The 56,189-nt window shown below is 72.0% G+C and carries 50 protein-coding genes and 2 pseudogenes (1 of these 52 running past the window's edge); 19 read left to right on the forward strand and 33 right to left on the reverse strand.

The features are described from left to right. Positions 1-545: aldo/keto reductase (locus ACIQ7D_RS00005; protein ID WP_403931511.1), on the reverse strand; the 545-nt coding region annotated here is incomplete at its 3' end. Between the two features lie 94 nt (positions 546-639). After that, positions 640-4,926 (reverse strand): molybdopterin-dependent oxidoreductase, encoded by a 4,287-nt coding sequence (locus ACIQ7D_RS00010; RefSeq protein WP_403931514.1) that lies wholly within the window; start codon positions 4,924-4,926, stop codon positions 640-642. Between the two features lie 321 nt (positions 4,927-5,247). Here ACIQ7D_RS00010 and ACIQ7D_RS00015 point away from each other — a divergent pair, with 321 nt between their 5' ends. Continuing rightward, positions 5,248-5,829 (forward strand): hypothetical protein, encoded by a 582-nt coding sequence (locus ACIQ7D_RS00015; protein ID WP_403931517.1) that lies wholly within the window; start codon positions 5,248-5,250, stop codon positions 5,827-5,829. Between the two features lie 44 nt (positions 5,830-5,873). Here the strand turns inward: ACIQ7D_RS00015 and ACIQ7D_RS00020 are convergent, their stop codons facing one another. After that, the gene (locus ACIQ7D_RS00020; RefSeq protein ID WP_403931520.1) at positions 5,874-6,437 is read right to left on the reverse strand and encodes an adenylate kinase; all 564 of its coding nucleotides are present in this window, start codon (positions 6,435-6,437) and stop codon (positions 5,874-5,876) included. A gap of 154 nt (positions 6,438-6,591) precedes the next feature. Here ACIQ7D_RS00020 and ACIQ7D_RS00025 point away from each other — a divergent pair, with 154 nt between their 5' ends. Then, positions 6,592-7,590 carry a ketopantoate reductase family protein gene (locus ACIQ7D_RS00025; RefSeq protein WP_403931523.1) on the forward strand — a complete coding sequence of 333 codons (999 nt, stop codon included), beginning with the start codon at positions 6,592-6,594 and terminating at the stop codon, positions 7,588-7,590. 49 nt (positions 7,591-7,639) lie between these two features. On the opposite strand, the gene ACIQ7D_RS00030 is transcribed toward ACIQ7D_RS00025, so the two are convergent. The 14 genes and pseudogenes from ACIQ7D_RS00030 to ACIQ7D_RS00095 all read right to left on the reverse strand — a co-directional run bounded on the left by ACIQ7D_RS00030 (position 7,640) and on the right by ACIQ7D_RS00095 (position 21,419). Beyond that, positions 7,640-8,434 (reverse strand): sirohydrochlorin chelatase, encoded by a 795-nt coding sequence (locus ACIQ7D_RS00030; RefSeq protein ID WP_403931526.1) that lies wholly within the window; start codon positions 8,432-8,434, stop codon positions 7,640-7,642. 5 nt (positions 8,435-8,439) lie between these two features. Further along, positions 8,440-9,384, reverse strand: a complete 945-nt coding sequence (locus tag ACIQ7D_RS00035; protein WP_403931529.1) for an ABC transporter permease — start codon at positions 9,382-9,384, stop codon at positions 8,440-8,442. Continuing rightward, on the reverse strand, positions 9,371-10,171 hold the full coding sequence (locus tag ACIQ7D_RS00040) for an ABC transporter ATP-binding protein (protein ID WP_403931532.1): 801 nt from the start codon (positions 10,169-10,171) through the stop codon (positions 9,371-9,373). The genes ACIQ7D_RS00035 and ACIQ7D_RS00040 overlap by 14 nt, the downstream gene beginning before the upstream one ends. A gap of 126 nt (positions 10,172-10,297) precedes the next feature. Then, positions 10,298-11,410 (reverse strand): aliphatic sulfonate ABC transporter substrate-binding protein, encoded by a 1,113-nt coding sequence (locus ACIQ7D_RS00045; RefSeq protein ID WP_403931535.1) that lies wholly within the window; start codon positions 11,408-11,410, stop codon positions 10,298-10,300. Between the two features lie 252 nt (positions 11,411-11,662). Next, a complete protein-coding gene (locus ACIQ7D_RS00050; RefSeq protein ID WP_403931538.1) occupies positions 11,663-13,018 on the reverse strand; it encodes a sulfate adenylyltransferase subunit 1 in 1,356 nt (451 codons plus the stop codon). A gap of 2 nt (positions 13,019-13,020) precedes the next feature. Then, a complete protein-coding gene (gene cysD, locus ACIQ7D_RS00055) occupies positions 13,021-13,959 on the reverse strand; it encodes a sulfate adenylyltransferase subunit CysD (RefSeq protein ID WP_403931541.1) in 939 nt (312 codons plus the stop codon). Further along, a complete protein-coding gene (gene cysC / locus ACIQ7D_RS00060) occupies positions 13,956-14,501 on the reverse strand; it encodes an adenylyl-sulfate kinase (protein ID WP_403933710.1) in 546 nt (181 codons plus the stop codon). Before cysC ends, cysD begins: the two co-directional genes overlap by 4 nt. A 125-nt stretch (positions 14,502-14,626) precedes the next feature. Continuing rightward, complete coding sequence (locus ACIQ7D_RS00065) at positions 14,627-15,325, reverse strand: phosphoadenylyl-sulfate reductase (protein ID WP_403931544.1); 699 nt, start codon at positions 15,323-15,325, stop codon at positions 14,627-14,629. After that, positions 15,322-15,501 carry a hypothetical protein gene (locus ACIQ7D_RS00070; RefSeq protein WP_403931547.1) on the reverse strand — a complete coding sequence of 60 codons (180 nt, stop codon included), beginning with the start codon at positions 15,499-15,501 and terminating at the stop codon, positions 15,322-15,324. The genes ACIQ7D_RS00065 and ACIQ7D_RS00070 overlap by 4 nt, the downstream gene beginning before the upstream one ends. Next, positions 15,498-17,195: a nitrite/sulfite reductase gene (locus ACIQ7D_RS00075; protein WP_403931550.1), complete on the reverse strand. Its 1,698-nt coding sequence runs from the start codon at positions 17,193-17,195 to the stop codon at positions 15,498-15,500. The genes ACIQ7D_RS00070 and ACIQ7D_RS00075 overlap by 4 nt, the downstream gene beginning before the upstream one ends. 120 nt (positions 17,196-17,315) lie before the next feature. Further along, positions 17,316-17,387, reverse strand: a pseudogene (locus ACIQ7D_RS00080) (putative leader peptide); the annotation flags it as partial. 175 nt (positions 17,388-17,562) lie between these two features. Next, entirely contained in the window at positions 17,563-18,138 is a 576-nt protein-coding gene (locus ACIQ7D_RS00085; RefSeq protein WP_403931553.1) for a GNAT family N-acetyltransferase, read from the reverse strand. Between the two features lie 79 nt (positions 18,139-18,217). Further along, complete coding sequence (locus tag ACIQ7D_RS00090; protein ID WP_403933712.1) at positions 18,218-19,477, reverse strand: GAF domain-containing protein; 1,260 nt, start codon at positions 19,475-19,477, stop codon at positions 18,218-18,220. A 307-nt stretch (positions 19,478-19,784) separates the two neighbouring features. Beyond that, entirely contained in the window at positions 19,785-21,419 is a 1,635-nt protein-coding gene (locus tag ACIQ7D_RS00095) for an acyl-CoA dehydrogenase family protein (protein WP_403931556.1), read from the reverse strand. A gap of 17 nt (positions 21,420-21,436) precedes the next feature. Here ACIQ7D_RS00095 and ACIQ7D_RS00100 point away from each other — a divergent pair, with 17 nt between their 5' ends. After that, positions 21,437-22,657 carry a YihY/virulence factor BrkB family protein gene (locus ACIQ7D_RS00100; protein WP_403931559.1) on the forward strand — a complete coding sequence of 407 codons (1,221 nt, stop codon included), beginning with the start codon at positions 21,437-21,439 and terminating at the stop codon, positions 22,655-22,657. On the opposite strand, the gene ACIQ7D_RS00105 is transcribed toward ACIQ7D_RS00100, so the two are convergent. Genes ACIQ7D_RS00105 through ACIQ7D_RS00115 form a run of 3 tightly spaced genes read right to left on the reverse strand, consistent with a single transcriptional unit; the run spans position 22,654 to position 26,490 of the window. Beyond that, positions 22,654-25,626 (reverse strand): SAV_2336 N-terminal domain-related protein, encoded by a 2,973-nt coding sequence (locus ACIQ7D_RS00105; RefSeq protein WP_403931561.1) that lies wholly within the window; start codon positions 25,624-25,626, stop codon positions 22,654-22,656. The genes ACIQ7D_RS00100 and ACIQ7D_RS00105 overlap by 4 nt on opposite strands. Further along, positions 25,604-26,068, reverse strand: a complete 465-nt coding sequence (locus tag ACIQ7D_RS00110; RefSeq protein WP_403931563.1) for a trypsin-like peptidase domain-containing protein — start codon at positions 26,066-26,068, stop codon at positions 25,604-25,606. The genes ACIQ7D_RS00105 and ACIQ7D_RS00110 overlap by 23 nt, the downstream gene beginning before the upstream one ends. Next, positions 26,065-26,490 (reverse strand): CU044_2847 family protein, encoded by a 426-nt coding sequence (locus ACIQ7D_RS00115; protein WP_403931565.1) that lies wholly within the window; start codon positions 26,488-26,490, stop codon positions 26,065-26,067. The genes ACIQ7D_RS00110 and ACIQ7D_RS00115 overlap by 4 nt, the downstream gene beginning before the upstream one ends. A gap of 105 nt (positions 26,491-26,595) precedes the next feature. Between ACIQ7D_RS00115 and ACIQ7D_RS00120 the strand changes: the two genes are divergently transcribed. Continuing rightward, entirely contained in the window at positions 26,596-27,381 is a 786-nt protein-coding gene (locus ACIQ7D_RS00120) for a helix-turn-helix domain-containing protein (protein ID WP_403931567.1), read from the forward strand. A 282-nt stretch (positions 27,382-27,663) separates the two neighbouring features. On the opposite strand, the gene ACIQ7D_RS00125 is transcribed toward ACIQ7D_RS00120, so the two are convergent. Then, positions 27,664-28,581, reverse strand: a complete 918-nt coding sequence (locus ACIQ7D_RS00125; RefSeq protein ID WP_403931570.1) for a S1 family peptidase — start codon at positions 28,579-28,581, stop codon at positions 27,664-27,666. 659 nt (positions 28,582-29,240) lie between these two features. Then, complete coding sequence (locus ACIQ7D_RS00130; protein WP_403931573.1) at positions 29,241-29,639, reverse strand: serine hydrolase; 399 nt, start codon at positions 29,637-29,639, stop codon at positions 29,241-29,243. 76 nt (positions 29,640-29,715) lie between these two features. Between ACIQ7D_RS00130 and ACIQ7D_RS00135 the strand changes: the two genes are divergently transcribed. From ACIQ7D_RS00135 to ACIQ7D_RS00145, 3 genes are all read left to right on the forward strand, one after another. Then, complete coding sequence (locus tag ACIQ7D_RS00135) at positions 29,716-31,587, forward strand: potassium transporter TrkA (protein WP_403931576.1); 1,872 nt, start codon at positions 29,716-29,718, stop codon at positions 31,585-31,587. Positions 31,588-31,828: 241 nt separating this feature from the next. Then, entirely contained in the window at positions 31,829-32,101 is a 273-nt protein-coding gene (locus ACIQ7D_RS00140) for a YkvA family protein (RefSeq protein WP_403931579.1), read from the forward strand. 110 nt (positions 32,102-32,211) lie between these two features. Continuing rightward, entirely contained in the window at positions 32,212-33,903 is a 1,692-nt protein-coding gene (locus ACIQ7D_RS00145; protein WP_403933714.1) for an alpha-amylase family glycosyl hydrolase, read from the forward strand. Between the two features lie 47 nt (positions 33,904-33,950). Here the strand turns inward: ACIQ7D_RS00145 and ACIQ7D_RS00150 are convergent, their stop codons facing one another. Further along, positions 33,951-34,931 carry an NAD(P)-dependent alcohol dehydrogenase gene (locus ACIQ7D_RS00150; protein WP_403933715.1) on the reverse strand — a complete coding sequence of 327 codons (981 nt, stop codon included), beginning with the start codon at positions 34,929-34,931 and terminating at the stop codon, positions 33,951-33,953. 141 nt (positions 34,932-35,072) lie between these two features. Between ACIQ7D_RS00150 and ACIQ7D_RS00155 the strand changes: the two genes are divergently transcribed. Further along, positions 35,073-35,708, forward strand: a complete 636-nt coding sequence (locus ACIQ7D_RS00155; RefSeq protein ID WP_403931582.1) for a TetR/AcrR family transcriptional regulator — start codon at positions 35,073-35,075, stop codon at positions 35,706-35,708. A gap of 7 nt (positions 35,709-35,715) precedes the next feature. Here ACIQ7D_RS00155 and ACIQ7D_RS00160 read toward each other — a convergent pair whose 3' ends face one another. The 4 genes from ACIQ7D_RS00160 to ACIQ7D_RS00175 form a co-directional block, all read right to left on the reverse strand. Next, complete coding sequence (locus ACIQ7D_RS00160; RefSeq protein ID WP_403931585.1) at positions 35,716-37,257, reverse strand: RICIN domain-containing protein; 1,542 nt, start codon at positions 37,255-37,257, stop codon at positions 35,716-35,718. 1 nt (position 37,258) lies between these two features. Beyond that, a complete protein-coding gene (locus ACIQ7D_RS00165; protein WP_403931588.1) occupies positions 37,259-39,184 on the reverse strand; it encodes a family 43 glycosylhydrolase in 1,926 nt (641 codons plus the stop codon). 187 nt (positions 39,185-39,371) lie between these two features. Continuing rightward, on the reverse strand, positions 39,372-40,244 hold the full coding sequence (locus tag ACIQ7D_RS00170) for a hypothetical protein (protein ID WP_403931591.1): 873 nt from the start codon (positions 40,242-40,244) through the stop codon (positions 39,372-39,374). A gap of 149 nt (positions 40,245-40,393) precedes the next feature. Continuing rightward, on the reverse strand, positions 40,394-41,629 hold the full coding sequence (locus ACIQ7D_RS00175) for an erythromycin esterase family protein (RefSeq protein ID WP_403931594.1): 1,236 nt from the start codon (positions 41,627-41,629) through the stop codon (positions 40,394-40,396). Between the two features lie 111 nt (positions 41,630-41,740). Here ACIQ7D_RS00175 and ACIQ7D_RS00180 point away from each other — a divergent pair, with 111 nt between their 5' ends. Continuing rightward, complete coding sequence (locus ACIQ7D_RS00180) at positions 41,741-42,496, forward strand: MerR family transcriptional regulator (RefSeq protein WP_403931596.1); 756 nt, start codon at positions 41,741-41,743, stop codon at positions 42,494-42,496. Between the two features lie 10 nt (positions 42,497-42,506). Here ACIQ7D_RS00180 and ACIQ7D_RS00185 read toward each other — a convergent pair whose 3' ends face one another. Next, a complete protein-coding gene (locus ACIQ7D_RS00185) occupies positions 42,507-43,556 on the reverse strand; it encodes a zinc-dependent alcohol dehydrogenase family protein (RefSeq protein ID WP_403931599.1) in 1,050 nt (349 codons plus the stop codon). 188 nt (positions 43,557-43,744) lie between these two features. Between ACIQ7D_RS00185 and ACIQ7D_RS00190 the strand changes: the two genes are divergently transcribed. Continuing rightward, positions 43,745-43,966, forward strand: coding sequence for a hypothetical protein (locus tag ACIQ7D_RS00190; protein WP_329828089.1), 222 nt, complete (start codon positions 43,745-43,747; stop codon positions 43,964-43,966). A gap of 91 nt (positions 43,967-44,057) precedes the next feature. Here ACIQ7D_RS00190 and ACIQ7D_RS00195 read toward each other — a convergent pair whose 3' ends face one another. Continuing rightward, on the reverse strand, positions 44,058-44,960 hold the full coding sequence (locus ACIQ7D_RS00195; protein ID WP_403931603.1) for a hypothetical protein: 903 nt from the start codon (positions 44,958-44,960) through the stop codon (positions 44,058-44,060). 396 nt (positions 44,961-45,356) lie between these two features. On the opposite strand from ACIQ7D_RS00195, the gene ACIQ7D_RS00200 reads away from it, so the two are divergent. Next, positions 45,357-46,547 (forward strand): NtaA/DmoA family FMN-dependent monooxygenase, encoded by a 1,191-nt coding sequence (locus tag ACIQ7D_RS00200; protein ID WP_403931606.1) that lies wholly within the window; start codon positions 45,357-45,359, stop codon positions 46,545-46,547. Here the strand turns inward: ACIQ7D_RS00200 and ACIQ7D_RS00205 are convergent. Further along, positions 46,485-47,078 (reverse strand): TetR/AcrR family transcriptional regulator, encoded by a 594-nt coding sequence (locus ACIQ7D_RS00205; RefSeq protein WP_403931609.1) that lies wholly within the window; start codon positions 47,076-47,078, stop codon positions 46,485-46,487. The genes ACIQ7D_RS00200 and ACIQ7D_RS00205 overlap by 63 nt on opposite strands. A 224-nt stretch (positions 47,079-47,302) precedes the next feature. Here ACIQ7D_RS00205 and ACIQ7D_RS00210 point away from each other — a divergent pair, with 224 nt between their 5' ends. The 8 genes and pseudogenes from ACIQ7D_RS00210 to ACIQ7D_RS00245 all read left to right on the forward strand — a co-directional run bounded on the left by ACIQ7D_RS00210 (position 47,303) and on the right by ACIQ7D_RS00245 (position 55,207). After that, complete coding sequence (locus ACIQ7D_RS00210) at positions 47,303-47,950, forward strand: TetR family transcriptional regulator (RefSeq protein ID WP_403931611.1); 648 nt, start codon at positions 47,303-47,305, stop codon at positions 47,948-47,950. A 148-nt stretch (positions 47,951-48,098) separates the two neighbouring features. Further along, the gene (locus tag ACIQ7D_RS00215; protein ID WP_403931614.1) at positions 48,099-48,833 is read left to right on the forward strand and encodes an NADPH-dependent F420 reductase; all 735 of its coding nucleotides are present in this window, start codon (positions 48,099-48,101) and stop codon (positions 48,831-48,833) included. A gap of 210 nt (positions 48,834-49,043) precedes the next feature. After that, positions 49,044-49,592, forward strand: a complete 549-nt coding sequence (locus ACIQ7D_RS00220; RefSeq protein WP_403931616.1) for an alcohol dehydrogenase catalytic domain-containing protein — start codon at positions 49,044-49,046, stop codon at positions 49,590-49,592. Beyond that, positions 49,589-50,158, forward strand: a complete 570-nt coding sequence (locus tag ACIQ7D_RS00225; RefSeq protein ID WP_403931619.1) for a TetR/AcrR family transcriptional regulator — start codon at positions 49,589-49,591, stop codon at positions 50,156-50,158. Before ACIQ7D_RS00220 ends, ACIQ7D_RS00225 begins: the two co-directional genes overlap by 4 nt. A gap of 339 nt (positions 50,159-50,497) precedes the next feature. Further along, positions 50,498-51,313 (forward strand): oxidoreductase, encoded by an 816-nt coding sequence (locus tag ACIQ7D_RS00230; RefSeq protein WP_403931621.1) that lies wholly within the window; start codon positions 50,498-50,500, stop codon positions 51,311-51,313. Positions 51,314-51,578: 265 nt separating this feature from the next. Continuing rightward, a pseudogene (locus ACIQ7D_RS00235) lies at positions 51,579-51,740 on the forward strand (shikimate kinase); the annotation flags it as partial. A 766-nt stretch (positions 51,741-52,506) separates the two neighbouring features. Continuing rightward, positions 52,507-53,607 carry a ribosome small subunit-dependent GTPase A gene (gene rsgA / locus ACIQ7D_RS00240; RefSeq protein ID WP_403931624.1) on the forward strand — a complete coding sequence of 367 codons (1,101 nt, stop codon included), beginning with the start codon at positions 52,507-52,509 and terminating at the stop codon, positions 53,605-53,607. 109 nt (positions 53,608-53,716) lie between these two features. Beyond that, complete coding sequence (locus ACIQ7D_RS00245; protein WP_403933717.1) at positions 53,717-55,207, forward strand: bifunctional transcriptional activator/DNA repair enzyme AdaA; 1,491 nt, start codon at positions 53,717-53,719, stop codon at positions 55,205-55,207. Here ACIQ7D_RS00245 and ACIQ7D_RS00250 read toward each other — a convergent pair. The 3 genes from ACIQ7D_RS00250 to ACIQ7D_RS00260 form a co-directional block, all read right to left on the reverse strand. Next, entirely contained in the window at positions 55,149-55,514 is a 366-nt protein-coding gene (locus ACIQ7D_RS00250) for a PPOX class F420-dependent oxidoreductase (protein WP_403931626.1), read from the reverse strand. The genes ACIQ7D_RS00245 and ACIQ7D_RS00250 overlap by 59 nt on opposite strands. Positions 55,515-55,620: 106 nt before the next feature. After that, positions 55,621-56,106, reverse strand: a complete 486-nt coding sequence (locus tag ACIQ7D_RS00255) for a DUF456 domain-containing protein (protein WP_403931629.1) — start codon at positions 56,104-56,106, stop codon at positions 55,621-55,623. A 60-nt stretch (positions 56,107-56,166) separates the two neighbouring features. Continuing rightward, positions 56,167-56,189: the end of a helix-turn-helix domain-containing protein gene (locus ACIQ7D_RS00260; protein WP_403931632.1), read on the reverse strand. It continues 970 nt past the right edge of the window; 23 of the gene's 993 nt are visible here — the last part of the coding sequence; its start codon lies off the right edge, out of view; its stop codon occupies positions 56,167-56,169.

Consider the following 56,189-nt stretch of genomic DNA (forward strand, 5'->3'; position numbering starts at 1 on the left):
GTCGCTTCCCTCCTCCGCCTTGCGGCTGCACGCACCTGACACCTCCCCGCCCGCCCCAAGGGGCGGACGACGCTACTTCGGAATGACTCGTCTAGCTGCTCCTCCATCGGCACCGCCGGGTCCAGCCGGTGGAGCTGGTACAGGCCGATCGTCTCCGTACGCAGCCGGCGCAGACTCGCCTCGCACATCGCCCGCAGCCGCTCCGGGCGGCCGTCGACATGCCAGGCACTGTCGCTCGTCCGCACCACGCCGCCCTTGGTCGCCACGGTCAGCCCTGCCGGATACGGCGCCAGCGCCTCGGCGACCAGCTCCTCCGCGAGCCCCGGCCCGTAGTTGTCCGCCGTGTCGATCAGGGTCACCCCGCGTTCGACGGCGCGCCGCAGAACGGCGACGGCGTCCGCCCGCTCACCGCGCGGGCCCCAGTAGCCGGGCCCGGTGAGCTGCGCCGTACCGAACCCGAGCCGCCGCACCGGGCGCCCGCCGCCCAGCGCGAAGGTGTCCGCGACCGGCCCTGTGTCCCGCTGTCCGTCCGTCCGTTCCGTCATTCCCGGACGGTATCCGAGCGCGGAACCGGCGCCCCGGCCGAGGTGGCTGTCGAGCGCCGCTCCGGGCGTCATGGCGGGGGCGCCGCCCGCGGGCTCAGTAGACGTCGCGTACGTACCGCTTCTCGGCCGCGAGCCGCTTGACGTAGGCGGCGGCCCCGTCCTCGTCCAGACCTCCGTGGGCCATGGCGAGTTCGCGCAGCGCCCGGTCGACGTCCTTGGCCATCCGGGAGGCGTCGCCGCACACATAGAAGTGGGCGCCGTCCTGGAGCCAGGACCAGAGCCGGCCGCCGTGCTCGCGCATCCGGTCCTGGACGTAGACCTTGGCCCGCTGGTCACGGGAGAAGGCGGTGTCCAGCCGGGTCAGAGTGGTGTCGCGGCGCAGCTCGGCCAGTTCCTCCCGGTAGTAGAAGTCGGTGGCGCGCCGCTGCTCGCCGAAGAAGAGCCAGTTCGGGGCCTGGTGGCCGCGGGCGCGCCGCTCCTGGAGGAAGCCGAGGAAGGGGGCGACACCGGTGCCGGGGCCGACCATCACCATGGGGGTCGCGGGGTCGGCCGGCGGCCGGAAGTGCGGGGAGCGCCGTACATGGACCGGTACGGGGCTGCCGGGCGCCGCGTCCGCGAGGAAGGCCGACGCGACGCCCTTGCGCGGGCGGCCGTGGCGGTTGTCGTACCGGACCACGGAGACCGTCAGCCGGACGAGCGCCGGGTCGGTCAGCGGGCTGGACGAGATGGAGTAGAGGCGCGGTCGCAGGCGTTTGAGGGTGTCCGCCCACTCCGCGGCGGTGGCCCGTACCGGGTACTCGGCCATGATGTCGACACACTGGCGGCCCCAGGCCCACTGGGCCAGCTCGCCCTTGTTGTCCGGCCGCAGCAGCTTCTTGAGGGTGCGGTCATGGGTACGGTCCGCGACGAGGCGCAGCAGCGCGGGGGTGATCGCGGCGATGTCGAGATGGCGGTGCAGCGCGTCGCCGAGCGCCACCTCGCCCGGGCCGGACAGGTCGACGGGCGTGGCGGGGTCGAGGCCGGTGACGGCGAGCCATTCGGCGACGAGATCGGGGCAGTTGCGGGGCTGCACGCCGAGCGCGTCGCCCGCCTCGTAGACGAGCGGGACGGGGCTGTCGCCGGTGTCGAAGGTGAACTCGCGCACCTCCTTGGTGGCGCCGGGGAGGCTGAGCAGCCGGTTCCCGGTCAGCCGGGCGGTGACGGGCGCGGCTTTGGACGGGCGGGTCTCCGGCGCGGGCGGTGTCGCCCCGGGCGCCCCGGCCACCGCGTCCGAGCCGGTGGTCGAGCCGGTGTCCGACCCGGTGTCCGGCCCGGCGGCCGGCTCCGTACGAAGCGCCGCGCGTACATGGTCGAGCCACTGCCCGGTGGGCTGTTCGTACTCCGGTTCGCAGTCGGTACGGGGCACCAGGCGGACGGCGCCCAGCTCGTCGAGGCGCGCGTCGAGCCGGCGGCCGTGGCCGCAGAAGTCGTCGTACGAGGAGTCGCCGAGGGCCAGCACCGCGTACCGTACGCCGTCCAGCCGGGGGGCGTCGGGCGCGCTGAGGGCCGACCAGAACCGGGAGCCGTTGTCGGGGGCGTCGCCGTCGCCGAACGTGCTCGTCACGACCAGCAGATCGGCGCCCCGCCCGACGGTCTCCGGCGCCGTGTCGTCGTCCATGTCGAGCAGCCGCGCCGCGTGTCCGTCCTCGGCCAGCCGCCGGGCCACCAGGGTCGCGGCCTCCTCGGCGTTGCCGGTCTGCGAGGCCCACAGGACGACGATCTCGCGTCCGGGCGCGGCGGCAGGGGAAGGGCCGGGCAGCGGCGCGGCCGGGGCGGAGGGGGCTGCCGGGGCAGTCGGGGCCGCGGTACGGGAGTACATCCCGGCGAGGACGCCGTTGACCCACAGGGCGTGCGCCGGGGTGAACGGCGCACGGGCCGGCAGCACCGGCGTGGCGACGGCGGCCCCCGAACCCGCGCCCGAACCCGCCCCCGCTTCCGTGGCGCCCAGTCCGGTGAGGAAACCCGCCAGGTAGCGGCGCTCCTCCTCGGTCAGCACCGGCGGCGCGAGATCCGCCCCGAACACCCCCGCCAGCGCGGCCACCGTCCCATGACCGCGGCCGTCACCGTCACCCGCGGCCGGAGTCTCCGCCACGCCGGAAGACGCGGAAGACGCGGACGGCGCGGCGGGCGTGGCGGGCGCGGCGGCGAGCCGGGTCAGCGACACCGCGCACACCTTGAACTCCGGCTGGAAGGAGATCGGGTCGACCGCGTCGTTGGTGACCGCGTTGACGCAGGTGTACTCCCCGAACAGGTCGTTCCAGTGGAAGGGCGCGAAGCAGCCTCCGGGCCTGACCCGCTCGGTCACCACGGCCGGCAGCACCGCCCGGCCCCGCCGCGAGGCCACCTCCACCGGGTCGCCCTCCGCGACGCCCAGCTCCCGTGCGTCCTCGGGATGGATCTCCACGAAGGGCCCGGGGTTGAGCTTGTTGAGCTTGGCTATCTTGCCGGTCTTGGTGAGCGTGTGCCACTGGTGCGGGAGCCGGCCGGTGTTCAGGACGTACGGGAAGTCGTCGTCCGGCAGTTCGGCGGCGGGCAGGTGCGGGCGCGGGTGGAACACCGCCCGGCCCGAAGCGGTGGGGAAGACGAGCCGTGGCCTGCCACCGTCAGGACGCTCGGCCAGGGTCTGGCTGACACCGTCGTTGAGGTAGCGGACCGGGTTGCGGTCGGGGCCCTCGGCGGACGCGCTGGGCCACTGCACGGGGGTGCTGCGCAGCCGCTCGTAGCTCACCCCGCGCAGGTCGTAGCCGGTCCTCGGGTTCCAGGCGCGCTTGATCTCCTCGAAGATCTCCTCGGCGCTGCCGTAGCCGAAGGCGTCCTCGTACCCCATCTCGCAGGCGATCCGCGCGATGATCCGCCAGTCCGGCCACGCCTCGCCCGGCGGCTCCACGGCCTGCCGGCTCAGGGTCAGCGTGCGCTCCGAGTTGACCTGGACGCCCTCGGACTCGGCCCACAGGGCGGCGGGCAGGGCGATATCCGCGTAGGCGTTGGTCTCGGTCTCGGCGAAGACGTCCTGGGTGACGACGAACTCGGCGCGCTCCAGCCCTTCGATGACCGTCCTGCGGTTGGACACCGACGCGACGGGGTTGGTGCAGATGATCCAGCACGCCTTGACCTCCCCGTCTGCCATCCGCCGGAACAGGTCCACCGTGCCCTCGCCGAAGCCGTCCGCCCGTACCGTCCCGGGCTCGACCTCCCACAGCTCCTCGACGAACGCCCGTTCCTCCGCCACCAGCACCGACCGCTGGCCCGGAAGCCCGGGGCCCATGTAGCCCATCTCGCGCCCGCCCATCGCGTTGGGCTGGCCCGTGAGCGAGAACGGGCCGCTGCCCGGGCGGCAGATCGCCCCTGTCGCGAGATGCAGATTGACCAGCGCGTTGGTGTTCCAGGTGCCGTGCGTGGACTGGTTGAGCCCCATCGTCCAGCAGCTCATCCACTCACCCGCGTCACCGATCCACTCGGCGGCGCGCCGGATGTCCGCCTCCGGGATGCCGGTGATCTCCGCGACCTTCGCGGGCGGGTACTCCGCGAGGAACGCGGGCATCTCCTCCCATCCCTCGGTGTGCTCGGCGATGAACCCCGGGTCGGTGCGGCCGTTCTCGACGAGGAGGTGCAGGAGCCCGTTGAGCAGGGCGAGATCCGTGCCCGGCCGGATCTGGAGGAAGAGATCGGCCTTGGCGGCGGTGGCCCCGCGCCGCGGGTCGACCACGATCAGTTTCGCGCCCGCCCTGACCCGCTCCATGAGCCGCAGGAAGAGAATCGGGTGGCAGTCGGCCATGTTGGAGCCGGTGACGAGGAAGACGTCCGCGTGCTCGAAGTCCTCGTACGAACCGGGCGGGCCGTCAGCGCCCAGCGACAGCTTGTAGCCGCTGCCCGCGCTCGCCATGCACAGCCGCGAGTTGGACTCGATCCGGTTGGTGCGCAGGAAGCCCTTCGCGAGCTTGTTGGCGAGGTACTGCGCCTCCAGGGTCATCTGCCCCGACACGTAGAAGGCGATCGCGTCCGGGCCGTGCTCGTCGAGGATGGCGCGCAGTCGTCGCGCCGTCTCCTTGACCGCCGCGTCCGTCGGGGACGGTACGGGCTCATCCCCGCGCTCCGCCCGTACCAGCGCAGTCGTCAGCCGCCCCGGGGCGGTGAGCAGGGCGGCGGAGGTGGCGCCCTTCGTGCACAGCCGGCCGCGGTTGGCCGGGTGGGCCGGGTCCCCGGACGCCTTGAGGACGGTCCTGCGGCCGTCGGGCCCCGCGCCGACGTCGAGGAGGATTCCGCAGCCGACACCGCAGTACGAGCAGACGGTCCGCACCTGGGTGGTGGCGGTGGCGCCGTCCTGGGGATGCGCTGCGGTCACGGGCGGCCTCTTTCGTGGACACGGGGCCCGGGGCTCCGGGGCGTACGGCCTGGCCTCCGACCGTACGAAGGGCCCGTTACCCGCAGGTCACGCCGGACGCGCGCGACGAGTTACGCCTGCCACACAGCCGCCCGCACCGCCCGGTGAGGACCGTGCGCGCGCAGGCTCCTGGTGAGGGCCCGGGGAGCGGGCCCGGGGAGCGCAGGCCTCTCACCCGATCAGGTGGAGCGGTCCCGCTTCCGCCCCGCCCGCTCCCCGGTGTCCGTCACGCTGGCCCCATGTCCGTCCGCCGCCCCCACACCACCCGCTGAGGAGCCACCCATGCCCGATCTCTGGATGCCCGGTGCGGAAAGACTCGACATCAGGGACCACGCCCCCACCGACGGCGGCCCGGCCAAGGCCGTCGCCCACATCACCTGGGACCGGAACGCGACCGAGGCCGAGCCCCGGGACCTCGTGCCGTTCGCGAACCTCCGGACGTACTTCTCCGGGGACGGCAAGGGCGTCGCCCCGCACATCCTCTGGTCCCCCTTCACCGGCACCCTCTGCCAGTTCGTCCCGGCCGACTCCCGGTCGAAGTCCCTCGCCGACCTGCCGGGCGGTACCCGGACCAACCGGGCCGGGGCGGTGGTCCTCCAGATCGAGGCGCTCTTCTTCCCCTGGTGCGTGGTGAAGGGGAAGGCGTACGAATCGCTCAAGGACACCCCGTGCGAGGGGTGGCCCGCGCTGCACGCCTGGATCAAGGCGTGGGGCGTCCCGGACACCTGGCCGATGGGCAGGCCCGACGGGTTCGTGAGCCGGCGCGACGAGGGCGTCTGGGCGCGGAAGGCCGGCTGGTACGGCCACGCGCAGGTCCCGGAGAACGACCACACGGACCCCGGGACCTGGCCGGACTTCCCGTAGCCCGTACCCCGCGCGGCCCGAAGCCGGCGGACCGGTCGGGAGCGCTACCGGCCGAGCCGGTCGAGGCCGTCGAGACGGTCGCGCACGCGCCGGGTGACCTCGTCGACCTCGCCCAGCGCGTCCACGACGGCCGTGCGTCCCGCGTAGTAGGCGAGCAGGGATTCGGTCTGCTCGTGGTGGATCCGCAGCCGGTGCCGGATCACGCCCTCGGTGTCGTCGGCACGGCCGCGCGCGAGCAGCCGGCGCACGACGATCTCGTCGTCGATCCGGAACTCCAGGACCCGGTCCAGCCTTTTCCCGAGACCGGCGAGGATCGTGGTCAGCGCGTCCGCCTGGACCACGCTGCGGGGGAAGCCGTCGAGCAGGAACCCCTGGGCCGCGTCCGTCGCGCCCAGCCGCTCCGTCACCAGGGCGGCGGTGAGTTCGGTGGGCACAAGCTCGCCGGCGCGCAGATACTCGCCCGCCTCCAGACCCAGCGGTGTGCCCTCGGCGATATGCGTACGGAACAGGTCACCGGTCGAGACATGGGGCACGCCGAACTCCGCCGCGAGAAGGGTGGCCTGGGTCCCCTTGCCTGCGCCGGGCGGGCCGAGAAGCACAAGTCGCACGCTGGGATCCTTCGCGGTCGCCCTCCGTCCTCGCCTTCCGCGAGGACCGTCCCGTCGTTATACCCGCGCCCGCCGGGCCCAGACGTGACGCCGCTCACGGTGGTCCCACCGGGCTCGCCTATGCTGAAGGCGTCGTACCGGAACGGGGGTCGGGATGCGTTACGTCATCATCGGGGCGGGAGCGGTCGGCGGCAGCGTCGGCGGCCGGCTGGCGGAGGCGGGCCAGGACGTGGTCCTCGTGGCCCGGGGCGCGCATCACGCGGCGCTGCACGAGCACGGGCTGCGGCTCACCACACCGGACGGCACCCGGACGCACCGGCTGCCGGTCGTCGACGGACCCGGCGCCCTCGCCCTGCGCCCGGACGATGTCCTGCTGCTCTCCGTGAAGACCCAGGACAGTACGGCGGCGCTGGACGCCTGGTCGGCCCGGCCCGTCGCGGGCGGCGGTACGGCGGGCGAGCTGCTGCCGCTGGTCTGCGCGCAGAACGGGGTGGAGAGCGAACGGCTCGCCCTGCGCCGTTTCCGGCACGTGTACGCGATGTGCGTCTGGCTGCCCGCGACCTATGTCGAACCGGGCGCGGTGAGCGCCGGAGGCGCCCCGTACACCGGCATGCTGCACCTCGGCCGGTACCCCTCGGGTACGGACGGGACGGTCGCCGCGATCGCCGCCGGGCTCGCGAAGGGCAAGCTCCTCGCGCCGGTCGTGCCGGACGTGATGCGCTGGAAGTACGCCAAGCTGCTCGCCAACCTCGCCAACGCGATCGAGGCCGTCACCGGAGTGATCGGCGAGGAGACCTGGGAGCTGATCCGGCGCGCCACGGCGGAGGGCGCGGCCGTCCTCGACGCGGCGGGCATCGCGTACGTGGGCCCCGAGGAGCAGGCCGAGACGCGCGGCGACCACATCACCTTCGACCCGGACGGCGGCGTCGAGCGCGGCCACGGCTCGTCCTGGCAGAGCCTCAGCCGGGGCACGGGCACGATCGAGGCGGACTATCTGAACGGCGAGATCGCCCTGCTGGGCCGGGTCCACGGGGTCCCCACCCCGGTCAACGACACGCTTCAGCGCACGGCCAACACCTTCGCGCGGGAGCGCCGCGCGGCGGGCTCGATGAGCGTCGCGGAGCTGACGGCCCTCATCGACGCCGACGGCTGACGGCCCTCGTCGGCGGCTGAAAGCTGACGGCTCACGCGGGGCCCACGGCTCACGCGTGGCCGACGAGTTCCCTGGCCGGGGCGGCCGCCGCGCTGTCGTAGCGGCGCAGAAGCAGCGAGGCCACCTCCGGCGCCGCGCCCAGCACCCCGGCGAGCACCTCGGCGCCCGCCTGCCGCGCGCCCGCCGCGATCCGGTCGGGGAGCCGGCCGGGGGCGATGACGTACGGGGCCACCGCCACCCGCCGGACGCCCTCCGCCCGCAGCGCGCGGACCGCGTCCTCGGTGCGGGGCAGGGATGCGGAGGCGAACGCAGGCCGCACGGCGCACCAACCGGTGTGCCGCCACTCCCGCGCGATTTCAGCGATCACTGCGATCGCCTCCGGGTCGGAGGAGCCCGCCGAGGCCAGGACGACCCCGGTCGAGCACTTGTCGGCGGGCGTCAGGCCCGCCTCGTACAGCCGCCGCTCCAGCGCGGCGCCCAGCAGCGGCGACGGGCCGAGCACCCCGGCCTGCCGGATCCGCAGGCGCGGATGGCGGAGCGTCGCCGCGCGCAGCACCGCCGGGATGTCGGACTTGGCGTGGAAGGCGCGCGTCAGCAGCAGGGGCTGCGCGACCACCTCCCGTACGTCCTCCACCGCGAGCCGGTCGAGCACGCTCTCCACGGACGGGGTGTCGAAGTCCAGGAACCCGGTCTCCACCCGCAGCCCCGGCCGCAGCGCGCGCAGCCGCCGGGTCAGGGCGCGTACGGTCGCGGCGTGCCGGGGATCGCGGCTGCCGTGCGCGACGAGCAGCAGCACGGGCCGCGGCGCGCGGTACGTCAGGAGGCGGCGCACAGGTCCTGGCATCGCCATCAGCTCTTCACCAGCAGGCCGCGCCCGCGCAGCACCCGCCGCTCCAGCGGGCTGAAGATCAGCAGGTCGATGGCGATCCCGACGATCAGGATCAGGAAGATGGCGAGGAACACCATCGGCATGCTGCCGACCGTACGGCCGTTCTCCAGCAACTGCCCGAGCCCCACACCGAGATCCGGCGAGGAAGCGATGATCTCCGCAGCCATCAGGGAGCGCCACGAGAACGCCCAGCCCTGCTTGAGCCCCGCCAGATAGCCGGGCAGCGCGGCCGGCATGACGATGTGCCAGGTGCCCCGCAGCCCCGTCGCGCCGAGCGTGCGCCCGGCGCGCAGGAAGAGCGGCGGCACCTGGTCGACACCGGAGACCAGCCCGTTGGCGATCGAGGGGACCGCGCCGAGCAGGATCACCGCGTACATCATCGAGTCGTTCAGACCGAGCCAGATCACGGCCGGCGGTACCCAGGCCACCGACGGCAGCGACTGGAGCCCGGAGAGGATCGGGCCGATGGCCGCGCGGACGAACTTCACCCGGGCCACCAGCAGCCCCAGCGGGGTGCCGATCAGCAGCGCCAGCAGGAAGCCCAGCAGGCCGCGCGAGACACTGGTCCAGATATAGCCGAGCAGGGTGCCCTGCGTCCACGCGTCGGAGACCTCGCCCCACACGGCGCCCGGCGACGGCAGCTTGTAGCTGTCGGTCACCTTCGCCCACACCAGCACCTGCCACACCACCAGCACCACCGCGACGGCGATCGCCGGCGGCAGCGCCTTCGAGACAAGCGTCTGGCGCAGCGGTGTACGCCCGGTCTGTACGGTGTCCAGCGCGTCGAGCCCGGCCCCCAGACCGGCCAGGTCGACGCCGGGCGCGGCGCCCCGCCCGGCGTCGCCCCGTGCCGCCGCGTCCTCGTGCGGCGTCCCCTGCTCGGACGTCGTCTCAGTGCTGGCCATGACGGCGGATCTCCCCACGCAGTTCTTCGGTGATCTCGACGGACAGCTCCGCGACCGCGGCGTCCTCGATACGGCGCGGCTGCGGGATGTCCACCCGCCACTCGCGGGCCACGCGGCCGGGCCGCGACGACAGCAGGACCACGCGCTGGGCGAGCCGTACCGCCTCACGGACGTTGTGCGTGACGAACAGCACCGACAGGTCGGTCTCCCGCCAGATCCGGGTCAGCTCGTCGTGCAGCACATCCCGGGTGATCGCGTCGAGCGCCGCGAACGGCTCGTCCATCAGCAGCAGTTGGCTGTCCTGGGCGAGCGCGCGGGCCAGCGCGACACGCTGGCGCATCCCGCCGGACAGCTCGTGCACCCGCTTGCCGTACGCCCCTTCGAGCCGGACGAGCCCGAGCAGCCGCTCCGCCTCGCCGCGCCGCTCCTGCTTGGCCACACCGCGCAGCCGCAGCGCCAGTTCGATGTTCTTGCCCGCGGTGAGCCACGGGAACAGCGCGTGCTCCTGGAACATCAGCGCGGGCCGGCCGCCGGGCGTCTCGATGGACCCGGCGGACGGCCGGTCGAGCCCGGCGACCAGATTGAGCAGGGTGGACTTACCGCATCCCGAGGCTCCCAGGAGGGTGACGAACTCGCCCGGCGCGACGTCGAGCGTGATGTCGTCCAGGACGAGCTGCCGTCCCGCGGGGGTCGCGAAGGACTTCGAGACGTGCGCGATACGGGCGGCGTGGTCCACCGCCGGGGTGGCCTCGGCGGCCTTGGCAAGGGTCGATGCCACGGTCGTCACCTCCTGGGAACGGTGTGGATTCGGGGTTCGGGGATCTCGGGGGTTTCGGGGGTGCGTACAGGCGAGGCGTGTGCGCGTATCCGTGGGTACGGCACGACGGGTGTCCGCGCGTACGGCACGACGGGGCTACTCGGCACCGAGGCCCGCGTCGGTGACCTCGGTCTTCCCCTCGGCCTTGAGCACCTTGTTGAGCGGCTTCACGTCGTAGATCCCGTTCAGGTCGGGCTTCTTCAGGAGCCCGGCCTTGACCGCGTGGTCCGCCTCCGAGCGGAGCGTCGAGGCCAGCGGGTCATCGGTGATCTTGATGGACTTCCACGCCGGGTCCAGGACATCGGCGGGCAGCGCCTTGCCGGAGAGCTTCTTCAGCGCGTCGTTGGCCGCCGCCTTCGCCTGGGCGTCGTTGGCGTTGATCCACTCGTTCGTCTTCACCGTGCCGCGCAGGAACGCCTCGACGACGTCCGGGTGTTCCTTCAGGAACGTCTGCGACACGATGATGTTGGTGATCACGAACTGCTTGTCCGGCCAGAGCGTCGACTCGTCCAGGATCTCCTTGGCGCCCTCGGCGACCAGCTTGGAGGCGGTCGGCTCCGGCACCCACGCGCCGTCGATGTCCCCGGACCTGTACGCGTCCGGGGTGATCTTGTTGTCCGTACGGACGACGGAGACGTCGCCCTTGCCGGATTGCGCGTCGACCTTCCACCCCTGCTCGGAGATCCAGTTCAGGAACGCGACGTCCTGGGTGTTGCCGAGCTGCGGGGTGGCGATCTTCTTGCCCTTGACGTCGGCCAGGGACTTGATCTTCTGGGGGTTGACGACGAGCTTCACCCCGCCCGAGGCGGAGCCGCCGATGATGCGCAACCCCTTGCCCGCGGTCTGGGTGTAGCCGTTGATGGCGGGGGAGGGGCCGATGAAGCCGATGTCGATGGAGCGCGCGTTGAGCGCCTCGATCTCGGAGGGGCCCGCGTTGAACGTCGTGGCCGACACCTTCGTGCCGCCCAGCTCCTTCTGGAGGATGCCCTTCCCGATACCGACCAGGGCCGTGGCGTGCGTGAGGTTCGGGAAGTAACCGACGCGTACGGTGTCGGCCGACAGCGCCTTGCCGGTGGGCGCGGGTCCCGACTCCTCGGAGGAGGAGTCGGCGGCGGAGCCGTAGCCGCACGCGGAGAGTACGACGGCGAGCAGCGGCAGTGCGGCGACGGCGGCCAGTCGGCGGCGCGTGACGGTGCGGGAGGCAGGCACGGGAGGGGTTCCTCTCGTTGGCCCGGTGCTCACGCCCTGGTCGGATACGGGGGCGCGGCCGGGAGGTCGGCAGATCTTCGGCGATACGAGTGGTACGGGTGGGGCTGGTGGGGCATACGGGCGCGCGAGCGGTGCGCGTACGTCATCACGCACATCGCGCCACCCCGCCCGTCCCCGCGCCGAGGGCACCGCTGCCCACCCGGCCGCCCTCCTTCGCGAACGTCGCGTAGACGTCGTGTGCGACGCCCGCCATCAGAAGTCCCAGCCCTCGTCGTCGGCCGCCGGGGCGGCGGCGGTGCCGTCGGCGAACGCCTCGCCCGCCATACCGGCGCTCAGCGTCGTCCCGTCGGCGGGGTCGATCAGCAGAAACGATCCGGTACGCCGTGAGTCCGCGTACGCGTCCAGCGCCAGCGGCTCGGCCGTGCGGACGACGACCCGGCCGATGTCGTTGGCGACGAGCTGCCCGGGCGCGGGGTGCTGGGAGAGGTCGTCCAGGGTGAGCCGGGACGGGATGTCCTTCACGATCGCCTTGACCGTACGGGTGGTGTGCTTGAGCAGCACCCGTTGTCCCACCGAGAGCGGCTGGTCGGCCACATGACAGACGGTCGCCTCGATGTCCTGCGTGGTGGCGGGCGCGTCGCCGGTCGGCACGATCAGATCGCCGCGCGAGACGTCGATGTCGTCGTCGAGCAGCAGCGTCACGGACTGCGGGGTCCAGGCGATGTCCACCGCCTCGCCCAGCAGGTCGATTCCGGCGATCTTCGACGTACGGCCGGACGGCAGGACGGTCACGTCCTCGCCGACCCGGAAGGTGCCCGCGGCGATCTGGCCCGCGTACCCCCGGTAGTCGGGGTGCTCGGCGCTCTGCGGCCGGATCACGTACTGCACGGGCAGCCGCGCGTGGCAGCTCGTCAGGTCGTGGCTGACCGGGACGGTCTCCAGGTGCTCCAGCACCGTCGGGCCGCCGTACCAGTCCATGTGCGCGGACGGCTCCACGACATTGTCCCCGGCCAGTGCCGAGATCGGGATCGCGGTGATCTCCGGGACGCCCAGGGAGGCCGCGTACGCCGTGAACTCCTTGGCGATCGCGGCGAAGACGGGCTCCGCGTAGTCGACGAGGTCCATCTTGTTGACGGCGAGGACGACGTGGGGGACGCGCAGGAGGGCGGCGACGGCGGCGTGCCGGCGGGTCTGTTCGACGACGCCGTTGCGGGCGTCGACCAGGACCACGGCCAGTTCGGCGGTGGACGCGCCGGTGACCATGTTGCGGGTGTACTGCACATGGCCCGGGGTGTCGGCGAGGATGAACCGCCGCCGGGGCGTGGCGAAGTAGCGGTAGGCGACATCGATGGTGATGCCCTGCTCGCGCTCGGCGCGCAGCCCGTCCGTCAGCAGCGCCAGGTCGGGCGCCTCCTGGCCGCGGCCGAGCGAGACCCGCTCGACGGCCTCCAACTGGTCGGTGAGGACCGACTTGGAGTCGTGGAGCAGCCGGCCCACCAGGGTGGACTTGCCGTCGTCGACGGAGCCCGCGGTGGCGAAGCGCAGCAGCGTGGTCGCCGCGAGCGGCCCGCCGAGCGGATCGGTGGTGTGCGTGTGCGTACTCGGCATGGCTAGAAGTACCCCTCGCGTTTGCGGTCTTCCATCGCGGCCTCGGACATCTTGTCGTCGGCGCGGGTCGCGCCGCGCTCGGTGAGCCGGGAGGCGGCGATCTCGGTGATCACCGCGTCGAGCGTGGTGGCGTCGGAGTCGACGGCGCCGGTGCAGGACATGTCGCCGACGGTGCGGTAGCGCACGAGGCGCCTCTCGACGGTCTCGGACTCCTTGGGACCGCCCCAGTCACCGGCGGTCAGCCACATGCCACTGCGGCTGAACACCTCGCGCTCGTGCGCGAAGTAGATCTCCGGCAGCTCGATGCCCTCGCGGGCGATGTACTGCCAGACGTCCAGCTCGGTCCAGTTGGAGAGCGGGAAGACCCGGACGTGCTCGCCCGGGGCGTGCCGCCCGTTGTAGAGCTGCCACAGCTCGGGGCGCTGGCGGCGCGGGTCCCACTGCGAGAACTCGTCCCGCAGCGAGAACACCCGCTCCTTGGCACGCGCCTTCTCCTCGTCGCGCCGCCCGCCACCGAAGACCGCGTCGAACCGCTCGGCCTGGATCTTCTCCGTCAGCGGCACGGTCTGGAGCGGGTTGCGCGTCCCGTCCGGGCGCTCGCGCAGCTTCCCGGCGTCGATGTACTCCTGTACGGAAGCGATGTGCAGCCGCAGCCCGTGCTCGGCCACGGTGCGGTCCCGGTAGTCGAGGACCTCGGGGAAGTTGTGTCCGGTGTCGACGTGCAGCAGCGAGAAGGGCACCGCCGCCGGGGCGAAGGCCTTCAACGCCAGGTGCAGCATGACGATGGAGTCCTTGCCGCCGGAGAAGAGGATCACCGGCCGCTCGAACTCGCCCGCGACCTCACGGAAGATATGGACCGCCTCGGACTCCAGGGAATCCAGGTGGCTCAGCGCGTACGGGGCGTCCGTGCCCTCGGTGACGGCTGCGACGGTGGTGGTCACGCGAGACCCCTCTCGGTGAGCAGCGCGTGGAGCGCGGCGGCGGACTCCTCGACGGACTGGGTGTGCGACTCGATGCGCAGGTCCGGCTTCTCGGGGGCCTCGTAGGGGTCGTCGACCCCGGTCAGCCCGGTCAGCTCGCCGGCCGCCTGCTTGGCGTACAGGCCCTTCACATCGCGCACGGAGCACACCTCGACCGGCGTGGCCACGTGCACCTCCAGATACCCGGTGCCCTCGGCCCGGTGGCGCTCGCGGACCGCCTCCCGGCTGTCCGCGTACGGCGCGATCACCGGGACCAGCGCCTTGACACCGTTGGCCGCGAGCAGTTCGGCGACGAAGCCGACGCGCCGCACGTTGGTGTGCCGGTCCGCGCGGCTGAAGCCGAGGCCCGCGGAGAGGAACTCCCGGATCTCGTCGCCGTCGAGGACCTCCACCCGGTGTCCCTCACCGCGCAGCCGCTCGGCCAGCGCGACCGCGATGGTGGTCTTGCCGGCGCTCGGCAGCCCGGTGAGCCAGACCGTGGCGCCCCGCTCCGTCGTGCTCAACCGTTTCTCCCCATCCTGTTCCGGCCGGACGTCCTGTTCCCGGCGGACCTCGTCCCCCCGGCGGAGACCGAGTTCCTGGCGGACATCGAGTTCCTGGCGGGCGTCGTGTTCCTGGCGGACCGTCATCAGTGCAGCCCGCATTCGGTCTTGGACCGGCCCGCCCAGCGGCCGGCGCGCGCGTCCTCGCCCGCCAGCACCCGGCGGGTGCACGGTCCGCAGCCGACCGAGGCGTAACCGTCCTCCAGCAGCGGGTTGGTGAGCACCCCGTGCTCCCGGATGTACGTGTCCACGTCGTCCTGGGTCCAGCGCGCGATCGGCGAGACCTTCACCTTGCGGCGCTTCTCGTCCCAGCCGACGACCGGGGTGTTCGCGCGGGTCGGGGACTCGTCGCGGCGCAGCCCGGTCGCCCACGCGTCGTACCCGGTCAGGCCCTCCTGAAGCGGCCCGACCTTGCGCAGCGCGCAGCACCGGTCAGGGTCGCGGTCGTGCAGCCTCGGGCCGTACTCGGCGTCCTGCTCCGCGACGCTCTGCCGCGGGGTGAGCGTGATGACGTTCACGTCCATCACGGCGTCCACGGCGTCCCGGGTCCCGATGGTCTCGGGGAAGTGGTAGCCGGTGTCCAGGAAGACCACGTCGACGCCGGGCCGTACCCGGGCGGCGAGGTGGGCGACCACCGCGTCCTCCATCGATGAGGTCACGCAGAACCGGGCGCCGAAGGTGTCCGTCGCCCAGGTCAGGATCTCCAGGGCCGACGCGTCCTCCAGGGCGCGCCCCGCCTCTTCGGCGAGGGCCCGGCGATCGTCGGTCTCCGTCAGTGCCGTCATGTTGTCTCTTCCCCTCCGTCACTCCGCTGGAGCCCTCGGGCGAGCAGCCCGAGGAACTTCAACTGGAAGGCCCGATTGCACGCTCCGCATTCCCAGGCGCCATGACCCTGCTCGCCGGGACGCAGGTCCTCGTCGCCGCAGTAGGGACAGTAGAAGGGGGCCGCGCGTTCGCTCATGACAGGGCCTCCTCGCCGGCCCGGGCCACCCAGGTGGCGAAGCGCTCGCCGTCCTCGCGCTCCTTCTCGAAGCGTCCGAGGACCCGCTCGATGTAGTCGGGCAGCTCCTGCGAGGTGACCTTCAGCCCCCGGACCTTGCGGCCGAACCCGGCCTCCAGGCCCAGCGCGCCGCCCAGGTGCACCTGGAAGCCCTCGACCTGGTTGCCGTCCTGGTCCAGCATGAGCTGGCCCTTGAGACCGATGTCCGCGGTCTGGATACGGGCGCAGGCGTTGGGGCAGCCGTTGATGTTGATGGTGATCGGCTCGTCGAAGTGCGGGATACGGCGCTCCAGCTCGTCGATGAGCGTGGCACCGCGCTCCTTGGTCTCGACGATCGCCAGCTTGCAGAACTCGATGCCGGTGCATGCCATGGTGCCGCGCCGGAACGGCGAGGGCTTGACCCGCAGGTCCAGCGCCTCCAGACCGGCGACCAGGGAGTCGACCCGGTCCTCGGCCACATCGAGGACGATCATCTTCTGCTCGGCGGTGGTACGGAGCCGGCCCGACCCGTGGGCCTCGGCCAGCGCGGCGATCTCCGTCAGCTTCGCGCCGTCCACCCGGCCGACCCGGGGCGCGAACCCCACGTAGAAGCGGCCGTCGCGCTGGCGGTGGACGCCGACGTGGTCGCGCCACCGCTGGAGGGGCTGCTCGGGGGCGGGCCCGTCGACCAGCTTCCGCTCCAGGTACTCGTCCTCCAGGATCTGGCGGAACTTCTCCGCGCCCCAGTCGGCGAGCAGGAACTTCAGCCGGGCGCGGGTGCGCAGCCGGCGGTAGCCGTGGTCACGGAAGATCGAGATGACCCCGGTGTAGACGTCCGGCACCTCGTCGAGCGGCACCCAGGCGCCGAGCCGCTGGCCGATCTTGGGGTTGGTGGAGAGCCCGCCGCCCACCCACAGGTCGAAGCCGGGGCCGTGCTCGGGGTGGTTCACGCCCACGAACGCGATGTCGTTGATCTCGTGGGCGACGTCCAGCGACGGCGATCCGGAGATGGCCGTCTTGAACTTGCGCGGCAGGTTCGAGAAGTCGGGGTTGCCGATGATCCGGCGCTGGATCTCGTCGATGGCGGGCGTGCCGTCGATGATCTCGTCCTCGGCGACCCCGGCGACCGGCGAACCGAGGATCACGCGGGGTGTGTCGCCGCAGGCCTCGGTGGTGGAGAGCCCGACCTCTTCGAGACGGCGCCAGATCTCCGGGACGTCCTCGATCCGGATCCAGTGGTACTGGACGTTCTGCCGGTCGGTGATGTCGGCCGTACCGCGCGCGAACTCCCGCGAGATCTCGCCGATGACCCGGAGCTGTTCCGTGGTGAGCCGGCCGCCGTCGATCCGTACCCGCAGCATGAAGTACTCGTCGTCCAGCTCCTCCGGCTCCAGAACCGCGGTCTTGCCGCCGTCGATCCCGGGCCTGCGCTGGGTGTACAGCCCCCACCAGCGCATCCGGCCGCGCAGATCGTTGGGGTCGATCGAGTCGAACCCGGCCTTGGAGTAGATCGTCTCGATGCGTGTCCGCACGTTGAGACCGTCGTCGTCCTTCTTGAACTGCTCATTGCCGTTGAGCGGAGTGAAGTGACCCCGGGCCCACTGGCCCTCGCCGCGGTGACGGCTCACCTTGCGGCGTGGCGTGGCGGGGGACGGCTGTTCCGGCGTGGCGGCCATGGCGGTTACGTCCATTCGAGACATGCGGGAGGGCTGCTCCGAGCCGCACACGCGCGCGGACGCGGCGGTGCGCGGGAAACAGGGACAGGAAAGGGGGTGAACGCGGCGGTGCTGGGACTCTCAGCCCGCCGGACAGATGGCGCTGGACATGCGGCAGAGATCGACGTGGCGTCGACTCACCAAGGCAATTCCAGAGCTGGACATGGTGGAAGCGTGGCACGCGGATCTCCGGCCAGTCCACCGTTATCCATCATGTGGACCATAACGTACCGCTATGTGAGACGGTGTGTTGTCCGTCACGGAGTGTCGGTGTTTAACCCCTGATCCGGGCCGTTCCGCACGCCCGGTCAGGCCGGACCGGGCCGGGTCAGGCCGCCGGGTGCGCGCCGGGCCACGGGCCGGGGGCCGCCACCTCGGGCTCCTCCTCCGTCTTCGTCCCGAAGAGCCGGAAGCCCCGCCGCAGATAGTTGTCCATGGCGTGCTCGCCGTCCTTGGAGCAGGTGTGCAGCCAGACCCGCTTCACCGGATCGGCCTCCGGCCATCGCTCGGCCAGGTCCCAGGCGCGCGCCACCCCGTACGACAGGAGCTGCCCGCCGATCCGGCGGCCGCGGAAGGCGGGTATCAGCCCGAAGTACGCGATCTCGACCGCCCCGCCCTCCTGCGCCGCCAGCTCGATGTACCCGGCCGGGGTGCCGTTCTCGTACGCCACCCAGGTCTCCACACCGGGCCGGGCCAGATACGCCGACCACCGTGCGTACGTCCACGGCAGCCGGTCCGTCCAGCGGACGTCCCCGCCGACGGCCGTGTACAGGAACCTGCTGAACTCGGGCGAGGGCACCTCGGCCCGTACGATCCGCACCCCGTCGGCCGGAGAACCCGCGGCGGGCCGCAGATCGGCGGCCGAGGTCTGCTCCAGGGACCAGGTGGTCACGGTGATGCTCATACGGGTCAGGAGAACACGGCGCGGCGGCGGACGGCGCGGCGCCCCCCGTCCGTTCTGTGGGTACGCGGGCGGCGGGCCCTCACGGCCGGTCCAGGCCCCGCGCGCTCACCACCGCGGGCGCCGTCGAGCGCGGCAGCAGCTCCGCGGGGTGTTCCGGGGCGACCACCTCCACCTCGACCTCCTCGCTGAAGCGGTACGGCCGGTGCGCCAGCACCCCCGCGAGATGGCGCCGTAACCGCGACATCTCGGCCCGGACCGTCACCGTACGGCCGGCGTCCCCGAAGACATCGGCGGCCAGCTCGGCGGCGCTGCGGCCCGCGCGGTGCGCCGCCAGGACGTACAGCAGCTCGGCGTGGCGCGGGGTCAGCTCCTGCGTCCAGCTCCCCGCCGGGCTCGACACGGTGACCGACCGGCGCCGGGGCCGGCTCAGGTCCAGCACCACCCGGGCGGGCGCCCCGTCCGCGCGGCGCGCCTCGTCCACCCGGATCAGCCAGCCGCCGGGCAGCGGCTCGGCCGTGCACATGCCCAGCGACGGCTGCCAGACCGGGCCCGCCCTGAGCGCTTTCGGCAGTGGCAGCCGGTCCACGGGCGCCATGCCCGTGACCGCCGCCGTCCAGCCGTGGACATCGACCGCCAAGGCGCGCCCGCCCAGCCGGCACAGGATCGGCGCGGCCACCGAGCGCAGCCGCTCGACGCTCCGCGCGTGGCGCTCGCGCAGCTCGCTCTCGGCGAGCCGGGCGACCGAGGTGACCAGCGCCAGCGTCGTCGGATGGAAGCCCGCCGCGGGGCCGCTCACATCGATCACGCCGAGCAGCCGCCCGTCCCGAGGGTCGTGCACCGGGGCCGCCGCGCAGGTCAGGGAGTGCAGGGCGTGCGCGAAGTGCTCGGCCGAGTGGACCTGCACCGGCCCGCGCAACGCCAGCGCCGTACCGATGGCATTGGTCCCGGTGCCCCGCTCCGACCAGTTCGAGCCCTCCTCCAGACAGACATCGCCGGCCCGGCGCAGCGCCCCGAGGCTGCCCTCGCGCCAGAGGATTCGGCCCTCGGCGTCGCCGACCACCATGATCTGGGCCGAGGTGTTCACCAGGGCGCCGAGCGTCGCGGTGAGCGACCGTGTCACCTCGCCCAGCGTCGATGTCCGCCGCCGGTGCTCCAGCTCGTCCCGGCCGAGTAACGCGCCGCCGCCCGCCGGACGGTCGGGGTCGAGACCCATGCCCAGCGCCCGCGACCAGGAGGCGCCGATCACCGGCCGGGGCGCCACCGGGGGCCGCTCGCCGGCCAGGGCCGCGTCCCGTACCCGCCGCAGCAGCCGCCCGGCGCGGTCGCCGTCCATCGCCATCAGCCGGGCCAGATCGAGCGCCGGGTCCTTCGGTGGCAGATCCTTCAGGGGGGTGTCCTTCGGCGGACCGTTCTTCATCGGGTTCTCCCGGCCACCAGGGGCGCTGTGTCGAGTCTCAAAGTGCCGTATCGATTCTTCTGCAATGGCCTGCAACGGCCTGCAACCCTGGCGCATCGCTGACCCGTGCGTGAAAGTGACTACCGGTCAGAGGCGGTGCCGTGTCGGCGCGGCACCACCTCTGACCACCGAGCCCGCCCGCTCGGACGACGGGCCGCGCCCGCCTTTTCAGGACGAGGGCCGCGCCCGGTCAGACGACGGGCCGCGCCCGCTCCACCACCGACGCCAGGTCGAGCGTGTGCGGCAGGGTGCCGAAGGCCGCGCCCCAGTCCCCGCCGAGCCGCGACGCGCAGAACGCGTCCGCCACCTCCGGCGGCGCCCACCGCACCAGCAGCGACCCCTGGAGCACCAGCGCCATCCGCTCCACCAGCCGCCGCGCCCTGGCCTCGATCCCGGCCAGATCCGCCAGTTCGGTCAGCAGACCCTTGATCGCACGGTCCAGCCGGTGATCGGCGCCCCGGGCCAGCCCGACCTCCTGGAGGAACGCGTTCAGCGCCGCGGGCTCCCGCTGGAGCGCCCGCAGCACGTCCAGCGCCTGCACATTGCCCGCGCCCTCCCAGATCGAGTTGAGCGGCGACTCGCGCAGCAGCCGTGGCATCCCCGACTCCTCCACGTACCCGTTGCCGCCCAGGCATTCGAGGGCCTCGGCGGCCAGCGGCGCGGCCCGCTTGGTCACCCAGTACTTGGCGGCCGGCACCGCGAGCCGCAGAAAGGCCCGCTCCTCCTCCGTGTCCGCGTCGTACGCGGCGGCGAGCCGCAGCGCGAGCGTCGTCGCCGCCTCCGACTCCAGCGCCAGATCGGCCAGTACGTTGCGCATCAGCGGCTTGTCGATCAGCTCACCGCCGAAGGCCGCGCGGTACGTGGCGTGGTGCACCGCCTGCGCCACGGACTGCCGCATCAGAGCCGCCGACCCCAGCACACAGTCCAGCCGGGTCGCCGCGACCATTCCGATGATCGTCCGGACCCCGCGCCCCTCCTCGCCGACCCGGCGCGCCCACGTCCCGTCGAACTCGACCTCGCCCGAGGCGTTGGACCGGTTGCCCAGCTTGTCCTTGAGGCGCTGGAGGCGGAAGACGTTGCGCGTCCCGTCCGCCAGCACCCGCGGTACGAGAAAACAGGTCAGCCCGCCCGGCGCCTGCGCGAGCACCAGGAACCCGTCGGACATCGGCGCGGAACAGAACCACTTGTGCCCGGTCAGGACGTACTCCCCGGACGCGTCCAGCGGGACCGCCGCCGTCGTGTTCGCCCGTACGTCGCTGCCGCCCTGCTTCTCCGTCATCCCCATGCCGAACAGGGCGCCGCTCTTCCCCGCGGCGGGCCGCAGCCCCGGCTCGTACGCGTGCGCCGTCAGCCGCGGCTCCCACTCGGCCGCCAGCGCCGGATCCGCCCGCAGCGCCGGCACCGCCGCGTGTGTCATCGACACCGGGCACAGATGCCCCGCCTCCGCCTGGCTCCACACCAGGAAACCGGCCGCGCGCCGCAGATGGCCGTCCGCCCTGCCCCAGGCGTCGGTCAGCCCGGCGGAGACCGCCCGCCCGAGCAGGTGATGCCAGTCGGGGTGGAAGTCGACCTCGTCGATCCTGTTCCCGTACCGGTCGTGGGTGCGCAGGACCGGGGGATGGTCGTTGGCCCGCGCCCCCCACTCCTGGACCTCGGCGGACCCGGCGGCGTCGCCGAGAGCCGTCAGCTCCGCGCGGGTCCCGTCGAGGAGGCCGGGCGCGCTGTGCCGCTCCACGGCCTCGCCGAGGACCCGGTCGGCGCGGAAGACGTCATACCCGACCAGGGGCGGAACCTGGTTGGTCACTGTGTGGGTGCTCGCTGCCATGCCGATACGGTAAGGAGGTGCAGGCAGCAAAAGAAACACCTGAGCGGCCGACTGGCCGACTCCACCGGGCCCGAGTCCTCTACCGCAACGTATCCAAGCGGAAGATGGCCTGGTTGCTGCTGAAAGACACCGTCAACTCGTGCATCGAGTACCGGATCCTGGGACTCGCGGCCGAGGCGGCGTTCTTCACGCTGCTCTCGCTGCCGCCGCTGCTCCTCGGACTGATCGGCCTGCTCGGCTACGTGGACGACTGGACCAACTCGACCACCGTCGCCTCCATGGAACGGAACATCCTCAGCGCCTCCGGCACGGTCCTCTCGGCGCGCGGCGTGGACGAGATCGCCAAGCCCCTGCTCGCGGACCTCACCCGGGGCGGCCGGCCCGACATCATCTCCCTCGGCTTCGCCATCGCGCTCTGGTCGGGCTCCCGGGCGGTCAACGTCTTCGTCGACACGATCACGGTCATGTACGGCCTCGACGGGCGGCGCGGCATCGTCGCCACCCGGCTGCTCGCCTTCCTGCTGTACGTCGTGGCGATCGTGATCGGCGCGGTGGTGCTGCCCCTCGCGGTGGTCGGCCCCGACCGGGTGGTCGAACTCATCCCCTGGGGCACGGAGGTCGTCAGCGTCCTGTACTGGCCCGTGGTGATCGTCCTCTCCATCGCCTTCCTCACCACGCTCTACCACGTCTCCGTACCGGTCAGATCCCGCTGGATAGAGGACATGCCGGGCGCACTGGTCGCCCTCGGTATGTGGGTCCTGGGCAGTTTCCTGCTCCGGATCTACCTGACGAACGCGGTCGAGGGCCCCACGATCTACGGCTCACTGGCCGCGCCCATCGCCGTACTGCTCTGGATCGGCGTCTCCGCGTTCGCGGTGCTGGTGGGGGCGGCGGTGAACGCGGCGATCGACCGGGTCTGGCCCTCGGTCTCCACGGCGGCGGCCCGCGCGGCCAACGAGCGGCTGCGCGCGGCGCAGGCGGCGGAGCTGATGGCCCGCGCCGCGGCGTCCGCGGAGGGCCCGCAGGACGACGACGTGACCGACCCGGACATGCCGTCGGAGTTCCCGGAGCGCTGGTCCAAGTTCCTGCCGCCGGACGACGTCAAGTCACGGATGACGGCACGGCTGCACGGAGGGCGGCAGCGCCACCCGAAGCGGCCGGGCGCGAGCGGGGGCGGCGGCGGGAGCGGGGACGGGAAGGTGAACGGGGGCGGGAAGGAGAACGGTACGGGCGGTTAGCGGGGCTCCTCCGGCGGCGGTGCCGCCGCGTCCGGTTCCGCGTCCGCGACACGGCCGCCGCCGAACAGCCGGCGCAGCCGGGACGGCCCTTGGCGCGGCTTCTCCGGCGGATACCCGACGGTCAGGTACCAGACGGGCCGTGTGACGCTGTTCGCCCTCTTCATGTCCCGGCGTACGAATCCCTCGGGAGCGCCGCTCCGCTGGTACACCTCGTCCGGAAGGCCGACCATCATCGAGATCTTTCCGGGCTTCGAGTCCCCCACCGACACCGGTGCCGGGAAGCCCCGCTCCAGTGCTCTGGCCACCTCTTCCGGCTCTCCCTCGTCGATCAGCACGGTCATCGGGACGGTCAAGGGGAAGAAGAGCGAGGACATGCCGGCCGTGAGGGTCTCGGCGAACGGGCCCATCAGCCGGTTCAGCACCTCCGGCACGGTGTACGCGGGGTCGGCCGCCACTCGGAGCGCCATCGTGGGAAGGCTCAGCCGCACGTCGGGATCGACGAAGGTGCCGGACGAGCCGAAGGCCTCCCGGCAGGCTTGCCGGAGCAGCGAGAGGAAGACGGCCTGCGCGGCGGATCGGCTGTCCGGGGGAACGCTGTTCAGCTCGGCTCCACCGATGGTGAGGTGGACGGCACCGCCGGAGGCAGGAGGAGGAGGGGCCGCAACCTGGCGGTGGGCCTTCAGCGCAACCCTCCACGCGTGGATTTTGTCGCGCTGCTGCTCGGCCCACGTGCCTTCGACACCGCCCAGAGGTTCGCCGTACCAGAGACTCAGCGCCTCCTCGTAGAGCGCGGCACGGTGTCGGCGGTCCTGGGTTTGTGCCGCCTGTCGGGCGAGCCGCTTGGCGACCGTCAGATCCAGCTCCGTGTCGAGCCGCAGACGGAAGCGGCCTTCGGATTCCTCGATGTCGTGCCCGCTCGCGAGCAGTTCACCGATGGCCGCGGAGATCATGCGGTTGGTCTGTCGGTTGGGAGTGCTGCCCAGGGCGAGTTGCAGTTCACGGAAGGAGACCTGATCGCCCTCGGACAGCAGGAGCATGCTGAGCACAACCCGTCCGGCGGCCGTTCCGGGTGTATGGCCCCACCCGTCCTTGAGCGGCCGCAGCGGGCCCAGCACTCCGTACTGCCACGTGGACTCCGGAAGGGCTTCCGGAACCGGGAGGACCTCCGACGCCAGCGCCTCCGCGCCGCGCCGCCGCTCCTCCGGGTCCTTGGCCAGCAGATCCAGGATCGCGTTCTCCAGCGCTGCGGGCAGGCCGGGCCGCAGCTCGCCGGGCGGTTGTGGCTGCTGCTCACGGTGCCCGAAGAAAGTGCTCACGGGGCTGTCCCCGGCGAACGGCGGCTGCCCGGTGGCGAGTTCGTACAGGATGCAGCCGAGCGCGTACAGGTCGCTGCGCCCGTCGACGACTCCACCGCTGATCTGCTCGGGTGACATGTACTGCGGGGTGCCTGTGGTGGCGCCTGTGGCGGTCGTCCGTGACGCCGGCCTTGGATCGAAGCCGAGGACCTTGACCGTGCCGTCCGGCAGTTGGATGACCTTCTCCGGGGTCAGACACCGGTGGACCAGACCCCGTCGATGTGCGTAGGCCAGCGCATCGATCAGTTGCCGTGCGATATCCGCGATGTCGGCCACGGGCAGTGGGCGGCCTCCGGGCTCCTCAAGCCTTTGGCGGAGGCTGCGGCCCGCCAGTAACTCCATCACCAGATAGGTGCCGTCGTCGTCCTTGCCGGAGTCGCTGATGGCCGTGATACCGGGGTGTCGTACTCCGGTGAGGAACCGCAACTCGCGCAAGCGCTGTGTCTGCACCTCTTCGTTCTCCGGCCCCGTCCGGTCCACCCATTTCAGTGCCACCATCCGGGGGGTGTCCCGCCGGTCCCGCGCCCGCCACACCACACTGCGCTCGCCGCGCCCGATGACCTCCAGCAGCTCGTACCGCCCGGCCACCACCTCGTTCGCCGGGTCCGGCGGCGGTGCCACCGGCACCTCGTCCGGCTCGGGCCCTCGCAGCAGCCGTACGCTCTCCGGGCTCACCAGTGCGAACGGCTCGCCGCCCGCCCCGCCGCCCAGCAGTGCCCGGAAAACGCCGCGTGCCGAGCCCGCGCGGGACTCGATCTCCGCGCCCACGCGGTCGAGCAGGCCCACCGTACGGGCCAGGCTCGTCCGGGGCAGCGAGTGGAGCAGGACCTCGCGCACGCCGGGGCGGAAGTCGTACGAGCCGGGCGGGCCCGGTACGGAGCGGAGCATGCCGCTCAGGACCACCTCCGCGAGGTGCTGCGGTCGCGGGTGTTCCTCGACGGCCGCCTGGACCAGCCGCATCACCGGCAGATGCGCCGGGCCCACCGCGAGGTGACCGGCCAGCCGGACCGCCTGCGGGGAGGCGGCCGCGCGGAAGCGCAGCACCAGTTCGTCGGCCGGGACCGCCTCGGGGACCAGCGCGTCCGCGGCCCCGCTCTCCCAGGTTTCCGGGACGGCGTGTGACCTCCCCGCCGGGAGCAGCGCGGCGGCGCCGGGGAACGACGCGCCGCCCGGCGAGGCCACCAGCCCCGCCCACTGCGTGAGCCACCCCGCCGTCGGCTCCAGCACCGGTACGGGGATGCCGCGCGACGCCGGACCGTCGTACGGCGCGAAGCGCAGCGCGGTGTTGGGCGCGCCGGGGCCCGGCGCCGTGAACAGGCCCGGCACCGGGGCGAGCGCGGTCTGCTGCCACATCCGTTCCGGCAGCGGCTGGAGCACCGCCACCGGCAGCCGCCGCGCCCAGCCGCGCAGGGTGTCGTACCAGCGCTGCCCCGCCGGTCCCTCCCGCCACTGGGGTCCCATCGCGTCGCTGATGACCAGGGCCAGCGTGCGCCCGGCCGTCCACTGCCGCGGCGGTACGGTGCCGTCGGCGCCGAGCCGGACCAGCTCCACCGTGCGGAACGCGCCCGTCTGTCCGAAGGCCATGAACAGATCACGGGCCAGCGGCTGCCACATGGCCATCGTCGTACCCCCGGGGGAATTCGAGATGCGCCCACTCGTCACCGATCAACTGACGTGAGGCGACGAGCAGTTCGCCCGGGACGCCCTCCTCGTCGTATCCGTGGGGGAAGCCGTACGCCACCAGCGTCGGCGTCGGTGAGGCGTGCGGCGCGTCGACCGCCGCGAAGACCGCGGGCGCGATGGGCACCGGGCGTTCCAGCTCCAGCACGGCCAGATCCCCGGGGTCGCGGTCGCCGCCGGCCCATGCGCCCCGGGCCACGATACGGGCGGGAAGCGGCGCGAGCCCGGGGGCGCCGGGGAAGACCGCCTCGGCCCGGTCGTGGTGGCGCATCACATGGGCGCAGGTCAGCACCGTACGGTCGGAGACGAGGAAGCCCGAGCCCTCGACCGCCCCCGCGATGTCGATCCGCGCGTGCCAGGCGGGCGAGCGCGTCACCGGCCCGCCGCTCCGGGGGCCCCTGACGCCGCCGAATTCCCGGCTGCCGCCGCCGTACCCGGAGTCCCGGCTGCCGCCGTTCCCGGATCCGCCGCCGCTGCCGGGGCCGCGCCCGGATTCCAGGACAGCTTCACCGTCAGATGGCCCTCGGCGGCCGTCCTGGCGATCACCGCGCCCGCCTCGGCCATCATCTTCACACCGAACTCCAGCTCCACCCCGTCCGGCTTGAGCGAGCCGTCCCGGAACACCGTGAGCGCCGACTCGGCCGCCGCACGGATGCCCTGGAGCGCCGCGTCGAAGCTGCGGCCCACTTGGGTCAGGGAGTCGGCGCGCGACACCGGCCGGGCGCCGGGGGCGTCCTGCGCCACCTCGACCGTGACCGTCGCCCCGCTGTCGGTGGTGAACTCCATCAGTGCTGTCATCGGTCGCCCCCGGAAACGAACCCGCGGTATCCCCGTCCGGACACCCGCAGACCGACCATTCTGGATCAATGGCCGTCGGCGGGGCGAGGCTTTAGCCTGAATCGTATGTATGAGGAACGGGCATCGCGGCTCGACGGTGCGATCGTCTGGACCCGGACGGTGACGGCGGCGGATTCGACGAGCGGCGCGCGCGACCCCGGGGCCGCCCCCTACCCCGTACTCCCCGACGGCTGCATGGATCTGCTGTGGATCGGCGGCAGACTGCTGGTCGCGGGCCCCGACACCCGGGCGTACATCCCCGAGGGCACGGCGGAATCGCACTGCGCCGGAGTGCGCTTCGCGCCCGGGACCGCGCCCGCGCTGCTCGGCGTGCCGGCGCGCGAACTACGGAACCGGCGGGTCGGGCTGGCCGACCTCTGGTCACCGGCGAAGGCGCGCGCCGTCACCGGGCTCGCCGCGCGTCTCGCCGCCGCCACCGACCCGGCCACCGCACTGGAGACGGTGGCGCTCCGGTGCGCCGCCGGGGCCGGTCCGCCCGACCCGCTGCTGCGGGCGGTCGTCGCCGGGCTGAACGCGGGGCGCCCGGTCGCCGCGACCGCCGACGCCGTCGGCCTCGGCGCCCGGCAGCTCCACCGCCGCTCCCTGGACGCCTTCGGCTACGGCGCCAAGACGCTCGCCCGGGTGCTGCGGCTCCAGCGCGCGCTGGAGCTGGTACGGCGCGGTGTGCCGTACGCCGACGCCGCGCTCGCCGCGGGCTGCGCCGACCAGGCGCATCTCGCCAGGGAGGTGCGCGCGCTGGCCGGGCTCACCCTCGGCGCCTACGAGCGCGCCTACGCGGCGTCCGCGAACAGTGAGACCCCGCAGCCGTCCGGGTCCAGGACGACGGCGTAACGCCGCGTGGAGCGGGTGTTCTCGTCATGCGTCCACCGTAGGAGCACGGCTCCCGGCCGGTCTTGAACGAATCGGACGCGATGCCGCGACGGACGCGCTCCCTCCCCGCCCGGGGAACGGACACGGCGGGCCGCGCATTCTCTGCGCGGCCCGCCGGTCGTGCGCGGAGCGAGTACGGGTGTGGGGGATCCCGTACGGTCATACGGTGGTGCGGTGGTGCGTCCGTACGGCGAGGGCCGGGCCGTACCCCGCCGGGTGCCCTCGCCGGTACGGAGGGGCGGGCTAGAAGACGCTGACGCCGTAGGCGTTCAGGGCCTCCACGACCGGCTGGAAGAACGTGGTGCCGCCGGAGGAGCAGTTGCCGCTGCCGCCCGAGGTCAGGCCCAGCGCCGTGCTGCCGGCGAAGAGCGAGCCGCCGCTGTCGCCGGGCTCGGCGCAGACGTTGGTCTGGATCATGCCGTAGACGATGTCGCCACCGCCGTAGTTGACGGTCGCGTTGAGCGCGGTGACCGTACCGGAGTGGACCCCGGTGGTGGAGCCGCTGCGCCGCACGCTCTGGCCGACCGTGGGGTTGGCCGCGCTGGTGATGTCCTGGTACGAGCCGTTGTACAGGTAGACCCGGCCGTCGGCCGCCGCCGAGTTGGCGTGGCGGATGAGGCCGTAGTCGTTGGTCGGGAAGCTCGTCCCGGTGCGGGTGCCCAGCGTGGTGGTGCTGGAGGAGTTGGTGTACCAGGTGCTGCCGATGTTGGTGCAGTGTCCGGCGGTCAGCGCGTAGTACGTCGAGCCGCTGCGGACGTTGAAGCCGAGGGAGCAGCGGCCGCCGCCGGCGTAGATGGCCTCGCCGCCCGCGATCAGCTTGCTGAACTTGCCCTCGGTGTGCTTGATCGTGACGCCCGCGGCGGTGTCCGCCACGGAGTTCTTGATCTCGGTGATCTCCGCGTCGGAGACCCGGCTGTCGACGGTGACGACGACCTTGCCGGACGCCTTGTCCGTGTACCAGGACGTACCGGCGATGTCGGCGGCGCCGATGGCGCTGCTGGCGGCGGCGAGCTGCGCCGCGGAAGGAGCGGGGGCCGGCGCCGGGGCGGCGACGGCACTCGGGGCCGCAAGCGCGACGGCGGTCACCAGACCGGAGGCGACGGCGAGGAGCCGGGCTCGTCTGGACACCGCGCTGAGGGGGGAAAGGCGCTTGATGGTCACAACATCCTCCATTGAGTGGGGGAGCGTTGCGGCCCGTTGGGTAAGCGGGCCGCTGCGTACGACCGTTCACCGCCATTCGGTTTTGGCCGTGAACCTGTCAATCGCACGATGTGAATCCTTGGGTCCCTCCGCCCATCGGGCAAGACCGACTTCTGGACCGCCGCCACGGACCTGCCGTGACGCCCGGGAACGCGGTCGCCGGAGCCCTCACGGGCCGGGCGGGGCGGCCGGCCCGGCCGCCCCGCCCGGCCCCCGCGAATGAGCTCCTGCAAAGCCCGTGGTGCGGGGCGCCACGAAGGGTGACAGCCCGTCAGCACCCGTGCTGAGCGGGGGTGATCCTCCGCTGGCGTCATTCGGCCATGCGGTTGACCGTCACGAACACACATGGTTCACCGAGGGTGTCGACAGGATGACGCAACGGTTCTCCATCACCTCGGAGTTGCGGCCGAACGGCGGGAATCTCTGCGCGTAGAACGTCCGTTTGGCGGCGGCGTACGGCGAAATGCTCTCGTGATGATCATGGCCGAATCTTTTCGATCCGATACGGAGGTGGACACCGAACCGAGCCGGACCGTGCCGGGATTCGGCCGGAGGGGCGCTCTTGTGTTCCCCGGTGACCTGTGCAGTGCCTGGGGGTCGCGAGGCGGGAAGGAACAGGGCTACAGGGCGCTGTACACGGCGTCGACCAGCCCCGCCTTGCGCGGATCGTCCGCGATGTGCGGGCCCATCCGGTTCATGACGTACCCCATACCGAGGGACGCCTCCGGGTCGGCGAGCCCGAAGGACCCGCCGAAGCCGTCATGGCCGAACGCCCTCGGGTTGGGGCCGTACATCGCGTGCGGGCCGCTGAGCCAGAGCCCGAGACCGGCCTCCGTGTCATGGCCGAGGCCCGCGCCCAGCACCAGGTCCCGGCAGCTTCCCTGACCCTCGCGGACGAGTTCGGCGGTGCCGGGGGAGAGCACGCGGTGACCGTCGAACCGGCCGCCTCCGGCGAAGATCGTGACACCGTTCTGCGCGACTTTGTCACCACGATTGGCGTGGTCAGGGGGTCGGGCCACACCCTCCTATGGGTAACACGCCGTCCGGACACCCCTGTTGGGTACGGCGGCGGATGGAGCTATGGAGGATTTCGGCATGCGCAAGACGCTGCGGGAGCGGCTGCGGTACTGGTTCGACGGAACGATGGACCGCGGCACCCCGGCGCTGATCGGCTGGCTGGGGCTGGCCTCGTTGGCACTGATCACCCTGGTCTCCAGCACGGTGGTGGTGCTGGCCCGCAAGGATACGGAGGAGAACGGCGGCTGGCCGGGCGTCGTCTGGATGAGTCTGCTGCGCACCCTCGATCCCGGCACGATGGGCGGGGACACCGGGCAGCCGCTGTTCCTGATCCTCATGCTCACGGTGACCATCGGCGGGATCTTCATCGTCAGCGCGCTGATCGGTGTGATCACGACCGGCCTGGAGACCCGTATCCAGGAACTGCGCAAGGGCAAGTCACAACTGATCGAGCGCGGGCACACCATCGTGCTCGGCTGGTCGGACCAGATCTTCACGGTGATCGCCGAGCTGGTGGAGGCCAATCAGAGCGAGCGGCGCTCCTGTGTGGTGATCCTCGCCGACCGCGACAAGGTCGACATGGACGACGAGATCCGGCGCCGCATCCCGGACACCGGGAAGACCCGGGTGATCTGCCGCTCCGGCAGTCCCCTGCAACGCGAGGACCTGGAACTGGTCAGTCCGGACACCGCCAAGGCGATCATGGTGCTGCCGCCGCTCACCGACGACAGCGATATCGACGTCATCAAGGTGCTGTTGCTGCTCAACAACCGTAGGTGGCCGGGGCGGCGCCCCCATGTGGTGGCCGCGGTGCAGAACTCCACCAACCTGGCGGCGGCCCGGCTTGCCGCGGGCGACGCGGCGCTGGTGATCGACGTCGACGACATCGCCGTACGGCTGATCGTGCAGGCCCACCGGCAGTCCGGGCTGTCCACCGTCTTCAACGAACTGCTCAGCTTCATGGGCAACGAGATCTACCCCTGGAGCGAGCCGGCACTGGCCGGTGCCACCTACGGGGAATCGCTGACGGCTTTCGAACGCGGCATCCCCATCGGTCTGCAGCGGGAGGACGGGGAGATACGGGTCAACCCGCCGATGGACACCGTCATCGAGCGCGGTGACCGGCTGTTGCTGATCGCCGAGGACGATCTGCTCATCGAGCGGGCGGCTGTCCCGCCCACGATCGTACGGTCGGCGATCACCACGGCCGAGGCTCCGGAGCCGTCGCCCGACCGGACGTTGATCATCGGCTGGAACCCCCGTGCGGCGGAGATCGTTTCGCTGCTCGACCGTCTGGTGCAGCCCGGCTCCGTGGTGGACATCGCGGCCCCCCGGCAGCCGAGGGAGGACCTGGCCGGGCGACGGGACAACCTGACCGTCGGCTTCAAACACTGCGACCCCGTCAGCCGGCCGTCGCTGGAGTCCCTGGAGCTGGACGGCTATCGCCATATCGTGGTGCTCACGGACGACACGATCGATCCCGGCCGGGCCGACGACCGTACCCTGGTCACCCTGCTCCACCTGCGCGACATCGAGATCCGGCTCGGCGATCCGTACTCGATCGTCACGGAGATGAACGATGACGCCAACCGCGAGGTCGCGCAGGTCACCAAGGCCGACGACTTCATCGTCAGCACCAAGGTGATCAGCCTGCTGCTCACCCAGCTCAGCGAGAACCGCCGGCTGGACGCGGTGTTCGCCGACCTCTTCGACCCCGAGGGTTCGGAGATCTATCTCAAACCGGCGCCGAGCTATCTCCTCCCGGGAGCCGAGGCGAACTTCGCCACCGTGATCGAGGCGGCCCGGCAGCGTGGGGGGACGGCCATCGGCTACCGGCTCGCGGAGCACAGCGACGAACCGCCGCTGTACGGGGTGCGTCTCAACCCGTCGAAGACCGCGCCGCTGACCCTGCGCGAGCGCGACACGGTCGTGGTGCTCGCGGAGAACTAGACGAGTCATTCCGAAGTGGCGTCGTCCGCCCCTCGGGGCGGGCGGGGAGGTGTCAGGTGCACCGCGTCCCGCCGCCGGTGGTGGTCCTGGTCGGCGCCGGCTCGCGAAGGTCCTTCCCCGGTCCGCCCCGGCACGTACGGGTGACCGGTGCCGTTGATCCGGCGCCGGACGGGTATCCGGACAGTGCGGGGCGAGCCGTACGCCCCGGACACCCATCCGGAGCCCGAAGGGGGAGGACGCCATGAGCGAGCTCCAGATCCTGGTCGCCGTAGCCGTCGTTCTGGTGGCCCTCACCCTGGGCGCCGCGATCGTCCTGGCCGTCCGGCTGGTCCGGGCCCGTGGCGCGCTGCGGAAGGCGGGCCTGCCGCAGACGAAGAAGTGGCTGTTCTGGGCGGCCCTCGGCTATCTGGTCCTGCCCGTCGATCTGCTGCCCGACCCCGTGTACCTCGACGACATCGGGGTGCTCCTGATGGCGCTGCGCTCGCTGAAATCGGCGGAGGAGAAGCTGCCGTAACTCCTGAACCGGGGACCGGGCCGGTGCGCTCAAGGGATGATCGCACCGCACTACTAGAGTTTCAGACCGGTTTCACCCCGGCACGAGAGGTACCAGTGACTCAGCACGCGATCCCGGACGGCAGTGGCGGCAGCGGCCAGGGCGAGGGTGACGGCGGCCCGCGCGACTGGTGGCGGGAGTCCGTCGTCTACCAGGTCTACGTCCCGAGCTTCGCCGACGCGGACGGCGACGGCATGGGCGACCTGCGGGGGATCACCGACCGCCTCGGCCATGTCGCGGAACTGGGCGCCGATGCCGTCTGGCTCACGCCGTTCTACCCCTCCCCGCTGGCCGACGGCGGCTACGACGTCGCCGACTACCGGGACGTCGACCCGCGCCACGGCACTCTGGACGACTTCCGCGCGCTGCTGGCCCGGGCCCGGACGCTCCAGCTCCGTACGATCGTCGACATCGTGCCCAACCACTGCTCCGACCGGCACCCCTGGTTCGTGGAGGCCCTGGACTCCCCGCCGGGATCCGCCGCCCGCGACCGGTTCGTCTTCCGGGACGGCAGTGGCGAGGACGGGGCGGAGCCGCCTGCCGACTGGCAGTCCAAGTTCGGCGGCGCGGCCTGGACCCGCGTCCCCGACGGCCAGTGGTACATGCATATCTTCGCCGCCGAGCAGCCCGATCTGAACTGGGAGAACTCCGACGTCATCGCCGACTTCGAGCGCACCCTGCGCTTCTGGCTGGACCTCGGCGTCGACGGTTTCCGGATCGACGTGGCGCACGGCCTGCGCAAGGACCTCACCCCGCCGCTGCGCGACACCCGCGGCGGCGACACCGCGCCCCTGAACGCGCCGCCCAGCGGCGAGGACCACCCCTTCTGGGACCGCGACGAGGTCCATGACATCTACCGCGCCTGGCGCAAGATCACCGACTCGTACGCCCCGGCCCGGATCATGGTCGCGGAGGCGGGGGTCAGCGCGGCGCGGCTGCCGCTGTACACCCGGCCCGACGAACTCCACCAGGCGTTCAACTTCTTCCATCTGCGCTGCCCTTGGGGGGCCGACGCCTTCCGGGAGACCATCGACCTGTCCCTCACCGGCGCCGCGCCCGTCGGCTCCCTGCCGACCTGGGTGCTCTCCAACCACGACGTGGTCCGCCACCTCACCCGCTACGCCCTGCCCGAGGGGACCGACCCGCGCGCCTGGCTGATGAGCGAGGGCCCCACGCCCGCCCCCGACGAGGCGCGCGGCCGGCGGCGGGCCCGCGCCGCCGCACTGCTGACCCTCGCCCTGCCCGGTACGACCTACCTCTACCAGGGCGAGGAGCTGGGCCTCCCCGAGGTCGCCGACCTGCCCGCCGACGCGCTGCGCGATCCGATGTGGGAGCGCACCGGCCGTACGGTCAAGGGCCGGGACGGCTGCCGGGTGCCGCTGCCGTGGACGGTGTCCGGCAGCAGCCACGGCTTCGGGCCCGGCGGGAGCTGGCTGCCCCAGCCGGCCGGCTGGGGCGCGTACTCCGTCGAGGCGCAGACGGGCCGCCCCGGCTCGTTCCTGGAGCTGTACCGTACGGCGCTGAGCCTGCGCCGGGGCTTCCGCGGCGACGAGCGCTTCGCGTGGCTGCCGTCGGCCGAGGGCGAACTGGCCTTCCGTAAGGGCGCGGGGCTGGAGTGCCGCGTCAACTTCTCCGGCGTTCCGCTGCCGCTGCCCACGGGGGCGGTCCGGCTGCTGGGCAGCGAGGCACCGGAGCGCGACGAGGCGACGGGCGCGCCGCTGCTCGCGCCGGACACGGCGGTCTGGTTGGACGCACGGGAGTAACCGGCACAGCGGGACTCCGCACCGGGGGAGCGGGGAGTACAGGGGTGTCAGATCACGCGGACGACGTGTTTGCCCCGTACCCCTCCGGCCTCCAGCGCACGGTGGGCCGCCGCGATCTCCGCCAGCGGATGGACGGTGTCCACCACCGGCCGCAGCGCCCCGCTCTCCACATATCCGGTCAGGTCGGCGAAGTCCTGGTGCAGGGGGTTGCCGCTGAAGAACCGGACCCGCCGGGAGCCGTACACGGCGGACGCGAGCGTGTACGCGACCGAGGCGCCGAACCGGCTGGTGTCGAAGGCGATCCCCATCATGCGCCCGCCGGGCGCGAGCAGCCGCCGGTAGGCACCCGCCTCGCTGCCCACGCTGTCGAACACGACGTCGAACGCGCCGAGGTCCCGCAGGTCGCCCGGCCCGGTCTCGCGGTAGTCGTACGCCTCGTCGGCACCGAGTTCCCGTACGAGTTCGAGGTTCTTGCCGCTCGCGAGCGCGGTGACATGCGCGCCGTACGCCCGCCCGAGCTGGACGGCGACATGGCCGACCCCGCCGCTCGCGCCCCGGACGAGCAGCCGCTCACCGGGCCGGATACGGGCCTTGTCGCGCAGGGCGGTGATCGCCGTCGTACCGGCGAGCAGTGCGGCGGCCTCCACCAGATCGAGTCCGGCGGGGGCGAGGGCCACCTGCCGGGGCCGTACGGTCACATACTCGGCCGCGCTGCCCACCTTGCCGCGCGGAAGATCGCCGCGGGGCACCATGCCCCAGACATGGGCGCCCACCGCCGGGCCGGTGAGTCCGGGGCCCAGGGCGGCGACCTCGCCGCTGAAGTCGACCCCGGTGCGCCGGGGGAAGGTCCGACCGCCCAGGGCCCGCAACTTCCCGGCCCGCATGGGGAGTTCACCGCTGTTCACACTGGTGCCGTGCACCCGTACCAGCAGTTCGCCGGGGCCGGCGACGGGCGTGGGCACCGTGCCCTCGTAGAGCACGTCCGGGGGGCCGTAACGGTCGTACAGCGCTGCGCGCATCTCGCTCAATGCCTTGCCCATCAGGAGAGGAAGAAGTGGGGAGCGGTCCGAGTGGAGCCGGGGGAAGGTAAATGGAAGAGGTCTTTCACTTAACTGTCACGCTAGCACGCTAACCGAACGACCTCTTCCACTTGGGCTAAAGTGAGAGACATGCCCGCGAAACCGTCTCGGATCCTGCGCGCCGACGCGCTCAACAACCGGCTGCGCATCGTCGAGGCGGCCCGCGAGACCTTCGCCGAACTCGGGCTCGACGTGCCGATGTCCGAGATCGCCCGGCGCTCCGGCGTCGGCGCGGCCACGCTCTACCGGCGTTTCCCCACCAAGGAGTCGCTGGTCACGGAGGCCTTCACGGACCAGCTCGCGGAGTGCGTCGCGGTCGTGGACGACGCCGCCACCGACCCCGACCCGTGGCGCGGGTTCTGCGCGGTCATCGAGAAGGTGTGCGCCCTGCACGCCGTCGACCGGGGGTTCACCTCCGCGTTCCTCACCGCGTTCCCCGGCGCGCTCGCCTTCGAGCGGGAGCGCGAGCGCGCCGAGGGGGTGTTCGCCGGACTGATCCGGCGGGCGCAGGAGGCGGGACGGCTGCGCGCCGACTTCGTTCTGGCGGACCTCACCCTCGTCCTCCTGGCCAACAGCGGCGTCGCCGCGGGGACCGGTGACGCCGCGCCGGTCGCCTCCCGCCGGCTCATGGGCTATCTGCTCCAGTCGTTCCGGGCCGAGGGCGCCGCCCCCCTGCCGCCCCCGGCGCCGGTCGGACTGGACCGTGCGTACGGTCAGCAGAACTGACGGCTCGTCAGGCGCCGCGCTGCCACTGCTGGTTGGTCGAGCCCGTGCAGGTGTACGTGATGACCTTGGCGGAGTTCTCCGTCGACGCCGAGGCGACATCGAGGCATTCGCCGCTCGCCCGGGCGGTCAGCGTCGTGTACCCGCTCGCGTTCACCGCCACCCGCCACTGCTGCTCGGGCGCGCTGCCGCACGCGCGCTGCTGGACGTCGGAGGCGGTCCCGGTCAGACAGAGCGAGCTGTGCCGGGCCATCAACTGCACATAGCCGTCACCGGTGTTCCGGAACCAGAAGCGCTGATTGCCGCCGCCGTTGCAGGTGTACTGGGTGACGGCGACATTGTCGACGACCGACTGGTTCGGGATGTCGGCACACTTGCCGCTGTGCCGGGCGGTCAGTGTCTCGTACGGCCCGCCGGAACCGGTCACGGTGCCCGCCGCCGTATCGATGGACAGCTCGGGGTACCAGTCCATGGTCATCGAGGTGCTGGTCGGAAAGGCGAGCGGCAGCCACACGTACCGCGAGTCGTTGACCTTCTGGCCGAACGAGTTGCCCCACCGGTCGCCCAGGTAGAGGTACGCGGTCCCCGACGTGCCCTGGACGGGCAGGACGTACGCGGTCTGGGAGTTGTACGCCGTCGAGTCGCCCACGTTCCGCATCGCGCTCCACGGCCCGGCGAGCGAGGTCGCGGTGGCGTACTGCTGCTGGTTGGGGCTCCAGCCGGTGGCGCCGGACGTCAGCATGAAGTACACCCCGCCGCGCTTGAAGAGCGCCGGCGCCTCGCGGTGGCCGCCCGGCCAGGGATTGGCGACCAGACTCGCGACACCGGTGTAGTCGGAGGTGAGCCGGTAGATCTGGAGGTCGTAGTTCTCGCGGGCCGCCGACACCATGTAGCCGGTGCCGTCGGTGTCCGTGAAGAGGGTGATGTCACGCGACATATGGGTGTCGAGCGGCCGGAAGCTGCCCTTCCAGGTGTAGTCGCCGTCGATCGTGGCGGACGTGGCCACGGCGGCCCGCGCCTGGCTGTAGTCCGTGGCGCTCTCCTTGTGCATCCACATCACGAACCGGCCGGTCGCCGCGTTGTAGACGACCTTCGGCCGCTCGATGTTGGCGGCGGCCAGCTCCGGATCAGTTGCCTGCGTCAGCACATGCCGGCGGAACTCCCAGGTCTTCAGATCCGCGGAGCGGTACGCCGAGACGTACCGGAAGGTGTTGTCCGCGTTGCGGTTCTCGCCGAACCAGTAGTACCAGGAGCCCACCTTGACGACCCCGCCGCCGTGGGCGTGCACCAACTGGCCGCTGGTGTCGGTGAACTGACCGCCGTTGGTGACGGACACCGGCCCGGCCTCGGCGCCGCGCGCGGCGGTGTCCGGGGCCTCGGCGCCCTGCGCGGCGCTCGCGGGGAGGAAGAGGCCCGCCACCGCGACACAGAGCGCGAGCAGGAACGTCACCACGCGCCCCGACCCGTACGCCCGCCCGGTCCCGTACGCCCGCCGCCTCCGGTTCGCCCGCCCGGCCCCGTACGCCTGGCCTCTCTCGTACACGCGGTTCATCTCAGACACGCTCCCTCAGTACGGTGAAGTGCCGTGCGAAGCCCGAGAGTCCGGGCAGTTGGCGGATCGGCGTCCAGGTACGCAGCCCGTCCAGACTGTCGCTGTAGTAGTACTTCTGCTCCGCGTAGCCGTCGAAGTAGATCCGCCAGCCGCCGTTGTCCAGTTGGACGAGCGCGGGCCCCTCGCGCCAACTGCCCCAGCCCGCCCAGTCACCGGTGCCGGTGAACGTGTACGGCCCTTCGAGCCGGTCGGCGACGGCGTGCTCCAGATACTTCGTCGTCTCCTGCTTGGTGATCGCGTGGTACTTGCCGTCGTGCCGTACGACGAACGTGTCGATGTAGTTCGACCGGTCGAGACCGGCCAGCGGCTTCGGCGTGGTCCAGGTGCCCAGCGACGCGTCCGTCGCGGTGAGCAGATGCGGCCGGAAGGTGTAGGTGTTCGTCGTGTCGAGCGAGACGACGAGGTGTGTACGGCCGTCGGCGTCCACGAACCACTCGGGCGCCCAGGTACGCGCGAGCCCGGCCACCGGCAGGGTGTGGCGGGCGAAGAACTGCCAGTTCGTACGGTCCCTGCTGCGGGCGAAACCGATCGTGTTCCCGGTCCAGTCGGTGGTGTGCGCGATGTAGTAGTAGCCGTCGGTGTGCCGGATCACACTCGGGTCGCGGATCAGCCCCGAGGGCGGGGTGTACGCGGGCCCCTTCAGCAGGGTGTACCCCAGCGCGTCCGCCGACTCGTACACGTACATGTTGGACTCGCTGGAGTTGGTGAACGCCGTCATCGTGTACCGCGTCACCGCCGCGGAGGTGTCCGCGACCGGCGCGTCGGCCACCGGCACTCCGAACTCCGGTGTGCCGTCCGCCTTCCAGCCGAGCGGCTGGATCCGGGTGTGGCGGTTCGGGTCGTTGAGCGGGTCGCCGTTGATCTCCTTGTACTGCCGCGCGTGGTAGACGAGGACGTCCGTCCGCCCGTCCTCGGCGACCGTGAACGAGTTGTGGCCCGGACCGTACTGCCCGTTCGCCGCACTGCTGACGAAAACCGGTGTGGGCGACTTCGACCAGGAGGCGGGCGCCAGCAGATCGCTGTCGGCGTCGGCGGTGAGCAGCCCCACACAGTAGTGGTGGTCGGTGGCGCTCGCCGAGTACGAGAGGAAGACCCGGCCGTTCCGCTGGATGACGGCCGGCCCCTCGTTCACCCTGAACCCGACCGTCTCCCAGTCGAACTCCGGTGTGGTGAGCCTGATCTGGGGCCCCTTGAGGGTCCACGGGTTCGCCATCGCGGAGAGGAAGAGACCACTGTTGTTGTCGAGCCCCGGCTCCTGCTGCGCCCAGGCCAGATAGCGGGTGCCGCGGTGGGTGAAGGTGGTCGCGTCGAGGGAGAAGGTGTCCCAGGCGGTGGTGATCCGCCCCTTCTCCGTCCACGTGCCCCGGAACGGGTCAGGGTGCTCGTTCTCCAGCACCCAGATCCGGATCTTCCACACGTCGTCGGCGCGCCCCGCGGCGAAGTAGATGTACCACTTCCCGTCGATGTGATGGAGCTCCGGCGCCCAGATGTGCGCGCCCATGTCGCCGCTCGTGTGTCTGCGCCAGATCACCGACTCCTCGGCGGTCGACAGCCCGCGCAGGGTGCGGGAACGGCGCAGGATGATGCGGTCGTACTCGGGCGCCGTCGCCGTGAAGTAGTAACGGCCGTCGGTGTGACGGTGGATGTACGGGTCGGCCCGCTGCTCCACCAGCGGGTTGCGGTACACGGGCCCCGCCGCGGCCGTACGGTCCGCACCGGGACTCGCGGCGTCGGGGGCGCCGGGCGGTGCGGCGTGCGGGGCGCCGGACGCCGCGGCGTGGGCGAGGCCGGGAAGTGCGGCGAGGGCGCCCGCGCCGAGCGCCCCCTTCAACAGCAGGCGGCGGCCGGGGACATCACTGCGGCTCATGCAGTCTCCCTTTCCGGGACAGAGAGTCGCGTTCGAGAAATCGAACACCATCTGTGATTCCGAACGCCGAAACCGTAGAGGCGTGTTACAGGGAGGTCAACGGGGCGGACGGGACCAACCTCACCCGTCCCGCCCGCCCCTGGGCCGACACCGCTCCGCAGGGCCCGTCCGGGTCCCGCCGGACGCGTCAGATCCCGTAACGGCCCTTCAGATGACGCCAGAAGTCCCGGTACATCCACTGGTCGAACTCGGTGATACGGGTGGCGCTGCCCGCCTTCATGATGAAGCCGCCGACACCGGTCGGGGTCCAGTCGTAGAAGTCGTCGAGCCCGTAGGTGTGCCCGATCTCGTGCTCCAGGATGTGGATGTCCTCCTGGCCCCGCGCACCGACCATGTACTCGCTGCCGATCCGCTGCCCCCAGTCACCGCCCGCGCCGCCCTGGAACCCCTTGGTCAGCCAGAGCGACTGGTCGTAGTGGCGGGCCGCTCCGCCGGGGCACTTGGAGTAGTCGCCGTTCTGGTGGAAGAAGCGCCCGCAGTCGGGCGCGCACTGCGGCGCGCCCTCGCCGTCGAGCACATTGGTGTAGATGTCCACGGAGTTGTCCGTCCACTGGAGCGTGGAACGGTTCTTGACGGCCCAGCCGACGATGTCGACCGGGACGTTCTGGTACGGGAAGCCCTCGAAGCCCGCGACGGTGTCCGTCCACTTCTTCGACTGGCGCTTCAGCGCGGTGTGGATCTCGTCGCGCAACTGCGCGCTGACCGGCTGGTCCGACTCCCAGCGGACGCAGTAGGAGACCCGGCCCTTGTTGGCCATCACCTGGTCCCAGCCGTAGTTGCGGAAGCCGTACAGGTCGGGGTACGTGGACTCGACATGCCGCCAGACCTCGTCCAGCGGCCGGACGAGCTGGGCGGGCGGGTTCCAGTCGGCCGCGGCCACGGCGGCGGGCGCGGTCCCGGCGACGACGGGTACCGCGCCGGCGGGGGTGACAAGACCGAGGACGGTGAGGGCGCCGACTGCGAGGGTGATCACAGCGGTACGGAGCGAATGCAAGGACATCACGGCTCTTCCCGAGTGTGGGGGGCAGGGGGTGTGGGCGCGGACGCCCACACCCCCAGGTCTCCGCCGGACGCCGAAAGGTTGCCGTCACGCGAACGGTTGGGCCGCACTCCCGGAACGCGCGCGGGGAGCGGCGCGGGGAGCGGTCGCTACCGTGGTGCGGCCGCCGGTCCCGGCGGGTCGAGGCGGGGCAGGAACAGGAGGGCGTCGAAGTCGTCGGGCACACCCGGGTCGAGCGGGAAGTAGCTGGGGTACTCGCTCCCGCGCATGGTCAACTCGCCTGCTTGTGCGGCCAGTTCGGCCAGTTCGGCGGCGGTCACGAGGGACGGCGCCGACACGGTCGCGGCCAGCAGACCCTCCAGGGTGTTCGCCGGCGGTGCGCCGATGCCCAGGTGCGGTGCGGAGCCGATCGCCGTGCCGACGACCACGTAGTCGCAACCGTGACCACGGGCGAGATGGGCACCGGCCGGGCTCCACTCCACGTCCATGGCGCCGAACCGGGTCCGCGCCGCGTGGCGCCGCAGATGCAGATTGTGGGCGAAGGCAAGGACCGGGCCCCGATCCTGTTCGCGGGCGGCGAGCGCGCTCACATTTTCCGCCATCATCGCGTCGCGGATCCCCGTGCACCGCGCCAGCCGCTCCTGGGGATCGGTCCGGGCCAGAACCGCGTGGTAGGCGAGCAGCCCGGCGGCGCTGCGGGCGGCGAGTTCGGCGTCGTACAGAGCCTCCGCCGAGCCGTCCTCGGCGAAGTGAGGTGCGCCGGAGGTGAGCAGCCGGCCGAGATCATCGGTGATCACGCGCAGCTCGCGGGCCTCCGCCGTCCCACCGACGGAGTACGAGGGGTCCATCGTGGCGCGGGGATCGGACCACCGGCTGTCGTCGCCGAGCAGCTCCTCGATCCGGCTCCACGGGTGCGGTACCGTCGCGCCGCGCGCGGTGAGGAAGGTGTGCAGGATGCGCAGGGCGGCGCGGGGGCTGTGCGCCCCGCTCCGGTCGTCGTTCTCCATCGGCGCGTCGAATCCGGCGAAACGCACCTGCTCGGCCGGGGGACGGGTGCGGTTGTGCGCGGCGATCCACTCCACCAGCGCGCGGTTGGCGGGCAGCGCCCCGAACCCGTGGCTGAAGCCGTCGGCCATCACCCCGTCGAGGTGCCCGTCGCCGCCACGGACATGGTCATCCACCAGGCGCCCCGCGAGGCAGTCGGATTCCAGCGCCACACAGCGGCACCGCCCCTGTGCGACGAGCCCCCGAAGGAGGTCGTCGCGCAGCCGCGGGAAGGTCTCGTCGCCGTGCAGCGCCTCACCCAGGGCCAGCACACGGGGCCGCCGCGCCCGTGTATCGAGAAAACGCTCGACGGCCGCGTACATCGATTCGTCTGTCGTCATGGCTTCGACGCTATCGTTGATGTTTCGGTTGAAGGTTGAGCCGAAAAACGCCCAGGAACATCGCCGAAAACCTTCAAACGGGAAGACACCCGAAGGCCTGGAGGAGCAACCATGAGGCCCGTGGATCTGGCCCGGCCGCACGGACTGTCCGGCCAGGCGGTCCGTAACTACGAGGCCGCCGGCATCCTGCCCGCCGCCGAGCGCACCTCCTCGGGCTACCGCCGCTACACCGGTGAGCACGCCGCCGCGCTGCGCACCTTTCTCGCCCTGATCCCCGCCCACGGCCATGCCGCCGCCCGCTCGATCATGACGCTGCTCAACACCGGCCGGACCGTCGAGGCGCTCACCGTCATCGACCGCGGCCACGCCGAACTCCTCGCCGATCGGCAGACGTTGGACGCGATCGAGCGGGCCCTCACGGAACTCGCCCACGTACCGGACGCGACCCACCGCCCCGCCACCGTCGGGGCGTTGGCCCACCGGCTCCGCCTCCGCCCGGCCACCCTGCGCCGGTGGGAACGGGCCGGTCTGCTGCACCCGGCGCGGGACCCCGCCACCGGCTACCGGACCTACACCCCCGCCGACGTCCGGGACGCCCACCTCGTGCACCAGCTCCGGCGCGGCGGGTACCTCCTCACCCAGATCGCGCCGCTCCTGGCCGAACTGCGCGACGCCGCCTCGCCCGCCTCGGCGGCGTCCGCGATCGCCGACCGCCGTCACCGCCTCCACATCCGGGCCCTCGCCATGCTCCACGCCTCCGCCGAGACCGGGCACTACCTCGAAGAGCGGAGCCACCGTCACACGGCCACGGCCACGGCCACGGCGACGGACACGGCGACGGACACGGACACGGACGACCGGACCTGACGGGCGGCCGTCAGCCCGCCACGAGCACGGCGGCGCCGCTCACCCGGTCGGCCGCGAGATCGGCGAGCGCCCGGTCCGCCTGGTCGAAGGGGTACGGGGTGGCCGTGACGCGGATATCGATCCGGTCGGCCACCGCCAGGAAGTCGCGGCCGTCCTGTCGGGTGTTGGAGGTGACACTGCGCAGCTCGCGCTCCTGGAAGAGATGGCGCTGATAGTTCAGCACCGGAATGTCGGAGAGATGGATCCCGGCGACGGCGAGCGTGCCCGCCCGGTCCAGCGCAGCCAGCGCCACCGGCACCAGATCGCCCACCGGGGCGAAGAGGACCGCCGAATCCAGCGGCTCCGGCGGCGGATCGTCGGCACCGCCCGCGGAGGCGGCCCCGAGCTCCAGGGCGAGCGCCCGCGCCCGCGCCGACCGGGTCAGCACATGGACGGTGGCGCCCTCGGCCAGCGCGACCTGCGCGGCCAGATGCGCGGACGCGCCGAATCCGTAGATCCCCAGCCGCCCGCCCGGCGGGAGCGCGCTGCGGCGCAGCGACCGGTAGCCGATGATCCCCGCGCAGAGCAGTGGCGCCAGCGAGGCGGCGTCCCGGTCCTCCGGCAGCCGGTACGCGAACGCCTCGGGGACGATCGCGAGGCCGGCGAAGCCGCCGTCCGCGTCCCACCCCGTGTAACGGGACCGGGGGCACAGATTCTCCCGCCCGGACCGGCACCACCGGCACTCCCCGCAGGTCGCGCGGAGCCATGCCCCGCCGGCCCGGTCACCGGTACGGAACACGGCCACGCCCTCGCCCACCGCCGCCACCCGGCCGACGATCTCGTGGCCCGGCACGGTGGCCGGGCGGTGCGGGGCCAGATCGCCCTCGGCCAGATGCAGATCCGTCCGGCACACCCCGCACGCCTCGACCCGCAGCAGCAGCTCACCCGGGCCCGGCACCGGCGCCGCACGGCGCACCCGCACGAGCGGCCCGGTGGAGACCGGGCCGGGGGTCCCCACGGCCCAGCCGCTCACCAGCGGACCGGCGCCGCCCTCGTCCTTCGCGGGCACGGAAGGGGCCATGACTCCAGCCTGCGTCCGGCGCGCCCCACCGGCAAACGCCGCGACGCAGGGTGCCCGGCGAATGGCCGGAAGCGATCGCACGACCGGATCCTTGGGAACCTCTTTACCTTGCGGGCGCGTTCAGCCTCCGGCCGTACCCGCGGCCGCCCGCCGCAGCGGCGGGGCACCCCGTACTCCAGGAGGCAGCAGTGGCCCAGATCGACCTCGACAAGGTGTTGGACAAGGCGTGGGCGGACAAGGACCTGCCCGCCGTGCTCGACGCGCCGGTCTCCGCGCTGAAGGGGGTCTCGGACCGCCAGGGCAAGCTTCTTGACGAGGCGTTCGGCGTCAAGACGGTGGCAGATCTGGCCAACCTGAAGTACGCCCGCTGGGCGCAGGCGCTGGCGACGCTCGACCCCTCCGCCAAGTAGCCCTCCGCACCGGTGAACAGACCCCGGGACACGGCGCGGAAACCCCTCGCGCCGTGTCCCGGGGGCCGGTGGGAGTGACGGACGGGAGGCCCTATCGGCCGAGGGCCCGGAGCAGGCTCAGGTTGTGGTATTTCCGTAGCCGGTACAGCTCCCAGCACGACAACACCGTCACCGACACCGGAGCGCCGAGCAGGAACACGATCCGGGCAAGGCCGGGGACCTCGGCGTTCTCGTTGTTGATCACGTCGAGGGCGGCCATCACCCACACCAGCAAGGTGGCGAGGACCGGTGGCAGCACCTCGTGGATGTCGGCGGTGCGGAACACGTGCAGGAGGCAGAGCGCGATCCCGTACAGGGCGAAGCCCAGCGACCATGTGCAGAGGGTGATGAGGACGACCATGCCGGGGATCCCGATGGCGTCACGGAACCCGGCGGTCTGCGGGTCGGGCGCGACGGCGAGGGGGAACGTGGCCATGGACCCCATCAGAGCCGCCACCGCCCCGAAGGGCTTCAGGGACCGACGCAGGTAGAGCCCGCGCAGCGCACCCTGCGCGGCGAACGCGAACAGGGCGATCACGAACGGGAAGGCGCACACGAGGACGAGTGTGCTGATCCAGCTCTGGTTGAACTTGTCGTCCGCGACGGTCTCGACGCCCTTGGCGGTGTCGACGGGCTTGTACGACATGGTCAGCACGAGCCAGGCGGCGAGGCCGAGCCCGGTCCGCCACATCTGGATCTTGCGTACCGTCAGGTCCTCGACGGCGCCCGGCCGCGAGGGGCGGAAGGCCCGCTGGGCGGCGTAGAACGGGTTGTAGACGCACTTGAGGATCCGCTGCCCGCGCGTCAGCGGCGGCCGGGGCGGGCGCGGGAACGGCGGCGGGGGGCCACCGCGGTGCGGCTGCGGCGGGTACGGGCCCCAGCTCTGCGGATGCCCCGGGTGCCCCTGCGGCGGCACGGGCGCGGGCCGCGGCGGGTAGGGCCGGTGGGGCCCCACGCCGGGACCGCCGGGGTACGGGTGATGTCCGGCCCCGGGATAGGGCTGATGGCCGGGGCCTGGGCCCGCCTGCCCTCCGGGTCCGGGTCCGCCCGCCGGACCCCGGTAACCATTGCCGTTCGTACTCATGCCGTGCGCCCCCGACGTTTCGGTCTGTGCTGTGCGCGGCGCGGCTCGAACCGCCGCCCGCTCAGCGTGCGGCGTGATCCTATCCATCGCGGAGGCCGAGAAGTGCGGGTTCCGGGACCGGGCCGAGCACCGGTGGGTAACGACTTGGGGCGCCACAGGGAGCTGCGGCGCGGACGCCCGTCCTTTGACAATCCGGAGAGTGTCTCCGTATCGTTGGCCGTAAAGCGGAGGGCTTCTCCGCTTTGTCGACTCGCTGGAGAAGCGACCATGGCAAGCGAACAGATGCTCCTGTGCATGCAGTTCACCAGTGGCTACGGAGCCGAACCAGGGGCATGGCGGCTGCCCGGGGTGAACCTGTCCAGCTATACGGACATGGATCAGTTCGTGCGGTACGCGCAGGCGGCCGAGCGCGGCAAGATCCAGCTGCTGTTCTTCGCGGACACTCCGGTCCTGGACGTGGATCTCGACGACCAGGCCCCGCATTTCGCGATCGACCCGCTTCTGGTGTTGACCGCCGTCGCGCGGGAGACCGAGCGGATCGGGCTGGTCTCCACCGGCTCCACCACGTTCAACGAGCCGTACAACCTCGCTCGCCAGTTCAAGGCCCTGGACGTGATCAGTCACGGCAGGGCCGGCTGGAACGCGGTCACCACCTCGGACCCCGCCGCCGCGGCGAACTTCGGCCGCCAGGTCCCGCCCCGTGCGGAGAAGTACGAGCGGGCCCACGAGGCCGTCCAGATCGTGCAGGCCCTGTGGGGAAGCTGGGAACAGGGCGCATGGGTCCGGGACGTCGCCGGGAAACGGTTCGCCGACATGAGCAAGATCCAGCCGGTCAACCTCCAGGGCCGCCACGTCGCCTCCCGTGGCCCACTGCCCATCCCTCCCTCCGAGCAGGGCCAGCCGGTCATCTTCCAGGCCGGCGGCGGCGGTTACGGCCTGGAACTGGCGGGCCGTTACGCGGACGGCGTCTACGCCAACCCCCACACCCTCGAAGACGGCCAGGCCCAGCGCGACGCACTGCGCGACGCCGCCCAGCGTGCCGGGCGCGACCCCGACGAGGTGAAGATGTTCGCCGGTTTCATGCCGACCATCGCCTCCTCGCGCCGGGCCGCCCTCGACCGGCGGCGGTTCCTGGACGAATCCGTCGACCTGCGACAGCGCGTCCGCTACCTCGGTGCGATGATCGGCCTGCCGCTCTCCTTCGACCAGATCGACGAGCGGCTGACCGCGGACCGGCTGGCCGGCGCCGTGCCCAGCCCGCACGACCCGCGCTCCGCCCGTGCCCTGGAAGTGGCCCGGGAAGGCTGGACCCCGCGCGGACCGGCCCGCGAGCCCGGCTCAGCCAGTCGGCGCCGCGGCCCCGCGGGCGTTTCGCGACGCCACCGTCTGGGAGTCTCACCCTCCGTTCGCGGGGGTCTCCCACCCGGATCGCATGAGGGCGTTGAGTGCCTGGGGTGATGACGCGTCGGCCATGGCGGCGGTGCGCACCCACGCTGTCGCCAGCGTGCTGAGGAACAGGTCCCTTCCCCGCACCCATGGCCGGGCGCCGCCATCGCGCTGAGCGGCGCGGAGGAAATCCTCGGTCACCGTGATGAAGCCCTGACAGGTGATCGCCAGAGGAGACGTGCCCTCGGCCAGCGCGGCCCGCAACGGTTCGGGCAGCCCGTCGAAAGCGGTCACCCACTCACCCAGGGCCTCCAGCCACCGGGCGAGCGCGGTGCTGGAATCGGTCTCCTCGCGCTGGATGGCGACGCACCTGGCCTCCAACTCCGCGTCGCGAGCCTGGAGGAGAGCGGCGAGCAGCGCCTCCCGGTTGGGGAAGTGCCGGTAGAGGGTGCCCGGGCCGACGCCGGCCCGTTTGGCGATGGCGTCCATGGAGCCGGTGATGCCGTGCTCGGCGAAGAACTGGTCCGCGACTTCCAGGATATGTGTGCGATTACGTTGCTTGTCCGTACGCGGCCGACGCCCGTCCACACCTGAGACACCCATGGCCTCACACCTTCCTGCGACGGCGGGGAGCGAGTCTCCGTATCCCCCGGATCGCAATCCCTGGATCGCGAAACGGAGACTATCTCCTCACCGCGAGCCCCGCCGAGGAGCCGGCGTCGCGGACGAGGAGTGGAATCGACCCCCATAGTGGAACTGAGTTGGTAACTGCAATGGAAGTTCAAGGTGGTATTGAGTTCCACTTAGGGCCTGTGTACACTCTTGGTATGGTCGAGCCCGCGAAGTCTTCATCCACCTCCGGCGCCGCACCGTCCGGGCGTTCCTCGCTGCGTGAGCGGACGCGTGCCGCGATGCGTGCCGAGGTCGGTGAAGTCGCCTTCCGGCTCTTCGCCGAGCGCGGCTTCGACAACACGACCGTGGAGCAGATCGCCGACGCCGCCGGTCTGTCGCGCACCACGTTCTTCCGGTACTTCGGCACCAAGGAGGAACTCGTGCTGGGCAGGGTCGGCGAGTTCGGCCGCGAGGTCGCCGAGGCCTTGGCCGCCCGGCCTGCCGACGAGCGGCCCTGGGAAGCTCTGCGCCGGGCCTTCGATGTGGTCGCCGGGCCTCGGCCCGGTGAGGCCGGAGCGCCGATGGACGCCATCCGGCTGCTCAGCGACGCCTGTGCGTTGATGACCCGGCAGTGGGAGAAGACGCAGGGCTGGCAGAGCATGCTGGCCCCGGAGATCTCCCGCCGTCTCGGCGGCCCGGATCCCGCCATCGACCTGCGGGCCAACGCGCTCGCGGCGGCGGCGATCTCCTGCTTCGACGCTGCCACCGACGCCTGGACCGCCTGCGGCGGGGCCGTCCCGCTGGCGGACCTCACGGACCAGGCGATGGGCTACCTGCGGGAAACGGACGCCGTGGCCGGATAACCCGCCGCCGTACGACCGGACACCTGCGGCCCGCCGGAGCCGGCCGGCCCGCCGGGACTTCATCGCGGACGTCGGTGGACGGCTTCCTGAGAACGCACTCATTCCACGCTGTCCACCAGGGGCAGTGAAACTTCTGATGGGACAAATCATGAAAATTACTGTTATCGGCGCCGGGGTAATCGGCGGCAACCTGGCCAACAAGCTCAGCGCAGCCGGTCACGACGTACAGGTCGCCGACGCCCGGGGCCCTGAGGCGGTTCCGGCCGAGGTGCTGGAGTCCGGCGCCCGCGCCCTGCCTCTGGACGCCGCCGCGCAGGACAGGGACGTGATCATCCTGTCCATCCCCTTCGACCGGGTTCCGGAACTGGCCGATCTGCTGGCCACCGTTCCCGACGAGACCGTGGTCATCGACACCTCCAACTACTACCCCCACCTCAACGGCCGCATCGAGGCCGTCGAGAACGGCCAGGTGGAGAGCGTGCGCAACGCCGAGCTGCTGGGCCGTCCCGTGGTCAAGGCGTGGAACGCCGCCCTGGCCGAGACCCAGCGCACCAAGGGCGTTCCGGCAGGCACCCCGGGCCGGATCGCGATTCCTGTCGCGGCCGACTCCGAGGAGGCACGGCGCCTGGCCATGCGACTCGTGGACGACACCGGCTTCGACCCCTACGACGCCGGCGTACTCGCCGACTCCTGGCGCCAGCAGCCCATGGGCCCGGCCTACTGCACCGAGCTGACCATGGACGAGCTGGGCCCGGCCCTCGCCTCGGCCGACCGGGACAAGGACGCACGCGTCCGCGACAGCATGATGGAGCGCTTCGCCACCCTCCCGCCCCAGCCCACGCTGGACGACGTCGTCGAGATGAACCGCGCCGCCCACCGCTGACACCGGTGCCGTCCCCGCTCGTACACGCATCGCTCGTGCCGATGAACGGCCGACGGGCCAGGCGGGGCGGGCCCGCCTGGCCCGTCGGCCGCATGCGCCCCGGGCCGCCCCTGAACACAGCAGCACACCCCTGGACACACCCGGGCGGCACGGGTGGTGGGCGAAAACGCCGACCGCACGCGTCCGCCGTAGAAAGCACACGAGAGACCCATGAAGTCGTGGCGATTCCACGGAACCGGTCGGCCGCTGACCCCGGACGAGGTGCCGGCCCCGCACGCGGGTCCGGGCGAGGTCGTCGTCGATGTCAAGGCCGCCGGCCTGTGCCACTCCGACGTCGGCGCGCTCGACGACCCGCAGTGGATGACGTCGTTCCCGCGCATCCCGATGACGCTCGGGCATGAGAACGCCGGGGTGATCAGTGAGGTCGGCCCAGGAATGGAGGCATGGAAGGTCGGTGACCGTGTCGGGCTGGCGCCGGTTCGGGTGGTACGACCGCAAGGGGATGCACCGCATCCCGGCCGAGACGAAGCCGAAGCCCGAGAAGACCTCCGTCCCGGCATAGCGGAACGCGCCCTCTCATCGCGCGGAACGGGCCGCCGTGCGCAGCGGCCCCGGTGTGTCCCGCCTGCGAGGACGGTCGGGCGCACACACCACCACGGCCAGGCGACGCTCAGGCCGTCGCCGGGTCTTTGTCCGGGCCTCATCCCAGAAACCGATCAGTTTTCTTTCTGTCGGAATCGAGTTAACCTCGCGATATGACCACCGAGGCGAAGTCAAGCTCCCGAGAGCGGCTGCTGGAGGCAGCGGCCACGCTCACCTACCGGGACGGTGTCGGCATAGGCGTCGAGGCGCTGTGCAGGGCGGCGGGAGTGTCGAAGCGCTCCATGTACCAGCTGTTCGAGAGTAAGGACGAACTGCTGGCGGCGAGCCTGGAGCGGCGCGCCTCCGCCTTCGCGGCCGGGCTCCTGCCCGCGCCGGACGACGGCCGGGCGCCCCGCGAGCGGATCACGCACGTCTTCGAGCAGGTGGAATCGCAGGCGGGTGCGCCCGAGTTCCGCGGCTGCCCCTACCTGGCCGCACAGATCGAGCTCAAGGACCAGAGCCACCCCGCGAGCCTGGTGGCCCACCGGATCAAGGAGAACCTGACAGCCTTCTTCCGCGCCGAGGCCGAACGGGGCGGCGCGAGCGATCCCGACCTGCTGGCCCGGCAGCTCAGCCTGGTCTTCGACGGCGCCAGCGCCCGGGCGGGGATCGGGGCCGACACGCTGACGGGGCTCATCGCACCCATGGTGACCACCCTGCTCGACGCGGCGGACATGCGCTGAGTCGTCGCTTCCGGAACACTCCGCTACCGCCCGTCGCCCGGGGGAGCCTGGTCGCCGTAAGGGCGTTGCCGGGCATTCCGCGTCAGGGGCGCTGACGGGCTTGCTCGCCACCCTGCACCCCTTCGGCCGCCTTTGCGAGAGCCGGGCGGGTCTCTTCCATGCTCCGCGCCGAGGCGGCGACGGGGATCGCCCTCCTGTCCGGGAAGGGCCGGAAGGGATACGGCCGCAGGACACCTGTCACCTGCCCGCTTGGCGATCACCGCGCGGCTTGCACACGGAAACCGATCGGTTTACAGTGGATGGAAACCGATCAGTTTCTCAACGAGTCAGGAATCCATGATGACGACGACCCGGCCGGTGGCACTCGTGACAGGTGCGTCATCCGGCATCGGCAAGGAAACCGCGCTCGCGCTGGTCGCGGCGGGTTTCGACGTGGCCGGCACAGGCCGCGACACATCCCGCGTGACCCCGCTCGACGGTGTGACGCTCCTCGACCTCGACGTGGCCAGTGACACCTCGGTCGCCACCGCGGTCCAGCAGGTGATCGAGCGGTTCGGGCGGATCGACGTCCTGGTCAACAACGCCGGCGTCGGCTCGATGGGCGCGGCCGAGGAAACCTCCGTCGCACAGGCACAGGCCATGTTCGACACCAATGTCTTCGGGGTCATGCGCATGGTGAACGAGGTCCTGCCGCACATGCGCGCCCAGGGGCGCGGGCGCATCATCAACCTCTCCTCCGTACTCGGGTTCCTGCCTCAGCCCTACATGGCCGCCTACGCCGCCTCCAAGCACGCGGTCGAGGGCTACTCCGAGTCCCTGGACCACGAGGTCCGTGACCACGGCATCCGGGCGCTCATCGTCGAACCCGCCTACACCAGGACCGGATTCGAGGCCAACAGCGCGAAGCCCGACACGCCGCTCGCTGTCTACGCGAAGCAGGGGCAGGCCGTCGACCGGGTGATGGCGGAGGCGATCAGGGGCGGTGACGACCCGGCCGTCGTCGCCAAGGCGATCGTCGCGGCAGCGACCGACGCCAAGCCGAAGCTGCGCTACACCGCAGGCCCCATGGCCGGACGTGCGCGCGTACTGCGCCGTGTCGCTCCCGCCGGGGCCTTCGACAAGCAGATCCGCAAGATGAACAGGCTGGCCGGCTGACACGCGGGCGCGGAGCTGACCACGGCTTCGTCTCCTACGGCGCGGTCCGGCGGACCGTCGCACCCCGTGCGGGCCATCCTGAGCGGCCCGGGACGGCCACGTCCCGGGCCTTGCGAACAGGCACCCCACCCCCCACCAGACAGAGGACATATCGATGTCAGAGCGCAATCCCATCCTGATGAGCAGGTTGCGTTGGCTGACCGCGGGGGAGTCCCATGGTCCCGCACTCGTCGCGACGCTGGAGGGCCTTCCCGCCGGCGTCCGATCACCACGAAGATGGTGGCGGATCCTGGCACGCCGACGGTTGATGGCGGCGCGGAGGCATCTGTACGAGGGGATCGCCACGACCGTCGTGCCGACGAACGGCCGTACGCCCGAAGAGGTCACCCAAGCTGCCCTGGAGACACTGGAGTTGAGGGAAGCGTGAGTGAGGCGATCAACCCGGATCCAGCTCGGCGGTACCGTCGGCGGTAAGCCGTTGCGACCTCCTGGGCGGGTTGGTCGGCGACAAGGCCGAGCGGGTCGCCGTCGTCCGCCCGGAGAACGGGGACGTGTACGCGGGGCAGGTTCATGTGGCACGGCAGCAAGGGGGTAGCCCGGTGGCTCTGTCGTCCTGGCGCGTCACCACTGGAGACCGGGCAGTGGCGGACGCGATGGACAAGGTCTTCCATGTCTGCGACGGAGGCGGGTTTCTGGAGCCGGCGGGCAAGCGTGGAGTGCGCTGCGGTTGTGTTACGGCGTTCGCCGACCGGAAGGCGGCGGCCAAGTCCGGCCGTGGCCCCAGGCCGGAGATGCGGATGGACTTTCGGCCGGCCGGCACGCCCGGGGCGAGGGTCTTCTTCCTGGCTTCTTCGCCGTCGGATCGGGCCGAACCGTTCGTCGGTCCGAGCGGCGCCCTCCAATGAGGCCCGGGTCGGAGGCTCGGCCGGGAAAATGCGTCGCGGTGTGGTGAGGGGTCCGGTTATGGTGGGCGTCGTCCGGAGCGGTGGACGTAACGAGCCGCTGGCGGGCCTTTGTTGGAGTGCTGTCGAACCGTTGAGACGCGAGAGGTGGGGACATTGATGACTGTCACGGTGCTGGGCGCTGCCCAGGTTCAGAAGTTCATCGTTCTCATCCCTGTGGTCTCCGGCTGACTCTCCTTCTCTTTTCACGCCCGCTCGGGCGTGCCGGGGCCACCCTTCGAAGGGTTTGCCTTGAGTCTGTCCTTTCTTTCCACCTCGTCGCACCCGCTCACCCCGTACGGCTGGGACGCGGGCTGGGCCGCGGAGTTCGCTCCGTACGCCGAGCGCGGACTGCTGCCCGGCCGGGTCGTACGGGTCGACCGCGGCCAGTGCGACGTGGCCACCACCGCGGGCGTCATCCGGGCCGACACGGCCTTCGTGACCCCGCACGACCCGCTGCGGGTCGTCTGCACCGGTGACTGGGCGGTCGTCGACCCGGACGGTACGCCCCGGTTCGTACGGGCGTGTCTGCCGCGCCGTACCGCCTTCGTACGGTCCACCTCCTCCAAGCGGTCCGAGGGGCAGATCCTCGCCGCCAACGTCGATCACGCGATCATCGCGATCTCCCTGGCGGTCGAACCCGACCTGGGGCGGATCGAACGGTTCCTCGCCCTCGCCTGGGAGAGCGGCGCCCTCCCGCTCGTCGTGCTCACCAAGGCCGACCTCGTCGCCGACCCCGCCGTACGGGCCCATCTCGTCGAGGACGTCAGGACCACCGCCCCCGGGGTGCAGGTACTCGCCGTCAGCTCGGAGACGGGGGAGGGGGTCGAGGTCCTGTCCGCCGTGCTGTCGGGCGGCACGAGCGTGCTGCTCGGCGCGTCCGGGGCCGGGAAGTCGACGCTCGCCAACGCCCTGCTCGGGGAGGAGGTGATGGAGGTACGGGCCGCGCGTGACGTGGACGGCAAGGGCCGGCACACCACCACGACCCGCAACCTCCTCGTCCTGCCCGGGGGCGGCGTGCTCATCGACACCCCCGGGCTGCGCGGTGTCGGGCTGTGGGACGCGATGACCGGGGTCGGCCAGGTGTTCTCGGAGATCGAGGACCTGGCGGGCGAGTGCCGCTTCCAGGACTGCGCCCATACGGCGGAGCCCGGATGCGCCGTGCTCGCCGCGGTCGAGGACGGTTCGCTGTCCGTGCGGCGGCTGGACAGCTACCGCAAGCTGCTGCGGGAGAACCAGCGCATCGTCGCCAAGACCGACGCCCGGCTGCGCAGCGAGATCCGGCGTGACTGGAAGCGCAAGGGCGCGGAGGGGCGGGCCGCGATCGAGGCCAAGCGCGGCCGGATCCGCTGAGCGGCGGCCGGACCCTCGGGCGGCCGGGGCGGGCGGTGATCGGGCGGCCGGATGTGATGTCCGAAAGCCGCGAGCACCCCCGTTCCGGCCGGCGCACACTGGACTCGTGATGGACGAAGAGACCAGGTACGAGGCGGTCGCCAGCCGCGACGCCCGGTTCGACGGCGCGTTCTTCTTCGCCGTCGAGACCACCGGCATCTACTGCCGGCCGAGCTGCCCCGCCGTCACCCCCAAACGCCGGAACGTCCGCTTCTACCCGACCGCCGCCGCCGCCCAGGGCCACGGCTTCCGCGCCTGCCGCCGCTGCCGGCCGGACGCCGTGCCCGGGTCGGCGGAGTGGAATGTGCGCGCCGATGTCGTCGGCCGCGCGATGCGCATGATCGGGGACGGGATCGTGGACCGGGAGGGCGTGCCGGGGCTGGCCGGGCGGCTCGGCTACAGCACCCGCCAGATCCAGCGCCAGCTCACCGCCGAGCTGGGCGCGGGGCCCGTCGCCCTCGCCCGCGCCCAGCGGGCGCACACGGCCCGGGTCCTGCTCCAGACGACCGGACTGCCGGTCACCGAGATCGCGTTCGCCGCCGGGTTCGCGAGCGTGCGCCAGTTCAACGACACGATCCGGCAGATCTACGCCCGTACCCCCAGCGCCCTGCGTACCGAATCCGGTACGGGAACGGGCACCCGACGCAACGCCCGTGCGGCGTCCGGGAGCGCCGGGCCGGCCGTGCCCGCGCTCGCCGGGATCCCCCTCCGGCTCGCCTACCGCGGCCCCTACGCCGCCTCCGGCGTCTTCGACCTGCTCGCCCAGGAGGCCCTTCCCTCCGTCGAGGAGATGACGGGACCGTCCGGCGCCCGCACCTACCGCCGTACGCTGCGGCTGCCCCACGGCCCCGGCATCGTCGCCGTGGACGAGGCCCGTCCCGCCCACGGCGACGCGGCCGGGCGGTCCGCCAACGGCTGGCTGGAGGCGCGGATCCACCTCACCGAGCTGCGCGACCTCACCACCGCCGTCCAGCGGCTGCGCCGCCTCCTCGACCTCGACGCCGACCCGTACGCCGTGGACGAACGCCTCGGCGCCGACCCCGCTCTCGCCCCTCTTGTCGCGGCGCGCCCCGGGCTGCGCTCGCCCGGCGCGGCGGATCCGGTGGAGTACGCGCTGCGCGCGCTCCTCGGGGACACCGGCGCCGCGCGGGCCGTGGAGACGTACGGGGAGACGCTGGAGCACCCCTGCGGCGGGCTCACCCGGCTCTTCCCCGGGCCCACCGCGCTGCGCGACGACCCGGTGGCGGGCCCCCTCGCGACCGCGCTCGCCGACGGCACCGTACGGCTCGACGCGGGCGCCGACCGGGACGCGGCCGAACAGGCGCTCCTGGCCGTCCCCGGGCTCACCCCCGCCACCGCCGCGCTGATCCGGATGCGGGCCCTCGGCGACCCGGATGTGGCGCCCGTGGGGGAGCGCGACGAGGAGGCATGGCGGCCGTGGCGGTCCTACGCCGCGGGGCATCTGCGCGCCGCCCGGCGGCGGGAGTCGGTGACGCCGGATGTCAGTCGAGACCCCAGCTGTGGATCGTCCGCGGGTGGATACGGATCAGCTCCTCGCTGAAGTGCGGGCCGAGGTCGTGAGGGCCCGTCAGCAGCTCCGCCTCGCCCCGGATGTCGACCCCGCGCACCGTCCACGGAGTCGTGCTCACGATGTCGTCGACGACCAGGGCGACCCGCGGATTGGCCTGGAGGTTGCGCCATTTCTTCGTCGTACCGAGGGAGAAACCACCGATCAGGATGGTCCCGTCGTCCTGCGGGAAGAAGCCGACCGGATTGGCCTGCGGCTGCCCCTGGGGATCGACGGTCGCCATCCGGCCCAGCCGCTGGGACCGCAGATACGCGCGTTCGGCCTCGCTGAATTCGGTCATGCCCCCACCCTCACACGGGGGACCGGGCCGCCGCACCGGTCCCTGGTACAGGCGGGGGCCGTACGACGTTGTACGACCCCCGGGTGGCGGTCGTACGACCACGCCCTCAGCCCCGGGCCAGCACCACGCCCAGCCACGCGCCCACCACCAGCAGACACGCGAACAGCTCCACCAGCAGGGACGCCCCCGCCGTCCGCATGACCGTACGGGTCGACGCCCAGCCGTCCCGGTGGCTGCCCAGCCGTGCCCGTTCCGCGCCGTAGATCCCGCCCACGAACCCCAGGATCCCGCCCACCACCGGCACCACGAAGAACCCCACGATGCCCGCGAGGCCGCCGGTCAGCAGGGTGCGGCGGGGCACCCCCGCCCCACGCGGCCGGCGGGCCGGCAGGAGCGGCCGGAGCGCCTGGTTGAGCAGCAGGAGCGCCGTCGCTCCGATCAGCAGCGCCCAGGCGGGGCGCGTGGCGTCGGTCAGCGCCCACCAGAGCACGGCGGCCCAGACGATCGCCTGTCCCGGCACACCGGGGACGAGCACGCCGAACAGACCGAGCAGCATGACCAGGGCGACCAGCACGAGCTGCCACACTTCCATCCGCCAACTGTGCGGTACGCCGCCCCTTCCCGCAGGTCGCGTCCGCGCCGTGCGGCGTGTTCAGGCCTCGGGGCCGCGGGCGA

This window comes from Streptomyces sp. NPDC096310 (genome assembly GCF_044763125.1).
Taxonomy (GTDB): domain Bacteria; phylum Actinomycetota; class Actinomycetes; order Streptomycetales; family Streptomycetaceae; genus Streptomyces.

What these genes read in the sequence shown, in the direction of transcription:
- ACIQ7D_RS00205 (WP_403931609.1), bottom strand. Translation starts at nt 47,078, where the DNA reads ATGGGTGTCTCAGGTGTGGACGGGCGTCGGCCGCGTACGGACAAGCAA.
- ACIQ7D_RS00025 (WP_403931523.1), top strand. Translation starts at nt 6,592, where the DNA reads ATGCGTTACGTCATCATCGGGGCGGGAGCGGTCGGCGGCAGCGTCGGC.
- ACIQ7D_RS00250 (WP_403931626.1), bottom strand. Translation starts at nt 55,514, where the DNA reads ATGACCGAATTCAGCGAGGCCGAACGCGCGTATCTGCGGTCCCAGCGG.
- ACIQ7D_RS00215 (WP_403931614.1), top strand. Translation starts at nt 48,099, where the DNA reads ATGAAAATTACTGTTATCGGCGCCGGGGTAATCGGCGGCAACCTGGCC.
- ACIQ7D_RS00115 (WP_403931565.1), bottom strand. Translation starts at nt 26,490, where the DNA reads ATGACAGCACTGATGGAGTTCACCACCGACAGCGGGGCGACGGTCACG.
- ACIQ7D_RS00230 (WP_403931621.1), top strand. Translation starts at nt 50,498, where the DNA reads ATGACGACGACCCGGCCGGTGGCACTCGTGACAGGTGCGTCATCCGGC.
- ACIQ7D_RS00210 (WP_403931611.1), top strand. Translation starts at nt 47,303, where the DNA reads ATGGTCGAGCCCGCGAAGTCTTCATCCACCTCCGGCGCCGCACCGTCC.
- ACIQ7D_RS00085 (WP_403931553.1), bottom strand. Translation starts at nt 18,138, where the DNA reads ATGAGCATCACCGTGACCACCTGGTCCCTGGAGCAGACCTCGGCCGCC.
- ACIQ7D_RS00070 (WP_403931547.1), bottom strand. Translation starts at nt 15,501, where the DNA reads ATGAGCGAACGCGCGGCCCCCTTCTACTGTCCCTACTGCGGCGACGAG.
- ACIQ7D_RS00030 (WP_403931526.1), bottom strand. Translation starts at nt 8,434, where the DNA reads ATGCCAGGACCTGTGCGCCGCCTCCTGACGTACCGCGCGCCGCGGCCC.
- ACIQ7D_RS00135 (WP_403931576.1), top strand. Translation starts at nt 29,716, where the DNA reads ATGCGCAAGACGCTGCGGGAGCGGCTGCGGTACTGGTTCGACGGAACG.
- ACIQ7D_RS00155 (WP_403931582.1), top strand. Translation starts at nt 35,073, where the DNA reads ATGCCCGCGAAACCGTCTCGGATCCTGCGCGCCGACGCGCTCAACAAC.
- ACIQ7D_RS00015 (WP_403931517.1), top strand. Translation starts at nt 5,248, where the DNA reads ATGCCCGATCTCTGGATGCCCGGTGCGGAAAGACTCGACATCAGGGAC.
- ACIQ7D_RS00180 (WP_403931596.1), top strand. Translation starts at nt 41,741, where the DNA reads ATGAGGCCCGTGGATCTGGCCCGGCCGCACGGACTGTCCGGCCAGGCG.
- ACIQ7D_RS00245 (WP_403933717.1), top strand. Translation starts at nt 53,717, where the DNA reads ATGGACGAAGAGACCAGGTACGAGGCGGTCGCCAGCCGCGACGCCCGG.
- ACIQ7D_RS00120 (WP_403931567.1), top strand. Translation starts at nt 26,596, where the DNA reads ATGTATGAGGAACGGGCATCGCGGCTCGACGGTGCGATCGTCTGGACC.
- ACIQ7D_RS00090 (WP_403933712.1), bottom strand. Translation starts at nt 19,477, where the DNA reads ATGGCGATGGACGGCGACCGCGCCGGGCGGCTGCTGCGGCGGGTACGG.
- ACIQ7D_RS00175 (WP_403931594.1), bottom strand. Translation starts at nt 41,629, where the DNA reads ATGACGACAGACGAATCGATGTACGCGGCCGTCGAGCGTTTTCTCGAT.
- ACIQ7D_RS00170 (WP_403931591.1), bottom strand. Translation starts at nt 40,244, where the DNA reads ATGTCCTTGCATTCGCTCCGTACCGCTGTGATCACCCTCGCAGTCGGC.
- ACIQ7D_RS00220 (WP_403931616.1), top strand. Translation starts at nt 49,044, where the DNA reads ATGAAGTCGTGGCGATTCCACGGAACCGGTCGGCCGCTGACCCCGGAC.
- ACIQ7D_RS00200 (WP_403931606.1), top strand. Translation starts at nt 45,357, where the DNA reads ATGGCAAGCGAACAGATGCTCCTGTGCATGCAGTTCACCAGTGGCTAC.
- ACIQ7D_RS00255 (WP_403931629.1), bottom strand. Translation starts at nt 56,106, where the DNA reads ATGGAAGTGTGGCAGCTCGTGCTGGTCGCCCTGGTCATGCTGCTCGGT.
- ACIQ7D_RS00225 (WP_403931619.1), top strand. Translation starts at nt 49,589, where the DNA reads ATGACCACCGAGGCGAAGTCAAGCTCCCGAGAGCGGCTGCTGGAGGCA.
- ACIQ7D_RS00035 (WP_403931529.1), bottom strand. Translation starts at nt 9,384, where the DNA reads ATGGCCAGCACTGAGACGACGTCCGAGCAGGGGACGCCGCACGAGGAC.
- ACIQ7D_RS00095 (WP_403931556.1), bottom strand. Translation starts at nt 21,419, where the DNA reads ATGGCAGCGAGCACCCACACAGTGACCAACCAGGTTCCGCCCCTGGTC.
- ACIQ7D_RS00105 (WP_403931561.1), bottom strand. Translation starts at nt 25,626, where the DNA reads ATGTGGCAGCCGCTGGCCCGTGATCTGTTCATGGCCTTCGGACAGACG.
- ACIQ7D_RS00065 (WP_403931544.1), bottom strand. Translation starts at nt 15,325, where the DNA reads ATGACGGCACTGACGGAGACCGACGATCGCCGGGCCCTCGCCGAAGAG.
- ACIQ7D_RS00050 (WP_403931538.1), bottom strand. Translation starts at nt 13,018, where the DNA reads ATGCCGAGTACGCACACGCACACCACCGATCCGCTCGGCGGGCCGCTC.
- ACIQ7D_RS00165 (WP_403931588.1), bottom strand. Translation starts at nt 39,184, where the DNA reads ATGAGCCGCAGTGATGTCCCCGGCCGCCGCCTGCTGTTGAAGGGGGCG.
- ACIQ7D_RS00140 (WP_403931579.1), top strand. Translation starts at nt 31,829, where the DNA reads ATGAGCGAGCTCCAGATCCTGGTCGCCGTAGCCGTCGTTCTGGTGGCC.
- ACIQ7D_RS00185 (WP_403931599.1), bottom strand. Translation starts at nt 43,556, where the DNA reads ATGGCCCCTTCCGTGCCCGCGAAGGACGAGGGCGGCGCCGGTCCGCTG.
- ACIQ7D_RS00075 (WP_403931550.1), bottom strand. Translation starts at nt 17,195, where the DNA reads ATGGCCGCCACGCCGGAACAGCCGTCCCCCGCCACGCCACGCCGCAAG.
- ACIQ7D_RS00160 (WP_403931585.1), bottom strand. Translation starts at nt 37,257, where the DNA reads ATGAACCGCGTGTACGAGAGAGGCCAGGCGTACGGGGCCGGGCGGGCG.